Annotated in this window: 44 protein-coding genes (2 of these 44 cut by a window edge); 20 read left to right on the forward strand and 24 right to left on the reverse strand. The window is 47.4% G+C overall.

Translation table 11 applies throughout. The annotated features are described in order from the left end of the window. The 3 genes from ACYVD4_RS15645 to mnmC2 all read right to left on the reverse strand — a co-directional run. Window positions 1–867: the beginning of a M13 family metallopeptidase gene (locus tag ACYVD4_RS15645; protein ID WP_460947238.1), read on the reverse strand. It extends 1,158 nt beyond the left edge of the window; 867 of the gene's 2,025 nt are visible here — the first part of the coding sequence; it begins with the start codon at window positions 865–867; its stop codon lies off the left edge, out of view. Between the two features lie 151 nt (window positions 868–1,018). Continuing rightward, window positions 1,019–1,612, reverse strand: coding sequence for a thioredoxin family protein (locus ACYVD4_RS15650; protein WP_460947240.1), 594 nt, complete (start codon window positions 1,610–1,612; stop codon window positions 1,019–1,021). A gap of 111 nt (window positions 1,613–1,723) precedes the next feature. Continuing rightward, on the reverse strand, window positions 1,724–2,401 hold the full coding sequence (gene mnmC2, locus ACYVD4_RS15655; protein WP_460947242.1) for a tRNA (5-methylaminomethyl-2-thiouridine)(34)-methyltransferase MnmC2: 678 nt from the start codon (window positions 2,399–2,401) through the stop codon (window positions 1,724–1,726). A 94-nt stretch (window positions 2,402–2,495) separates the two neighbouring features. Between mnmC2 and ACYVD4_RS15660 the strand changes: the two genes are divergently transcribed. The 4 genes from ACYVD4_RS15660 (at window position 2,496) to ACYVD4_RS15675 (ending at window position 10,536) form a co-directional block, all read left to right on the forward strand. Continuing rightward, window positions 2,496–3,005, forward strand: coding sequence for a DUF4293 domain-containing protein (locus tag ACYVD4_RS15660; protein ID WP_460947244.1), 510 nt, complete (start codon window positions 2,496–2,498; stop codon window positions 3,003–3,005). A gap of 203 nt (window positions 3,006–3,208) precedes the next feature. Beyond that, window positions 3,209–6,502 (forward strand): S41 family peptidase, encoded by a 3,294-nt coding sequence (locus ACYVD4_RS15665; protein ID WP_460947246.1) that lies wholly within the window; start codon window positions 3,209–3,211, stop codon window positions 6,500–6,502. Between the two features lie 37 nt (window positions 6,503–6,539). After that, window positions 6,540–9,023 carry a zinc-dependent metalloprotease gene (locus tag ACYVD4_RS15670; protein ID WP_460947248.1) on the forward strand — a complete coding sequence of 828 codons (2,484 nt, stop codon included), beginning with the start codon at window positions 6,540–6,542 and terminating at the stop codon, window positions 9,021–9,023. A 100-nt stretch (window positions 9,024–9,123) separates the two neighbouring features. After that, entirely contained in the window at window positions 9,124–10,536 is a 1,413-nt protein-coding gene (locus tag ACYVD4_RS15675; protein ID WP_460947250.1) for a hypothetical protein, read from the forward strand. Between the two features lie 54 nt (window positions 10,537–10,590). On the opposite strand, the gene ACYVD4_RS15680 is transcribed toward ACYVD4_RS15675, so the two are convergent. Beyond that, window positions 10,591–11,250, reverse strand: coding sequence for a hypothetical protein (locus ACYVD4_RS15680; RefSeq protein ID WP_460947252.1), 660 nt, complete (start codon window positions 11,248–11,250; stop codon window positions 10,591–10,593). Window positions 11,251–11,444: 194 nt separating this feature from the next. Then, on the reverse strand, window positions 11,445–12,383 hold the full coding sequence (gene mdh / locus ACYVD4_RS15685; protein ID WP_460947254.1) for a malate dehydrogenase: 939 nt from the start codon (window positions 12,381–12,383) through the stop codon (window positions 11,445–11,447). 193 nt (window positions 12,384–12,576) lie between these two features. Between mdh and ACYVD4_RS15690 the strand changes: the two genes are divergently transcribed. The 5 genes from ACYVD4_RS15690 to ruvA all read left to right on the forward strand — a co-directional run bounded on the left by ACYVD4_RS15690 (window position 12,577) and on the right by ruvA (window position 17,352). Next, window positions 12,577–13,032, forward strand: coding sequence for a YkvA family protein (locus ACYVD4_RS15690; RefSeq protein ID WP_460947256.1), 456 nt, complete (start codon window positions 12,577–12,579; stop codon window positions 13,030–13,032). A 128-nt stretch (window positions 13,033–13,160) separates the two neighbouring features. Beyond that, on the forward strand, window positions 13,161–13,364 hold the full coding sequence (locus ACYVD4_RS15695; RefSeq protein WP_460947258.1) for a Sec-independent protein translocase subunit TatA/TatB: 204 nt from the start codon (window positions 13,161–13,163) through the stop codon (window positions 13,362–13,364). 118 nt (window positions 13,365–13,482) lie between these two features. Further along, complete coding sequence (gene gatA, locus ACYVD4_RS15700) at window positions 13,483–14,910, forward strand: Asp-tRNA(Asn)/Glu-tRNA(Gln) amidotransferase subunit GatA (protein ID WP_460947568.1); 1,428 nt, start codon at window positions 13,483–13,485, stop codon at window positions 14,908–14,910. A gap of 119 nt (window positions 14,911–15,029) precedes the next feature. Beyond that, window positions 15,030–16,649, forward strand: a complete 1,620-nt coding sequence (locus ACYVD4_RS15705; RefSeq protein ID WP_460947260.1) for a lytic transglycosylase domain-containing protein — start codon at window positions 15,030–15,032, stop codon at window positions 16,647–16,649. A gap of 109 nt (window positions 16,650–16,758) precedes the next feature. After that, on the forward strand, window positions 16,759–17,352 hold the full coding sequence (ruvA, locus tag ACYVD4_RS15710) for a Holliday junction branch migration protein RuvA (RefSeq protein ID WP_460947262.1): 594 nt from the start codon (window positions 16,759–16,761) through the stop codon (window positions 17,350–17,352). A gap of 269 nt (window positions 17,353–17,621) precedes the next feature. On the opposite strand, the gene ACYVD4_RS15715 is transcribed toward ruvA, so the two are convergent. The 3 genes from ACYVD4_RS15715 to ACYVD4_RS15725 form a co-directional block, all read right to left on the reverse strand. Beyond that, on the reverse strand, window positions 17,622–19,859 hold the full coding sequence (locus ACYVD4_RS15715) for a S9 family peptidase (protein WP_460947264.1): 2,238 nt from the start codon (window positions 19,857–19,859) through the stop codon (window positions 17,622–17,624). 76 nt (window positions 19,860–19,935) lie between these two features. Further along, a complete protein-coding gene (locus tag ACYVD4_RS15720; protein ID WP_460947266.1) occupies window positions 19,936–21,012 on the reverse strand; it encodes a Gfo/Idh/MocA family protein in 1,077 nt (358 codons plus the stop codon). Window positions 21,013–21,145: 133 nt separating this feature from the next. Beyond that, the gene (locus ACYVD4_RS15725) at window positions 21,146–22,231 is read right to left on the reverse strand and encodes an acyloxyacyl hydrolase (protein WP_460947268.1); all 1,086 of its coding nucleotides are present in this window, start codon (window positions 22,229–22,231) and stop codon (window positions 21,146–21,148) included. A gap of 674 nt (window positions 22,232–22,905) precedes the next feature. Here ACYVD4_RS15725 and ACYVD4_RS15730 point away from each other — a divergent pair. After that, window positions 22,906–24,063 carry a pyridoxal phosphate-dependent aminotransferase gene (locus tag ACYVD4_RS15730; RefSeq protein WP_460947270.1) on the forward strand — a complete coding sequence of 386 codons (1,158 nt, stop codon included), beginning with the start codon at window positions 22,906–22,908 and terminating at the stop codon, window positions 24,061–24,063. Window positions 24,064–24,862: 799 nt separating this feature from the next. Here ACYVD4_RS15730 and ACYVD4_RS15735 read toward each other — a convergent pair. Both ACYVD4_RS15735 and ACYVD4_RS15740 read right to left on the reverse strand, forming a co-directional pair. Beyond that, window positions 24,863–31,645, reverse strand: a complete 6,783-nt coding sequence (locus tag ACYVD4_RS15735; RefSeq protein WP_460947272.1) for a hybrid non-ribosomal peptide synthetase/type I polyketide synthase — start codon at window positions 31,643–31,645, stop codon at window positions 24,863–24,865. 65 nt (window positions 31,646–31,710) lie between these two features. Next, window positions 31,711–32,256 (reverse strand): GNAT family N-acetyltransferase, encoded by a 546-nt coding sequence (locus ACYVD4_RS15740; protein WP_460947274.1) that lies wholly within the window; start codon window positions 32,254–32,256, stop codon window positions 31,711–31,713. 342 nt (window positions 32,257–32,598) lie between these two features. On the opposite strand from ACYVD4_RS15740, the gene ACYVD4_RS15745 reads away from it, so the two are divergent. The 4 genes from ACYVD4_RS15745 (at window position 32,599) to ACYVD4_RS15760 (ending at window position 37,155) form a co-directional block, all read left to right on the forward strand. Next, on the forward strand, window positions 32,599–33,972 hold the full coding sequence (locus ACYVD4_RS15745; RefSeq protein ID WP_460947276.1) for a DUF418 domain-containing protein: 1,374 nt from the start codon (window positions 32,599–32,601) through the stop codon (window positions 33,970–33,972). A gap of 32 nt (window positions 33,973–34,004) precedes the next feature. Beyond that, window positions 34,005–35,363: a DUF418 domain-containing protein gene (locus ACYVD4_RS15750; RefSeq protein WP_460947278.1), complete on the forward strand. Its 1,359-nt coding sequence runs from the start codon at window positions 34,005–34,007 to the stop codon at window positions 35,361–35,363. A gap of 10 nt (window positions 35,364–35,373) precedes the next feature. Beyond that, window positions 35,374–36,228: a helix-turn-helix domain-containing protein gene (locus tag ACYVD4_RS15755; protein WP_460947280.1), complete on the forward strand. Its 855-nt coding sequence runs from the start codon at window positions 35,374–35,376 to the stop codon at window positions 36,226–36,228. A gap of 228 nt (window positions 36,229–36,456) precedes the next feature. After that, the gene (locus ACYVD4_RS15760; RefSeq protein WP_460947282.1) at window positions 36,457–37,155 is read left to right on the forward strand and encodes a hypothetical protein; all 699 of its coding nucleotides are present in this window, start codon (window positions 36,457–36,459) and stop codon (window positions 37,153–37,155) included. 32 nt (window positions 37,156–37,187) lie between these two features. Here ACYVD4_RS15760 and ACYVD4_RS15765 read toward each other — a convergent pair whose 3' ends face one another. After that, complete coding sequence (locus tag ACYVD4_RS15765) at window positions 37,188–38,459, reverse strand: Na+/H+ antiporter (RefSeq protein ID WP_460947284.1); 1,272 nt, start codon at window positions 38,457–38,459, stop codon at window positions 37,188–37,190. A gap of 277 nt (window positions 38,460–38,736) precedes the next feature. Between ACYVD4_RS15765 and ACYVD4_RS15770 the strand changes: the two genes are divergently transcribed. Further along, the gene (locus ACYVD4_RS15770; protein ID WP_460947286.1) at window positions 38,737–39,204 is read left to right on the forward strand and encodes a VOC family protein; all 468 of its coding nucleotides are present in this window, start codon (window positions 38,737–38,739) and stop codon (window positions 39,202–39,204) included. 2 nt (window positions 39,205–39,206) lie between these two features. Here ACYVD4_RS15770 and ACYVD4_RS15775 read toward each other — a convergent pair whose 3' ends face one another. The 5 genes from ACYVD4_RS15775 to ACYVD4_RS15795 all read right to left on the reverse strand — a co-directional run bounded on the left by ACYVD4_RS15775 (window position 39,207) and on the right by ACYVD4_RS15795 (window position 45,562). Next, window positions 39,207–39,563, reverse strand: coding sequence for a hypothetical protein (locus ACYVD4_RS15775; protein ID WP_460947288.1), 357 nt, complete (start codon window positions 39,561–39,563; stop codon window positions 39,207–39,209). 75 nt (window positions 39,564–39,638) lie between these two features. After that, complete coding sequence (locus ACYVD4_RS15780; protein WP_460947290.1) at window positions 39,639–40,349, reverse strand: DUF4198 domain-containing protein; 711 nt, start codon at window positions 40,347–40,349, stop codon at window positions 39,639–39,641. Window positions 40,350–40,405: 56 nt separating this feature from the next. Then, window positions 40,406–41,800: a PepSY-associated TM helix domain-containing protein gene (locus tag ACYVD4_RS15785; RefSeq protein WP_460947292.1), complete on the reverse strand. Its 1,395-nt coding sequence runs from the start codon at window positions 41,798–41,800 to the stop codon at window positions 40,406–40,408. A 92-nt stretch (window positions 41,801–41,892) separates the two neighbouring features. Beyond that, the gene (locus tag ACYVD4_RS15790; protein WP_460947295.1) at window positions 41,893–43,158 is read right to left on the reverse strand and encodes a DUF4374 domain-containing protein; all 1,266 of its coding nucleotides are present in this window, start codon (window positions 43,156–43,158) and stop codon (window positions 41,893–41,895) included. 22 nt (window positions 43,159–43,180) lie between these two features. After that, complete coding sequence (locus ACYVD4_RS15795; RefSeq protein WP_460947297.1) at window positions 43,181–45,562, reverse strand: TonB-dependent receptor; 2,382 nt, start codon at window positions 45,560–45,562, stop codon at window positions 43,181–43,183. A gap of 165 nt (window positions 45,563–45,727) precedes the next feature. Between ACYVD4_RS15795 and ACYVD4_RS15800 the strand changes: the two genes are divergently transcribed. Further along, window positions 45,728–46,720, forward strand: a complete 993-nt coding sequence (locus ACYVD4_RS15800) for a helix-turn-helix transcriptional regulator (protein ID WP_460947299.1) — start codon at window positions 45,728–45,730, stop codon at window positions 46,718–46,720. A 30-nt stretch (window positions 46,721–46,750) separates the two neighbouring features. Here ACYVD4_RS15800 and ACYVD4_RS15805 read toward each other — a convergent pair whose 3' ends face one another. From ACYVD4_RS15805 to ACYVD4_RS15820, 4 genes are all read right to left on the reverse strand, one after another. Continuing rightward, a complete protein-coding gene (locus ACYVD4_RS15805) occupies window positions 46,751–47,323 on the reverse strand; it encodes a hypothetical protein (RefSeq protein ID WP_460947301.1) in 573 nt (190 codons plus the stop codon). Window positions 47,324–47,384: 61 nt separating this feature from the next. After that, the gene (locus ACYVD4_RS15810) at window positions 47,385–48,458 is read right to left on the reverse strand and encodes a winged helix DNA-binding domain-containing protein (RefSeq protein WP_460947303.1); all 1,074 of its coding nucleotides are present in this window, start codon (window positions 48,456–48,458) and stop codon (window positions 47,385–47,387) included. A 100-nt stretch (window positions 48,459–48,558) separates the two neighbouring features. Then, window positions 48,559–49,380, reverse strand: a complete 822-nt coding sequence (locus ACYVD4_RS15815) for a retropepsin-like aspartic protease (protein ID WP_460947305.1) — start codon at window positions 49,378–49,380, stop codon at window positions 48,559–48,561. 77 nt (window positions 49,381–49,457) lie between these two features. After that, window positions 49,458–49,664, reverse strand: coding sequence for a DUF4287 domain-containing protein (locus ACYVD4_RS15820; protein WP_460947307.1), 207 nt, complete (start codon window positions 49,662–49,664; stop codon window positions 49,458–49,460). A 114-nt stretch (window positions 49,665–49,778) separates the two neighbouring features. Between ACYVD4_RS15820 and ACYVD4_RS15825 the strand changes: the two genes are divergently transcribed. The 3 genes from ACYVD4_RS15825 (at window position 49,779) to ACYVD4_RS15835 (ending at window position 52,215) form a co-directional block, all read left to right on the forward strand. Then, on the forward strand, window positions 49,779–50,324 hold the full coding sequence (locus ACYVD4_RS15825; RefSeq protein WP_460947310.1) for a cupin domain-containing protein: 546 nt from the start codon (window positions 49,779–49,781) through the stop codon (window positions 50,322–50,324). A 34-nt stretch (window positions 50,325–50,358) separates the two neighbouring features. Further along, entirely contained in the window at window positions 50,359–51,216 is an 858-nt protein-coding gene (locus ACYVD4_RS15830) for a helix-turn-helix domain-containing protein (RefSeq protein WP_460947312.1), read from the forward strand. 69 nt (window positions 51,217–51,285) lie between these two features. Next, the gene (locus ACYVD4_RS15835; protein WP_460947314.1) at window positions 51,286–52,215 is read left to right on the forward strand and encodes a helix-turn-helix domain-containing protein; all 930 of its coding nucleotides are present in this window, start codon (window positions 51,286–51,288) and stop codon (window positions 52,213–52,215) included. 62 nt (window positions 52,216–52,277) lie between these two features. Here ACYVD4_RS15835 and ACYVD4_RS15840 read toward each other — a convergent pair whose 3' ends face one another. After that, on the reverse strand, window positions 52,278–52,895 hold the full coding sequence (locus tag ACYVD4_RS15840; protein ID WP_460947316.1) for a Uma2 family endonuclease: 618 nt from the start codon (window positions 52,893–52,895) through the stop codon (window positions 52,278–52,280). Between the two features lie 206 nt (window positions 52,896–53,101). On the opposite strand from ACYVD4_RS15840, the gene ACYVD4_RS15845 reads away from it, so the two are divergent. Further along, entirely contained in the window at window positions 53,102–54,742 is a 1,641-nt protein-coding gene (locus tag ACYVD4_RS15845) for an amidohydrolase (protein WP_460947318.1), read from the forward strand. A gap of 183 nt (window positions 54,743–54,925) precedes the next feature. Here ACYVD4_RS15845 and ACYVD4_RS15850 read toward each other — a convergent pair whose 3' ends face one another. The 3 genes from ACYVD4_RS15850 to ACYVD4_RS15860 all read right to left on the reverse strand — a co-directional run. Further along, window positions 54,926–56,260, reverse strand: coding sequence for a bile acid:sodium symporter family protein (locus ACYVD4_RS15850; RefSeq protein WP_460947320.1), 1,335 nt, complete (start codon window positions 56,258–56,260; stop codon window positions 54,926–54,928). A 24-nt stretch (window positions 56,261–56,284) separates the two neighbouring features. After that, a complete protein-coding gene (locus ACYVD4_RS15855; RefSeq protein ID WP_460947322.1) occupies window positions 56,285–57,004 on the reverse strand; it encodes a D-lyxose/D-mannose family sugar isomerase in 720 nt (239 codons plus the stop codon). A 114-nt stretch (window positions 57,005–57,118) separates the two neighbouring features. Beyond that, a protein-coding gene (locus tag ACYVD4_RS15860; RefSeq protein WP_460947324.1) for a LamG-like jellyroll fold domain-containing protein crosses the window boundary here: on the reverse strand, window positions 57,119–57,671 show its end. 1,328 nt of this gene lie beyond the right edge of the window; 553 of the gene's 1,881 nt are visible here — the last part of the coding sequence; its start codon lies off the right edge, out of view — the gene reads right to left on this strand; its stop codon occupies window positions 57,119–57,121.

The following is a 57,671-nucleotide window of genomic DNA, read 5'->3' on the forward strand; positions in this document are numbered from 1 at the left end:
ACTATCTAGTGAGCGAAAAAAAGCCGGACTCTGTACCAATACTGTATCCTGTCCTTTAACTCCATATTTCGCCAACTGCTCAGTCCAGTTAATTCCTGGTGTTTGCTGATTAAATTGAGTGGCCGTTAACTTATTGTAGGTTTTATACGGATCACGCATCTCAACACGGGCCATCTGGGCTTTGGCCAGCGCTGTTTCTACCCGTAAAATCATATCCGCTTCCTGCGAAGTCTGGGTCGGTTCTTCGCCAATAAGCCCCAGTATTTTGGTCAGGTGTTCGCGATAAGCATCCCGGATTTTTGTGCTACGTGCATCGTTTTTTAGATAATAATCTCGGTCGGGCAACGTAGTACCACCCTGATTAAACTGAGGCAGGTATTTCGCTACGTTCTTACGATCCTGCACAATCCCGAACCCAAATAACATTCCGTTGCCCTGTGTCCGTTGATAGGCGAGTTCTTCTAGAAAAAGCGCTTTCGTATTTACTTTTTCGATTCGGGCCAAATCAGCTTTAATCGGTTCAAAACCGCGTTTTTCAATCGTCAGGCTATCCATACCACTGGCGTAATAATCGCCAACCATCTGATATAAACGTCCTTTGGTCGTTGTTTTCGATGATTCTTCGAGCAATGCTTTCATCGCATCCAGACTTTTTTCGCGCAGCTCATTAAAGCTACCCCAAGATGTTTTAGAAGCTGGAATTTCGTTTTTGCGTAGCCAGTTCCCATTGGCATATTGATAGAAATTATCTCCCGGCTTCACAGACAAATCCATGTTTTCGGGATCTATGAATTTTCGGGGTGCCAGAGCGGCAACGAACGCAAACGTCAGAAGAGTGAGTAAAATAAAAGTGGCTTGTTTATTCATGCCGTTACGACAATTTAAAGAGAGAAATAGAGCAAAAATACGTAAAAACAGTCGACCGCTACGTGAAAATCTGCGATTAGAAATAACTGACTGAGTTACTTCCGATCACAGATTTCCACGTAGCGGTCGCTACTACGTTCCTACGAACGAATTATTTGCTGGCTGTCAGATTAGCCTTAAATTCTTTATTATATGTACCTGCTTTATATTGATCAAAAGGCTCTTTCTGGTGATAATTCTCGGCAAAATACGTAATCACCTGATGGAAAGTCCGTGGCTCCAGATAACCGGCAATCGGCTGAATCAGGTTAAATTTTTCATCCAAGAATACTGTTGTTGGGTAGCTCATTTGATTGCGCAATAACGCTGCCGCCAGTTCATGCACCCCCCGACTTCCACCACTGATATATTTGAACGTCTGCTTGCCCAGCGTTATATCGCCGGTCTGCTCAGCATTGAAGCGAACAGGATAAAAATTTTCGTTAACGTAATCGACAATAGCTGGCTTCGAGAACGTTTCCCGGTCCATTACCTTACACCAGCCGCACCAATCGGTATACACATCAACTACAAACTTTTTGGGTTTCTTTTGAGTCAGCGCATACGCTTCCTGAATGGTCAGCCATTTAATATGTTTGCGTTCATCAGTAGGCTTAACCGAAGATTGTTCACCTGGCAACGTAGTACGAAAGGCACTCGCTGTGATCAGAACGAAAGCGACAAAAAAAAGAAGCAGACGGTTCATAGGGGAATGTTGTTTTTAAAAATAACGCCTGTTACGGTGATAAAATTGGCAAAACGGCGTAATAAAATAATCTCTATTAAACCCAAATCAACAGAAGCCAATTATGCTACGTTAATCGGCCATGCTACGTATCGCCCGAATAATGTCACGTTTGTGTGGAGGACCAGGATGTTTTTCAACCGTTAATCCAGCCGCGCGCATGTTGCGCTGAACGTAGCTCTTTGAACAATAGGTAGTCAATATACCATTTTTTAGCAAGAATTGCGCCATTTTCGAAAAAATAGCGGGTTCCCAAAGTTCAGGCTGAGCCGTGGGCGCAAAGGCATCAAAATAAATCAAATGGTATTGATTTTCAGGAGTAAACTCTTCCAGTCTGGCCTCAAATTTGGTAAGCGTAAAATATGGATTGATCTCGATGGGCTTTTGCCAGGGTGATTCATGCAGGCTACTGAGGTAATCGGTTCCTAACAACGTATCGAAATTAAGTTGACGAGCATCTGCTACGTTCATCGGATACGCTTCAACTGCCGTATAATATAGTTTACGTTTCCGTAAGACAGCTTCATTTGCAGTAAGCAACGCATTCAAACCTGTTCCAAAACCCATTTCGAAAATATATAGGTCATCAGACGGGAACGCATCAAAAGCCGCATGCAACCCTAATTCGATAAATACTCGCTGCGATTCCTGAAGTGCTCCGTGAATTGAGTGATACGTTTTATCCAGTGCCTGATTGACGGCCGTATGCGAACCATCGCCAGTTACTACAAGCTCAACATCTGCTGTCATATACTATTAATTTTTGGCCTACTTTTGTCTAAAATTAATGGCTAGGCAACGTGAACATTCTCCCCTATCCACTTTACATTATTCAGTTATATCGATGATTCAACGCGTTCAATCAATCTTTTTGTTCTTTATTGTTATTGCAATGGGTGTTGCGCTGTCGTTTCCAATCTGGGAAAAAGCCGGAACAACATTGCCGGGGATGGCCCATTTAACGGCTCTGCAATACAGCCAGCAACAACCTGTTGTCCAACAGCCCGGCCTACCTGCACAAACTGCCCCATCAACTCAGGTAGATTCCGTATGGTATCTGGCACTACTGATTGCCCTAGTTGGGCTGACGTCGCTTTATGCGCTTTTTCAGTATCGTAACCGCCTGACACAAACAGCTTTATGTGCTGTAAATGCGCTAATGCTTACCGCCATAATGGGAATTGTTCTGTACCGGACACTATATTCGGGCAAAGGGTATGGCAACCCAGAGGATCAGGGAACATTTCTGACCGGATTTTACGCCATTATTGTTGCTCTTGTCTGTAACGCGTTAGCCAACCGATTCATTCGTCGCGACGAAAAACTCGTACAGGATTCCAAACGCCTGCGGTAACCGTTTCCTTTTTTCGCTGTTGTCTGCACTAGAAAGTGACCTGACATAATTACCCAGCAAGAGTCTATTTTTAGTTTTTTGAAACACCTACCGACCAGAATCAACGATTTATCTGATTCTGATTGGTAGGTGTTTTCTTTGGTGAAAAATCTTTACTAATATTATCGGTCTAGACTCGCTATATACTACGTCATCAACCCTTTATGAAACCGTTTCAGCACGTAACATTCTTTGTTCACGTCATACTTCTTGGTATTGGCCTTTCGCAAATCACTCAGGCACAATCGAACATACCAACCCCAAAATTTGCATTCGCCGAGCCAGCGCTATCGCCCGATGGTTCTGAGATTGCTTTTGTTTCTGGCGGAGATATCTGGACCGTATCGGCTGTTGGTGGCGAAGCCCGCCTTTTGGTCGCTCATGCCGATAACGAAACACGTCCGCTCTACTCGCCCGATGGCAAATACCTTGCATTTGCATCAACCCGTTCGGGAAATGGCGACATCTATTTACTGACGTTAGAAACAGGAACGCTACGTCGTCTGACCTACGACGATGGAAACGAGAGCATTACAGCTTGGGCGAATGATAGTAAAATGGTATATTTTCAATCGACCAGCCGCGACATTGCTGGCATGAACGATATCTATCGGGTGGCCGTAGCGGGAGGAACGCCCATGGCCGTTACCGCCGACCGGTATGCTAGCGAATTTTTCGGCACACCGTCGCCCGATGGTACTACGTTGGCGTTTTCAGCAAGGGGTATTGCCGCAGCGCAATGGTGGCGAAAAGGCAGTAGCCACCTCGACCAATCCGAAATCTGGAGTTGCAAGATCGGTACAAAAAAGGGCGATAAGCCAGTTTATACACCGATTACTACGGGAGGAGCCAAAGAGCTATGGCCTTTATGGAGTCCCGACGGACAGACAATTTATTACATGTCGGATCGTAGTGGCAGTCAAAATCTGTGGGCAAAATCATTGAAAGGAGAACCCACGATGCTCACTACGTTTAAAGATGGGCGCGTTCTTTGGCCATCGATCAGTCACAACGGAAAGACAATCGTTTTTGAGCGGGATTTTCAAATCTGGAAATACGACGTAGCAGGTAAACAAACCGCACCTGTTTCTATTCGATTACGCGGAGCTGCCGCAGGTCCATCGGTCGATCACCTGAAATTATCATCACAGTTCCGGGATTTGGTCGTTTCGCCCGATGGCAAAAAAGTAGCCTTCACAGCACACGGAGAAGTCTTTGCGGCCTCAGCAAAAGATGGTGGCGATGCTACCCGGGTGAGCAACAGTCCTGCACTGGAATCGCAACTTGTCTGGACACCCAACAGCCGCACACTATTGTACATAAGTACACGTAGCGGCTCTGCCAATCTCTATCAGTACGACTTTTCGACGCAGACCGAAACCCAACTGACCGATGCGCAGCAGGACGATGGAGCACCCCTTGTTTCTCCCGATGGGAAAGAAGTGGCTTTTCTACGAAATGGGCAGGAATTACACGTACTGGAATTAAGCAGCAAGAAAGATCGAATACTGTATAAAGGGTATTTAGGACGAGGAGTATTTTCTGGTCAGGGAACGGTGGCATGGTCGCCAGATGGTAAATGGCTGGCTTTTGCGGCTTATGGAGCGAAAACGTTTCGAAATGTTTGGGTTGTTCCAGCGGCTGGTGGTGAAAGTAAACCCATTAGTTTTCTGGCCAATACGTTTGGCGGCAATGTCAACTGGAGTCCCGATGGAAAATACATTCTGTTTGGCACCAATCAACGTACTGAAATGGCGCAGATAGCGCGTGTTGATCTGGTTCCAAAGCTGCCGAAGTTTAAGGAAGACCAGTTTCGCGATCTATTCAACGAAGAAGTTCCGAGAACCATGCGTCCGGCTACCACACCCGTTGCTCCCGCTACGTCCGAAAAAACTGCCGCCCGCGATACAGCATCTGCGGCTAAGGTAAAGGCCGCGACAAAAGAAACACCTCAAATCGTTTTTGACGGAATTCGGCAACGGCTCAGCCTGTTGCCTATCGGCATGGAAGTAGATGCTCAGTCAATTAGTAAGGATGGGAAAACGCTCTTATTGGTAGCCAGCGTAGCGGGTCGGCAAAACCTGTACACTTACTCACTCGACGAATCGACCAGCGAACGTAGCATTGCCCGACAGCTCACCACTACGCCCGGTCAGAAAAGTAATGCCCAATTTACGGCCGATGGCAAAGACGTTTTTTACCTCGATCAGGGACGTATTCAATCCATCTCCTTGGAACGACGCGAGCCTAAGCCCTTGAACGTATCAGCCGAACTGGATGTCGACTTCTCAACTGAAAAAATTCAAGTCTTCCGGCAAGCGTGGGATTTTCAGAACAAAAGCTTCTACGACCCGGAGTTTCACGGTGTAGACTGGCAGGCCGTCCGCAAAAATTATGAACCGATGGCAGCCGGAGCCCGTACACCCGACGAACTACGTCGACTACTGAGCCTGATGGTGGGCGAATTAAACGCATCCCATTCTGGTGTTGCGGGTCCGCAGGGATCAGTCGATATTACAACGGGCCGCTTGGGCTTACGCTTCGACCGTATTACGTATGAAACTACCGGCAAATTGCAGGTAACAGAAGTCGTTACGCTCGGACCGACGGCGATTGCTGGCTCCGTTAATGTGGGTGATTATTTGCTTGCTATTGATGGAAAAACGATTGATGCCACAACCAATATAGACGAACTGTTGAGTAATAAGATCAACCACCGCGTTACGTTGGCAATAGCATCTGCTCCAACTGCTACGTCTCACGATGTAAACGTATTGCCAGTCAGTCTATCCACGGAAAAAGGCTTACTCTATAAGCAGTGGGTTCAGCAGCAACGCGACTACGTATCTAAAGCGAGCGGAGGACGATTGGGGTACGTTCACATGTTCGATATGTCGGCCGAATCGCTGAATCAATTGTACATCGATCTGGATGCCGACAACCATGCTCGGGAAGGCGTAGTTGTGGATGTTCGCAATAACAATGGCGGTTTTGTGAATGCGTATGCGATTGATGTGTTTGCCCGAAAAGGCTACATGACTATGACCTCTCGAGGATTACCCTCTGCTCCCGCCCGCACACAACTGGGCCAGCGAGCACTGGAAAAACCAACGATTCTGGTTACGAATCAGCAATCACTCTCCGATGCAGAAGATTTCACAGAAGGTTATCGGGCACTTAAACTCGGCAAAGTAGTCGGTGAGCCAACTGCTGGCTGGATCATTTTCACCTCAGCGGCACAACTGATCGACGGTTCTTCGATACGTCTCCCCTTCTCTAAAATCACCGACAATTCGGGCAAAAACATGGAACTGGCTCCTCGTCCGGTCGACGTACCGGTGACAAGACCAATCGGCGAAAGCTATACAGACCAGAATACGCAATTGGACGTAGCGGTAAAAGAGCTTACGAAACAGTTGGACGACACAAAAGCGAATAAACTTAGTAGTGGGAAATAAATACAGCCGTGATTTATAAAGAACAACCTGATAGACAATGAAAAAGCAATTCTTACTCCTCTTTCTCTCAATTACCTCACTTTGCCAGCTCAACGCGCAGGCACCCACCAGCGGTTCCGCAACCATTGCTACGTTCACCAATGGCATGGAACGTAATCAAGGGTTCATGACCTATTACTGGGACGCCAAAAAGGGGAAAATCTGGCTCGAAATCGACAAGTTTGATACCGAGTTTCTATTTTACCCAACCCTCGCACAGGGAGTTGGCTCCAACGATATTGGCCTTGATCGTGGTCGTTTGGGACAGGAGCATATCGTTAAATTCCAACGTAGCGGCCCGAAAGTACTTCTGATTGAGCCTAACTATTCATACCGGGCTATTAGTAACGACCCACTCGAACGTAGAGCCGTTGAGGAATCGTTCGCCAAGTCGGTTCATGCTGGTTTCGACATTGTTGCGGAAGAAAACGGCAAAGCGCTCGTCGATTTGACTGCTTTTCTGATGCAGGATATGGTTGGCGCGGCTCAGGCCATTTCCCGCACCAAACAGGGAGCGTTTAAATTCGATGCCTCGCGCAGTGCGATGTATTTGCCCCGAACCAAAGCGTTTCCGCAGAATACTGAGTTTGAAACCATCATTACGTTGACCGGCGATAATCCGGGCGCTTATCTGCGTGAGGTTGTCCCTACACCTTCTGCCGTGACTGTTCATCAGCATTATTCGTTCGTTCAGTTACCCGACAACAACTACAAACCGCGCGCCTTCGACCCACGTATCGGGTATGGCGGTATCGAATATTTCGATTACGCTACGCCGGTGAGCCAGCCTATTATGAAGCGGTATATTTCGCGGCATCGGCTGGAGAAAAAAGATCCTTTGGCGGCTGTCAGCGAAGCAGTTAAACCAATCGTTTATTACCTCGACCCCGGTACGCCAGAGCCAATTCGGTCGGCATTGATGGAAGGAACGGCGTGGTGGAATCAGGCTTTTGAAGCGGCTGGTTTTAAAGATGCCTTTCAAGTGAAGTTGCTACCACCCGACGCAGATCCAATGGATATTCGGTATAACCTTGTTCAATGGGTGCACCGTTCTACCCGTGGCTGGAGCTATGGAGCTAGCGTTATTGACCCGCGTACAGGCGAAATCATCAAAGGCAAAGTAACACTGGGTTCGCTACGTGTTCGTCAGGATTATCTGATTGCGCAGGGATTAGTCGGCGATTTTTCTGGTACTACGTCTCCTTCACCCGACCCGATGATGGAAATGTCGCTTGATCGGCTTCGGCAATTGGCGGCTCATGAAGTTGGTCATACGCTCGGTCTTCCCCACAATTACATAGCCAGCACGCAGGGCGGTGGTGAATTTGGTCGCGCTTCAGTTATGGATTATCCAACAATGGTTGCCAAAGTAAAAGGTGCCAGTATCGACATTTCTGATGCCTACACGAAAGCAATCGGTACGTATGATAAATGGAGCATCCGCTATGGCTACGAACAATTCCCGAACGGCACCGACGAAAAACAGTCACTCGACAAGATTGTGAACGATATGCACAAGTCGGGGCTTACGTTCCTGACCGACAAAGATGCCCGCCCCGAAGGTTCGGTTCACCCCGCAACTCACCTGTGGGACAATGGCATGAACGCTATCGACGAATTAAAACGAGTTTCGGAGGTACGGAAGATCGCGCTGGCCAATTTTACGGCCAAGAAAATTCCGGTCGGAACGCCAATGGCGACGCTTGAAGAAGTGCTGGTTCCGATGTATATGTTTCACCGGTATCAGGTTGAAGCGGCTGCGAAAGTGATAGGTGGACAAACCTATACAAATGCGCTACGTGGCGATGGTCAGCCTGTTACGTCGGTGGTACCGGTGCAGGAGCAAAAACGCGCTTTGGCTGCGTTAATCGCCACCATTGACCCTGCATTTTTAGCCGTTCCAAAATCCATACAGGCCCTGATTCCACCGCATCCGTTCCGCTACGATCCCAATCCGAGAGAAGTGTTCAAACGACGTACCGGCTTATCATTCGACCCGATGGCTGCTCCCGAAGCGGCTGCCGGTATGACACTGCAAATGCTATTGAATCCCGAACGTATCAGCCGTCTGGTAGGCCAATCAGCTCTTGATCCGACACAACTTAGCCTTGAAGCGATGCTCGATCAGTTACTGGCTGCTACGTGGTATAAAGCGGAACCAGCCGACAGTTATCAGGCTGAAGTAAAACGGCTAACGGATAAATTATTCCTGCAAAAATTAATCGATTTATCCGGCAATCAGGATGTTACGTCGCAGGGGCGCGCGATGGCTTTATTGAAAATCAACCAGCTAAAAACAAAACTAACTGCGTCGGCAAATAAACCGAACGTAGCAGCGCATAACCTGTTTGCGCTCGATCAAATTCGCCGGGCGGGAGATAATCTGGCCGAAGTTCGCCCGACGAATGCACAAGCCCCACCCGATGGCATGCCTATCGACACCGGTCAGGAATGGCTGGCTCCAGCTTGCGAATGGCCTTGAGAATTTTGAGGTTAGCCGGAAAAGTTTATTAACCAGTTTTTAATTTAGAGAACGTGCAACCTAACTTTGGCTGCACGTTTTTTTGTTATCGCAACATCTTATGAAACAATTCTTTGTTTCGATTGCCTGTCTAAGCACAAGTTTTGCATTGGCACAACAGCCCGTCTCCCCTTCTGACTCGACTCGCACACCAGTTACTGCTACGTCGGCGGTTTCTAAACCGACTGCGGAGAAAAATGAACTGAAATACAATCTCAACGAATCCGGTTCACACTTCTTCAAGGTTACGTTCCTGAATCAAACGTGGCTCCGCTTCAACGAGAGCAATCCGGGCACAACGGTTATCAGCGAACCCAAAGCCAGTACGTTCGATATTGGTCTTCGCCGAACACGCATGCAGTTATTTGGTCAGATCAGCGATCACGTTTTTTTATACATGCAGTTTGGCCTGAACAATTTCAATTACCTGAATGGCGGATTCAGCCCCAATGGATCATCAAATCGTAAAATTCAGGCATTCTTTCATGATGCCCTCGGCGAATACCATGTCTGGAAAAATAAAGATTACCTGAAAATTGGAGCGGGACTAACGATTGTGAACGGCTTGTCGCGGTTTTCAGCGCCCAGCGTCAGCTCGATTATGAGTCTGGATGTGCCGGTATTTGCCCAAGCCACCGTTGACCAGACTGACGAATTTTCGCGCAAACTCAGCCTGTACGCACGCGGTCAAATCGGGCGTCTCGACTATCGGGTAGCCCTCAGCGATCCCTTTCCGATTCAAACCAGCGGCTCGGCACTTCCGACCTATGGCCCGAATGCTATTTATGCGTTGAAAGGGCATCAGAAGCAATATCAGGGCTTTTTCATGTGGCAATTCTTCGATAAAGAAGCCAATCAGACACCGGGATATAACACGGGAACGTATCTGGGCACTAAGAAAATCGTCAATCTGGAAGCCGGTTTTATTACCCAGAAAAACGCAATGGTACGTGTGCCAACGGCTGGCGACACTACGTATCAGAACATGAATTTATGGTCGGTTGCTACGTTTCTCGACATGCCGCTTAACAAAACGAAAGGGACAGCCATAAACGCTTATCTCGGCTATTTCCATACCGACTACGGCTCAAATTATCTCCGTTTCAATGGTATCATGAATCCAGCTAGTGGGTTGGCATCGGGTTATCCTGCCGGAACGCAGGGCAACGCGTTTCCAATGTTTGGCACGGGCAGCGTAGTATACACGCAGTTTGGATACCTGATGAACCGTGATTTGTTTGGTCCGGGAAACGGTACGTTGATGCCATACGTACATGCCCAAATTGCCAGCTACCAACGTATCATCAAAACCCTTGGTGTTTATAACATCGGTATCAATTACCTGATCAAAGGCCACAACGGCAAACTCACCCTCGATTATCAGAATCGACCGTATTATCAGACATCAGGAACTCAACTGGCTCCGACAGGTCGGCGCGGGCAGTTCACCCTGCAATATCAAGTCTTTATTTAACGTAACGCGAACAGAATGTCCGCGTTACGTTAAATCGCGTTACGGTAAGCCACGTTAATCTTTAAAGCTTCTGTCATACGGAAACTGACGAGAAGCTTTCCGCATGATGGTTGTGATAATACTGCCCGTATCGCTGCCAAAACCGCGTGAGAGCGATTTATCATATTTCCAGAGCAAATCCCCCGTTTTGCCATCGTTAATGTTGATGGTGGTCTTGCCCGTATTGGTCGCGCCACCAAAGCCAACGAGTACCGTCATGGCAACAGCCGCGCCATTCGACATGGGCTGGGAACTTTCGAACGTACCAGAGACGATACCATCTACATTCAGGATTTTAGCCAATTCTTCCGGTGTAAAACCTGCCAGCGTTTCATACGTAACGGCGTTACGTTCGAGCAGGGCATTCGTGCGGGCCGGGTCCTGAAAATCGACCAGAATATCGTTACTTTCTTTACGTTTCAGGAAATACGAATGAACGGCACTCTGAACACCCTGCCCTTCCCGTTTTTCGAGGGCTGCCACACCAGCCGGGCCGCCGTTTTTCTGAACTTCATTAGGTCGAAGCTGGAGCGTTGTTTTAAATGGAAGGATAGCCAACAATTTATGTTCTTTGGCCAACGTATTAAAATTCGGATTGGTATAAATCTCGCGCGTTTGGGAGAAACTGGCCGTTAGTGACCCAAGCATGAGTAACGTAGTGAATAGAGATTTCATAGTTGTTTACTGGTAAAAAGATGCTGCATAGTTACAGGCCATCGCTACAGCAAACCATCAGATCATCCATGAATCGTCATAATTAACGTATGAACTGCAAAAACAAAAAAACCGACTTGTGCAGCCGGTTTTAATGCATGAATCCAAAGCTTAAGATTTCGTATCAACTGAATCTGAAACCTTAGCGACTATTTTTAAAGCACGTTCAACGTACTCAATACGCCGTTCATACCGCGTACAGCATCAGCCGATTTATTGAAAGCCGCCTGCTCTTCGTCGTTCAGTTTATAATCGATGATTTCTTCCCAACCGTTACGTCCTAATACAACCGGAACGCCCAGACAGATATCCGACTGACCATATTCTCCTTCGAGCAATACGCAGGATGGGATAACCCGCTTCTGATCGCGCAGGATGCTTTCAACCATATACGCGCCAGCAGCACCCGGTGCGTACCATGCCGACGTACCAATCAGGCCTGTCAACGTAGCACCGCCTACCATTGTATCAGCCGCTACTTTTTTCAGCGTTTCGTCGTCCAGGAAATTACCTACCGGAACACCAGCTTTCGTTGCCAGACGTGTCAGCGGAATCATCGTCGTATCGCCGTGACCACCAATAACTGAAGCCTGCAAATCGTTTGGCGAGCAGTTCATCGCCAGCGACAGGTATGTTTTAAAACGCGCTGAATCCAGTGCACCACCTAAACCGATAACCCGATTTTTTGGCAAACCCGACGACTTCAACGCGAGGTAGGTCATCGTGTCCATTGGGTTCGAAATGATAACAAAAATGGTATCGGGCGAGTATTTGAGTATATTTTCTGTTACGCCCTTTACAATGCCAGCATTAATACCAATCAGGTCTTCGCGCGTCATACCAGGCTTACGTGGCAACCCAGACGTAATGACAACTACGTCAGAACCAGCGGTTTTTTCGTAATCATTGGTAGAGCCAGTCAGTTTAACATCGCAATCGAGCAGTGTTGACGCCTGAAGCATATCGAGCGATTTTCCTTCGCTGATGCCGTCTTTAATATCAAGCAGAACAACTTCATGGGCAAGCTCACGGCGGGCAATGTTATCGGCACAAGTGGCCCCAACGGCCCCGGCCCCTACTACAGTAACTTTCATACGGTATTCGGAATTAAAGGGTTAACAAGCGACCGCAAAAGTACAGCCACAGTTTAAGACAAACCAACACCAATTGTATTAAAACTAAAAGTGATGTTCATCGTTTATAGACTATTTAGAAGAAAAAATTGTTAGACATTCACAGCAATCTGCTTTACAAGATACATGCAGACAAGCATGACAATTGAAATCAATGAAAAACAAGAGTCTCATATCCCGGATTTTATCCTCTATTTTTTTCAAGCGCGCTAACGCTGGTGCTGCTGGTTATGCTCGTAATTCCCGGCGGTTATTTGAGCTGATTCGTGAAGCTGTCGATAAAAGTGGTGGCTTGTCGGGGGCTAACATTTCGGCTTTCCGTGAGCAATTAGGTGTAGTAACCAGATTGCTAAAGGCTTATGCAACAGGACAATACCGCGCCCTTCCCTGGAAAACGCTCCTTCGGGTAATTGCGGTACTTATTTATTTTGTTTCACCGATTGATATTTTGCCCGATTTCCTGCCGATTGTGGGTTTAACGGATGATATTGCCCTGATGCTCTGGCTCTTTAGCGGAATCCGGGATGATATCGAAAATTTTCGCCAGTGGGAAGACAGCAACTTGTCTGAATCAGTCTCCAAGCCTACTCAGACAATAAAAATTAGCTAATCAATCCAGCCACCCCAGTAATTTCGTAAGTCTAGCTAGATAGCAGATTAAAAAATTGCTACATACAATTAATTTCGTAATTCAGGTAAGTTTTTGTTAATTTTGCATATAGTCAAATTCCAGAAATCATGGTTCTAGCAAGTATTTTTGCAATTATGGGTTTGGGCGGTCAGGAAATGATTTTTATCTTCCTGGCATTGCTCCTGTTGTTCGGTGCTAAAAAAATTCCCGAACTCGCACGGGGCCTTGGTAAAGGCATCAGAGAATTCAAAGACGCAACGAAAGACGTCCGCGAAAACATTGAAGATGGTTTGAAAGAATCAGAGAAATAAATCTTTTTTCCATAAATAGACAATCAGGCGGCTCCAACCTTAGAACCGTCTGATTGTCTATTTATTTTCGTTTGTGTTTCTTGCTACGTAGCAGACCACAAACAGTCTCTTTTTGCTTGTGACCCTTTATCGTAACTTTTCTGCTGTTCAGGCCGATCTCAAAACTGGCGCTATTACCTGCCGCCAACTGGTGGAGCAATACCTCGACCGCATTCAGGAACACCAGCACCTAAACGTATTCACCGAACTATACGCCGACGAAGCCCGCCAACAGGCCGACATCGTTGACCAAAAACTGACCTCCGGCACCGCTGGCCGACTAGCCGGTATGGTTATTGGTATCAAAGATGTATTGAATTATACTGGCCATGAGGTTCATGCCGGTAGCAAGATTCTCGAAAATTTCACGTCACAATTCACAGCAACCGCCATTCAGCGTCTGCTCGATGAAGATGTCATTATCATTGGTCGGCAGAACTGCGATGAATTCGCGATGGGGTCTTCCAACGAGAATTCTGCATTTGGCCCCGTTCGTAATGCTGCCGACCCAGACCGTGTACCGGGGGGCTCAAGTGGTGGCTCAGCGGTGGCTGTTCAGGCTGGGCTTTGTTTAGCCAGCATCGGTTCCGATACAGGCGGTTCAGTACGTCAACCAGCTGCTTTTTGTGGGGTCGTTGGGCTTAAACCCACATACGGACGTATCAGTCGCTGGGGCCTCATTGCCTACGCATCTTCGTTCGACTGCATCGGGCCTATTGCCAATACGCCCGATGATGCTGCATTACTGCTCGAAATAATGGCTGGCCCGGATGATTTCGATAGCACGGTTTCAACACAACCCGTTGCTACGTATACCACAGCTACCCTACCCGACCGTCCGCTACGTATTGCTTACCTACGCGATGGGGTGGAAAGTGAAGGGATTGACGAATCGATACGTAACGCAACCCAGCAAAAGCTCGATACGTTAAAAGCGGCCGGCCACGTAGTAGAACCGGTAGACATATCGCTCCTGAAATACCTGCTCCCTACTTATTACATTCTGACAACGGCCGAAGCATCCTCGAATTTGTCACGTTTCGATGGTGTGCGTTATGGCTACAGAAGTCGAGCGAACGGTACATCAACAATGGATCTTTTGACGTTGTACAAAAAAAGTCGGACGGAGGGTTTCGGTTCGGAAGTACGTCGGCGGATTTTGTTGGGTACGTTTGCGTTGAGTGCCAGCTATTACGACGCTTATTACACTAAAGCTCAACAGGTTCGCCAGTTGATTCGCCAGGAGACGGAGCAGCTTTTTAAGCAGTACGATTTTCTGGTATCGCCTACCACACCCACACCGGCTTTTCGCTTAGGCGAAAAAACCGACGATCCACTACAGATGTACCTGGCCGATATTTTCACGGTACAGGCCAACGTAATAGGCTATCCGGCTATTTCGATTCCGAACGGAACCGATCCAAACGGATTACCTATTGGGTTCCAGATTATGGCTCCGCCCTTTGCTGAAGGGAGTCTGGTAGCTTTGGCAAGAAATATGATGTAAACTACTGTGTACTAGTCACAAAAATTTTCTGCTTTACTTCTTCATTAGAAAGTGAAGCAGAAAATGGCAGCTTGATTAGTGTATCATCAATATCCTGAAACAAACGTAACGTAACACCTATGAACTATCTGAACCGTAGCCTATTAAAACTGGGTTTATTGAGTGTGGGAGTGGGATTATCGATAGCCGGTCACGCAAGTCCGAGCCAGGGAGATCCGATAGGAGGCAGTTCAGTTGGGGGTAGTTCATACCGTTCCAATACTACGATTCAAGCAGACAGTACTGTTCTTAAAAAAGATACCGTAGCAATAGTACCAACCGTTCCCGACAGTTTACTACGTGACCGGCTGACCAAGCTACAAAAAACGATTCCACTGAATTACCATAAGGCCGTTCAGGCTTATGTCGATTACTTTACGTTCCGACGGGCAAGTTATACCCGTACTATGCTGGAACGAATGCCGCTCTTTTTTCCGCTTTATGAGCGCATGCTGGCCGAATATGGCTTACCTGACGAGTTCAAATACCTTTCAATTGTTGAATCGGCGCTAAATCCTCGCGCTATTTCAAGAGCTGGTGCCGGTGGTTTGTGGCAGATTATGCCGGGTACGGGCCGCGATCTTCGTCTATCTCAGGATGAATACGTAGACGAACGGATGGACCCAGTAAAAGCGACTGAAGCTGCCTGCAAATACCTCCGCGATTTATACAAAATCTTTGGCGACTGGGAATTGGCAATGGCCGCTTACAACTGTGGCCCCGGTGCAGTCAAACGCGCCATGCGTCGGTCGGGTGGTGATTCGTTTTATACCATCTATGATGCGCTACCCAAAGAAACCAGAGGATACGTCCCTCAGTTTGTGGCTTTTACGTATCTGATGAATCACGCGGGCGATCATGGTATTGTTGCCGAAAATTCAGAATATCCCATCCCGCATGATACGATTCAGGTTAGCGGTTATTTTAACCTCGAAACCTTCGCCAAACACAGTAATATGGCGCTGGCCGATTTACAGAAAATGAATCCGGCTATCACCACGACAATTCTGCCCGACTTCACCAATCGTTATCCGCTACGTGTACCGCGTCAGCAATATGATTATTTCGCCAGCCATCGTCGCGCTATTTTAGATTCAGCAAGTCGTATTCCAGGCCGTATGGATCATATTCTGCTGGCATCGGCCGAAGATATTCGCTACGGTACAGATTCAGCTAAATCGTGGGGAACCTTGAATCGGAATCCATTGGCCAACATCAGTCTGGAAGATAAACCGGCTCAGAAAGAACAAGTTGCCGTTGTGGAGCCTAATGATGAACCAGAAGAAGACATTGAAACGATTGTGATGCGGAAACCCCGTAAGCAAACGTACGTAGTCAGAAAAGGAGATAATCTCGGCGAAATCGCAGATCGGTTTAACGTAGAGCTTTATGACCTAAAACGCTGGAATCACCTTCGTTCTACGCGAATTCAACGGGGGCAAAAGCTGGTTATTCTGAAGGAAGTGGCAGAAACTCGTTCTGAGCGACTGGCCGATCAAGGCACAGCGAAAGCGCATAAAAAAGCGGCTATTGCGGCAAAAACCAAACGTTACAAACCTCGTTATCATCGCGTACAGGACGGCGATACGCTTTGGAACATCGCCCAACGTTACGATGGTCTGACGATTGAACGACTCAAAAAAATGAACCATATTCGTAGCAACTCATTACGTCCCGGCCAGAAATTAATTGTTGGCTAACAGCTTCCTACGCTATATCGATACCCACGATTTCTCTACGAAAAGTCGTGGGTTTTTCGTATCTTTATACAGTATAACCATCTCAAAAACAAGCTTTTCCTGACAAGGCATGATCGCTTATTTAGACGGAATTCTTTCCTTTAAAGAGCCTACAAACGCTATCATCGACGTCCACGGCGTTGGGTATGCTGTTCATATATCTCTTCAAACGTATTCGGTTTTGCCCGGTGGTGGCGACCGGATTAAATTATTTATTCATCATCTGTTTCGCGAAGACAATCAGGCACTTTACGGCTTTGCCAATGCCGACGAAAAGGCGCTTTTTCTTGATCTGATTGGCGTATCGGGTGTTGGGCCGAACACAGCATTGGGTATGCTGTCGGCCATGCAACCCGGCGACCTTCGTCTGGCTATTCTGGGCGAAAATGTTCGGGCAGTTCAGGCTATAAAAGGAATCGGTGCGAAAACAGCGCAACGTATCATTCTTGAGTTGCGGGATAAGATGAAAAAGGCCGGTGTTGTTCCCGACGGGCCAACGTATCGGCAACAGGCGTCAAACCCTGTTCGCGAAGAATCACTGGCTGCGTTGGTTGCCTTAGGTTTCCCCAAAGCTACTGCCGAAAAAAGCGTGGACGATGCACTCAAAGCAGAACCAAATCTGACTGTAGAAGAAGTAATTCGGCGAGCGCTACGTACCACTTAGCAACCGATTCTTTTTCAGGAACTAAAAAAAATCACTCCATCAATCGACAGAGTGATTTTTGGGTTTTGTCCAAAAAGATACTAACAATAAAAAAAGCCAAGTTATTGGTGGGTTTTCATACTTAATACCTGAAGGCGAAATTCGGACTTATTTGGCCGATCGACTCTACCGAATCGGACAAAAATTCTACTCAAATGACTATTATAGCTTTTTTTATGCTAAACGGGCTAATTGATGAAAACAATTAGCCCGTTTTAATTTTATAAAAATCAGTTCGCTTCAGGAGTCGTTTTCAGATATGCTTCCAGATACGTAGTATACTGTTGTAACAGGAGTAAATGCGTGCCAGTACTATAGGCCACGCCGTGCGCTCCGGGCGGGTAAATTCGTAAGTCTGCGTCTTTGCCTGCATCTTCCAGCGCATTCATAAGCTGGAACGTATTCCGAACGTGTACGTTCTCATCCATCGTTGAATGAGCAATAAACATTTTACCTGCCAGATTTTTGGCATAGGTCGATACCGCGCTCGCTTTATACTTCTCATCATTTTCGGGCAGAAGACCCATATATCGCTCGGTATAAATGGAATCGTAAAGGCGCCAGTCTGTTACGGGAGCGCCAACGAGCGAAACTTTAAAAACACCCGGATGCGTCAACATGGTATAACTGCTCATGTAACCGCCATAGCTATGTCCGCGAATTGCCATCCGATTGGCATCCACCCAAGGTTGTTTGGCTAACCAGTTTGCGGCTTCAACAAAGTCCTGACTTTCATATTTTCCGAGTTTCTCGTACACGATTTTTTCAAAATCACGCCCATAGCCACCGCTGCCCCGATTGTTTACGCTCACCACTACGTATCCGGCCTGAGCAAGCCACTGATGCCAGCCATTTGGATTCCACTCATTATAAACCGATTGTGCGCCCGGACCACCATAAATATCCATTACAACAGGATGTTTTTTACTGGGGTCGAAATCAAGCGGACGAATAATCGATACGTCAATTGATTGGCCATCAGACGTAGTGAAACTCGTAAGCTCTTTATGCGCGTAACCGTGGTTTGCTACGTAGTCAGATACTTTCTGATTCGTTTCCAAGGCTTTGATAAGCTGGCCTTTTATGTCGCGCAACTCAACCTGCGCGGGTGTCGATACGTTCGAATGTTTGTCGATAAAATACTGGCCGTTTGGCGAGAAATCGACCGTATGCCGACCGGGTACCGTAGTGAGTCGACGTTTATTTTTACCATCGGTATCAACCACAAATAACTGCCGTTCCAATGGCGACGCTTCTGTCGATGTGAAGTAAACTTTCTTTGCTTTCGGGTCAATGTGATGCACAAACGTTACTTCCCACTTGCCACTGGTAACAGCATTCAGAAGTTTGCCCGAATAATCGTAACGATATAAATGGGAATAACCGTCCCGCTCCGATACCCAGAAAAACTCCTGCGTGCCCGTTGGGAAATAAAGCAGGTGATTGATGCCAGCAAAAAAGTCGAAAACGTCAATCCACGCATTTGATTTTTCTTCCATAATCTGTTTGGCATCGCCCGTGCGTACGTTAGCCATAAAAAGGCGCAGGTGATTCTGTTTTCGATTCAGATGGACCAGTGCAAGTTGACCTTCTAACGATGTCCAGTAGATACGAGGAATATAACCATCCCCAAGCTCTACATTCATCCAAGCTTTTTTCTGATTCGCGATTTCAATGACACCGATACGTACCGTTGGGTTTTTATCGCCAACGCGCGGGTAGGGCAACGAGTCGTATTTCTCATCGAAACCTTTGTAATCCGTCATTTTATAGATGGGCACCTGCCGCTCGTCGGACTGCCAGAACGCGATAAATTTGCTATCGGGCGACCAGTCCCAGGCCTGCGCTAAACCAAACTCTTCTTCATAAGCCCAACCGAATCGACCGTTGTAGAAAGCTGGTTTAGCGTCGTCGGTCAACTGCGTTTCTTTCTGCGTCGCAAAATCAAACACAAACATGTTGCCGCCCCGTTCGTAGCCAATTCGCTGTCCATCGGGCGATAGTTCGGCAGTTTGCGCGTCTTTTGCTACGAGTTTCAAGGCTTTATCAGCAACCGAATACACGTAGTAATCTGACACACCCGATCGACGATAAACAGGGCGAAAATTGGTTTGAAACAGAATATTCTTCGAATCTTTTGACCACTGAAACGAACCGTAAACAAAGGGTTTATCTGTGTTCGGGAATTTTAGTTGACTTCCATCGAACACTACGTCTTCTTTCTGGTCTTTGGGCGACAGGGTTTTGATAACATTCTGCCCGTCGATAAACGAGAATTTACTTCCTCCTTCGATCCAGTTTACAGAGCGTGGCCCTTGTGAACCGTTCAGTTGCCCGCCTGAAAAGACGGCTTGCTGTAAATTGGAATATCGTTGTTTAGACTGAGCATCGGCAGTTTGCGTTCCTAAAATCCAACTAAGTAAGACGAAAAGGGCTGATAACCGTCTGGTTGTAAAGCGAGTTAACATGTATGAAGTGCTTAGTTTAGAAGTCAAATTTACGGTTAAATTTGACTTCTAAACTAGTATACATTTCGCTACGTATCTAGAACTTCACAGGCACACCTGTTCGGGTCGATTCGTAAATAGCTTGGAACAACGCCACCACTTTACGTCCGTCCTCACCCGTTACTAACGGTGGCCGCCCTTCGCGAATAGCATCCCGGAAATCGGCAATCTGTACGCCAAAATAATAGACTGTAGCGTCGATGGTATTGAAAAAAGCGGTGTCTTCTGCTACGTATTCCGCCAGCTTGTTTTCTTCGCCCGGAACACTCCAAAGGTCATTAACGGGCGGGTCGGTAATGCTCGACATACCGGCAATAAATAAGGCACCGCCATCGGTCTGTACGCCAACCGATGCGCCGTTTTCGCCATGTACGTGTACTTTTCCGAAAATGCCCGGCTTCTGCGAATTACTAACAATAATGTTGCCCAGCCCGCCATTTTTGAATTTCACAATGGCCAGTGCCGTATCATCGACTTCAATATAGGGGTGGTTCAGATTCCGCCAGACACCGTAAACCTCCTCAACATCGCCCATGTACCAGAGCAGCAAATCCAACTGGTGGGGCGACTGATTTACCAATACACCGCCACCTTCTTCGGCCCACGTACCGCGCCAGGCATCGCTCTGGTAATATTTTTCATCGCGCCAGCCCAGCATCTGAATCGTACCGAGTACGGGTTTACCAATCTTGCCCGAATCGATAGCCTCCCGGATGCGCATGGAAGGTGCATAAAACCGACGCTGGCTAATGGTGCCCAGATACCGATTGTTCTGTTTTGCCGCTTCAATCATGGCGTCACAGTCTTCAAGCGTCGACGCCAGCGGCTTTTCGATCAGTACGTGCGCTCCTGCGTTAAGAGCCGCAATAGCTGGTTCGCGGTGAGCGGGGTGCGTTGTACAGACCAGACAAAGGTCTACGTTCTCCCGATCAATCATATCATACACATCACTGTAAGCGTGGATGTTATAGTGATTTGCAAAATCTTCGGCTTTCTGATACGTCCGGCCATAAACGGCTACTAATTCGGTATCGGGAGTTTGCAGAACGGCTTTGGCGTGCAGATGCGCCACTTTGCCGGGGCCAATAATGGCAACGCGAAGGGGTGTAGGCATGAGGTTTTAATGGACAATGAATAATGGATAATGAATAAAACAGACTGCATACTGATGAATAAAATAGCTTATTACGTATTATCCTACATTTTCCATTATTCATTCTGCATTATCCATTAACATCTAAAAGCATTCAGAACTCGGCTCCTACCCGCAAATCGAATCCTTCTGCTACGTTCAGTTTCGCTTTCAGTCCTACGCCCAGCCGAATATGAGGACGTAGCGCATACAACAATTGGTACCGTTGAAACAATCGTCCATCAGGTACGGAATCGGGCTGATAGATGTTCCAGCCAGCATGTGTAGTGAACCGGTACCGACCCAGCCATAATTCATAACCTCCTAACAAACCCAGTTGCCAGCCATCTGGCGATAGCCCGTTACGTTGTCGTTGTTGCCGAACATAGCCATCACTAACACCTTCAACCCCAGCCGACAACGCATGAAACCGATTCAGTCGATAACCCGCTGTAGCCGTTAGTCCAAAAAGCCAGGTAGCCTGTTCAGGAAAATTATCGGTTTGGGGTAAAGTCCGAATGGAAGTAAACGGCATCAGACGTAGCGTCCAGTGGCTAGTTAGTTTTGGTTTTGCCCAGTTGCGCGGGTTGGGCAACGGTATTGGTCGGGGTGTATAAATCAATCCGAACGATGCAGTCGGAAAATTCATACCCCGATTGGGTTGTCGGCTGCCGCCGTTGGAAATATGATTATAATGAGCGGCTACGTTCACCTGAACGTGATCACTTACGCGAATATACGTAGCGGCTGATACCGATAGCCAGCTATTCAGCGTAGCGCCAAAGAAGGTATTACGCGGATTCGTCTGCTCGTCGAAGATGCGGGACAGATAAGCCAGCCCGGCTGCGGTTCTGATCGAAAATGAAATTGGTTTACCGTAACGAATCAACGGCTCGAAGAATGCCCCTCCGCCAACCGTTCTTCCTAGTTCTGTCGGATTGTTGAATGCTACGTAGTTTGCATACACGCCAATCCGTGCAAAACAATTACAACGTTCGAAGGCACTACGTCGTAGATTGAGCCGGCTGTATTCAACGGTGATGCCCACAGGCGTAGACTGTGAAATGGCGCGTAAATCAGGTGCATGTGGAATAATAAAGCCAGTTTGCGCATGAACACCGAGCTGTTTTTGTGTAGAGTCGATTGGTGCATCATTAAGCGAGAAAACAAGTTTCCCCAGCATCCATATAGTACCCATCATTCGCTGTTCAATTTAGGACAAAAACGAGAAAAAGTTTATATAAAATCAAATTAAATTCCGAATTATCTCTATTAATTAAAATTTCTTAAAAGCGATTTAAAAATTAGACAAAATTCTCTTTGGCATTACTCTAAATAACTTATATTTGATACGCTTTAGTACGACAAAACATTCTTCGTAGCCTGATTGCTCACTGGCCGCACTTGTGGAGCAATTTAGCATCTCCGAATCTATGGCAATAGTCATGATGATCCGGGTTTGGTAGATTCGGTTAATTCCTTGTCTATCCTAATAAATAGACTATTGGGTTTGTTTCAAGCCTACTACGTCAGTCAACGTTCTTCTACGAGTTTAATTTTTGCTTATCCGCGTACTGTGCGACATAAGAGCAATTGTGTTATCCCTGGTTGGTTCGGATGATTTCGGATCGGGCGGCCAGTATTCGGCATCGTTCCGGGCGACCAGGAGTACACAATTGAATTAGACTATCTTTTCAGCATGATTAAACTAAGTCTATAACGTAAATGGCGTATGCAAAAAAGACTACTCATCCGGATATTATATGGCACTAATTAACCCAATGGATAATATAAGCTGAATAGAAAGCAACAATTTCATTTTATAGTATCCATTGTCTATTACCAATCAATTCTTCATATTCATCAAAAGAACTCATGAATCTTAATCGTCGTAACTGGCTCAAAAACAGCCTGATGATGAGCGCCGGAGCAGTAGCAGCTCCTTCACTGTTGTCAAACAACGCCTATTGCGAGCCCTGGCTCGATGCACCGGAAATGGTATCTGCTCTGCCACCTAAAGGTGGTGTTCTAAAGGCTCGTCTCTCAGCCAACGAAAACCCTTATGGTCCATCTCCCAAAGCATTGAAGGCTATTTCAGAAGCGGCTAGTGAGGGCTATCTGTATCCATTCGCTTATGGTACTCAGCTCAAGAAGATGATTGCGGAACAGGAAGGTGTATCGGAAGATCAAATTTTGCTGGCACCCGGTTCGGGATCACTGCTGATAGCCGCAGCGATGTACTACAGCTATAAAAAACCGGGCGGTTCAATTATTTCGGCTGATCCAACGTATGAACAGTTGATGCGTGCCGCCGTGCAACATGGTTCGAAGTGGGAAAAAGTACCCCTTACGGCTGGTAACTACGATCATAATCTGGCCGAAATGGAAAAACGGGTTGGCGACAATACGAGCCTGATGTATATAAATAACCCGAACAACCCAACCGGCGTAACCATCGACCCTGTCGCGTTACGTGCATTCGTTGACCGCGTATCGGCAAAAAAACCTGTGTTTGTCGATGAAGCCTACATCCATTATACCAGCGATCCGAAGAAATTCTCGGTTATCGAAAATGTAAAAAAAGGTCAGGACGTACTGGTAGCCCGTACCTTCTCGAAAATCTACGGTATGGCAGGTTTGCGTCTGGGTTATCTGGTCGGTCAGCCCGATACGTTGGCCGCTATCAGCAAATGGGGTGGTGGCCCTGGTGGTCTTACCATGACAACGCTACGTGCCGGTCTGGCTTGCTACACCGACGAGGATTTCATCAAATTCTCGCTTAGCAAAGGATTGGAGGCCAGAGAGTTTTTATACCAAACATTAAAAACGAACGGCTATACCTATCTTCCCTCAGGCACGAACTTCGTGCTATTCCCAATTCGGATGAAGGGCGAAGATTTCGTCAGCCGGATGATGGATCAGAGTGTAAGCATCCGTCAATGGAAATTCGACGGACAATACTGGTGCCGTGTAAGCTTAGGTACGATGCCACAAATGCAGGCATTTGCCGATGCCCTGAAAGTAGTATCGTAATAACGTAACGTGAACATTCTGTCCGTAAAGGCTAGTATTTGCGGACAGAATGTTCACGTTACAAAAGGACGTAGCGGAAGATAGACCTAATGTTTATTTTCGCTACGTCCTTTTTGCATTAGTATATGTCTGGCCTCAACAGGCTCCGTCTGTCGGACTCAATACTCTTTTTTTGCCACAAAGTTCGAACACCTACGTTCATGAGTTGCAGGAAGGAACATTGCCTCTGTACCGATTATATTTTATAAACTATAGTCTTATAGGCATATAATAGGAAATAGGATTTGTGTTTAATGGCATGAAGTTCACCAGAAGAACTAAACTTATTGCTGGCTTACTAACTGTTTCAGGAGCCATCCTGACAATAAGTATAGGCTATAGCACTTCAGCTGAGCATCCGCCCGACACGTTTTTGTTCATTATTGGGATAGTAAGTTTTTGGGTCGGTGCTGCCTGGTTGATCGTAATCGCTTCCTCCTGATCTAAACCTACTATAGAATACTGTTCGAATGAGGGTAGATAATCTAACGACAAACGCCTTCGCTGGCGAATTATACCAAACTCAAGTTGATATACTAATTCAGGCCTCAGGCTTTTGAAACAGTATTTACTCAGCAATATATTTGTTCACGTTACGGTAAATCATAACGTATTTTTATTGGGAAGTTAATGCCATTTATTATCCGCCGTTTCTGTTGGTTGGCTCACCTGTCGCCCACGCGGCCCAACCGCTACGTTGTTTTGCAGTTCTGGCGCACCTAACACTCCATAAGTACGTGCCTTTCTACTTCATCCGTTTTTAGTGCTTGCCATTCACCGACCCGTTCGTTACACCTCCATTTAAATAACCTTCCGACTCATTAATAATCAGTTGCAGGTATTTTCCGGGGCGGTTGGGATCTTTGGCAAACCATGCTACGTTGCCCTGAGCATCGCGACCCAGTTTTGCGCCCGGTACTGGCGGACGTTCCAGATTATTTCCCTGCCCCGTTTGTTTTACCGGAATCGATACGCCTACACGAGCGGGTAAAAACTGCGCGTTGATCAGCTCATTGACACTCTCCTGAAACGCCTGAATAATCTGATCGACGTCGGACTCGGTATGCGCTTCGGTCATAAAACAGGGAAATCCGTCCCAAATATGAATTCCACGTTCGCGCATGAGCGTAAACAGCAGTTCGGCAAACGGCATATCCTGACTGAATTTTGTCTTCCATAACGACCCGAACTGAGCAATCACAATCGGTAGTTCTTTCGTGGCAAGAAACGTATTTAACGTATCGGCCAGCCGCTTTGCTTTCGCAGTCAGGCGCTCCTGCAACATAGGGCCCTGCTCATGCATGTATAACAACGAAGCTTTTGCTGCCGCCAGTGCCAGCGGATGTCGGGCAAACGTACCAGCAAAAAACGTTATGTCAGCTTGAGGATATGACGCATCACCGTATTCCCAGTGGCCACCATCGAGCGCATCCATAAATTTCGCTTTCCCTGCCATCACACCAATCGGCAACCCTCCGCCAACTACTTTTCCGTAAGCAGCCAGATCGGCCTGAATACCAAACAGTCCCTGAATACCACCCGGATGCGTCCGAAAACCCGTTATTACTTCGTCGAAAATAAGCGCCGTGCCATTCTGAGCAGTAATGGCTCGAAGCTGACGCAAAAAATCAACTGGCACAAACTCCGGGCGCCGGCTTTGGATAGGCTCAACCAATACGGCCGCCAGCTCAGACGCTCTTGACCGAATAATTTCCAGACTTTCGTCGGTACCGTATTCCAGAACCAGAATATTCTGAACCGCTTCTGGTAAAATACCCAGTGCCGCCGGATACGTTTGTCGATCGTGACTTCCCCTACTGATCACCTCATCGAAAATGCCGTGATAGGAACCGGCAAACGTAACAACAAGTGTTCGGCCTGTTACGGTACGTGCCATACGTAGTGTACCCAATACGGCTTCCGAACCCGTATTGCACAAAGCTGCCCGATCTGCCTTAGTAAATTCACAGATTAGCCGCGTTACGTCGCCAGCCAGTTTGTGTTGCGGGCCGAGTTCATACCCCTGCTCAATCTGCTCGTGCAATACGTTCTTGAGCAGCTCAGGCTGATGTCCGAACAGAGTAGCCCCAAACCCATTCAACGCATCGATGTATTCGTTGCCGTCAATGTCCCATAACCGGCTCCCTTTCGATTTATCGACAACCAGCGGGTAAACCAGTTCTTTGGTAGCCGGTCTGAAACCTGTAACCACACGCGGATCGGCCATCCATTTCCGATTTTCCTGCGTAAAATTCTTGCTAGCGGCTGTCTTTTGATTGTATCGTTGGGTAAGTTCCTGCAAAAAAGTCTGCTGCGCTTTTGTCAGCATCGACGATTGCCGTTCAATACGTGCCCCCGCTCCAAACGCTTGAACAGGTGCTTTTGGCATCGCACCGTTCGTCGACTGGCTGTTTACCTTAATGACCGCACTAGCTGATTCTACCGCAGGGGTTGCCGGGGATGTTACGGGTAACTGACTTATATCTTGTCCACGTAGCACCGCCATTTGTTGCGCCATAATCTGCAATTGCTGTTCAAACAGATTCATGATGGCATCAGTAGAGCGCTCAGCGGGTTTGGCCACAGGCTGTACTGATGGCAGCGATGGTGCTACGTTAACTGCCGAAACAACAGGTGCTGGCGGAGTAACTGGTATTGACATCGGTACAGGAGCGGGGACTGCTGGCTGGTAGACATCGGCAGGCAGGCCTTTGTCCAGGTAATCGACCAACGCATCTAACGTACTAAACTCGCTGTTAAGTTGGCGGAACGAGATGGGCAAATCGAATTTTTTCCGAAGAGTATACGAAAATTGCGTAAGTGCTAATGAATCAAGTCCTAATTCAATAAAGCTTGTTTCCAGCGAAATGTTGCCAGTATCTAAGCCTGATGTTTCGTTCAGCAACTTTTTCACCACTGTTACCAAATTCGATTTTCTCATAGCAGGTATCTCTATAACATTTATGGGTGAAGGCAAATCTGTTAATACAGGCGCCTGAGAGGGCAATAATTGAGGTTGTATGCGTAATGGCTCAACCCAGCAGCGTTTCCGGTCGAACGCGTAGGTGGGCAAGTCAATACGGCGTGTCGTTTGTGAGGCTCCAAATGATTGCCAGTTGGGGTTTACGCCCTTAACCCAAAGCTGCCCCAACGCCTTTAGCACCGACACATACTCAGTCTGATTGTTTTTAGCGCCATCCAGCGTAGCAACTGTTTGTACAGGTCGCGGAATGGCCTGTTGACGAGCCAGCGTAGTTGTTACATTGCCGGGCCCGGTTTCCAGCAGAATAGGATTCGTTAGCGTGAACAGCGTTTCCAGCGCATCAGCAAAACGCACCGTTGCCCGCATATGTCTAGCCCAATACGTCGGGCTGGTCGCTTCATGATCGGTAAGCCACGTACCCGTCACGGTCGATACAATCGGTTTTTGTGGCTGACGTAGCGCAATCTTCTCAACTATGTTTTCAAACTCACCCAGAATCGGATCAAGCATCGCCGAATGAAACGCGTGACTAGTTTCGAGCAACCGATTTGCTACGTGCTGTACGTCTAACGTCTGGGAGAAATCGGCAATAGCTTCGTTAGGACCAGCTACTACACATAATTGCCGACTGTTTACGGCCGCCAGCGACAGTGATTCGGGTAACAGAGAAAGCACTTCTTCTGCCGGGAGACGCACCGATAACATCCCGCCCGACGGCAAGTCACTAATAAGTCGCCCACGCGTTGCGATTAATGCCAGCGCATCTTCGAGCGAAAAAACACCCGCCAGATGAGCTGCCACAAATTCGCCGATACTATGCCCACAAAACACCGTTGGTTCTACTCCCCAGCTCTGCCACAATTGGGCGAGGGCATAGTTGGTGGTAAATAGAGCAGGCTGTGTGTAACGGGTATTTTTTAAACGTTCTGACGCCAACGTATCGGAAACATCCGGAAACAATACGTCTCGAATATCGACATCCAGATGCTGAACTAACGTATCGGCACAGGCATCAACCGCCTGCCGATATATGGGCTCGTTCTCATACAGTTGCCGTCCCATATTCACGTATTGCGCACCCTGCCCCGGAAACAAAAAAACGATCTCGCCCGCTTCAGACGAAGCAGCTTGATCCCTTGAAACTGATTGAGATTCGGCCAATGATTCGATTAATTCGGCCTGTGTTTGAGCGAGAACAAACCGCCGATGTGGAAACGTCAACTGGCGTTGCTGAAGCGTAGATGCTACGTCTGCTACGTTCAGATTATCCTGTTGATATAAATAGTTAGTTAGACTCAGTCGGTAATCAGTCAGACTTTGCGAAGATTTGGCAGCCCAGGGAAAAATCTGCGCAGGTCGTTGCTTTTGATCAGACTCTTCCGACGCACTACGTTCCGGTTGCGGATACTCTTCCAGTACTACGTGTACGTTGGTTCCGCCCACACCAAACGAACTAACCCCCGCCCGACGCAACCCGGTAGATGTCCATTTCCGATACGTATCGTTTACATAAAAGGGAGTGTTGGCAAATGGAATAACCGGATTTGGCGCGTCGAAGCCGATGGAAGCCGGTAACTCATTGTGATAAAGTGCCAGTGTGGTTTTAATCAATCCGGCTACACCAGCAGCTGCGGTCAGGTGGCCCAGATTGCTTTTGATAGATCCCAGCGCACAGAACTGATTACGGGGCACATCACCAAACGCCATCGTTAACCCTTCAATTTCGATAGGATCGCCCAATGGCGTAGCTGTGCCATGCGCTTCTACGTAGCTAATTGTCGATGGGTCGATGTGGGCATCTTCCAGAGCGGCTCGAATGGCAACGGCTTGCCCTTCGGCATTTGGTGCGGTAAAACTGCCTTTGCCTCCCCCATCATTGTTTACGCCAACACCTTTGATTACAGCATAAATCGTATCACCATCGCGCTCAGCGGCTTCGCGTGCTTTTAGTAATACCACACCAGCGCCATCACTAAACACGGTACCGCTTGCCTGCGCATCGAACGGCCGACAATGGCCGTCCCGGCTGAGCATGGCTCCTTCTTCGTATAAATGGCCGCTGTGAATGGGAGCCGTAATGCTGGCTCCACCCGCCAGTGCCAGTTCACAACGACCAAGCCGAATGCTATCGACAGCCTGCGTTATGGCGAGTAATGAAGTGGAGCAAGCGGAATATACGCTAACCGCTGGCCCGCCCAGATTGAGTTGATAAGCCGTTCGAGAGGCAATAAAATCCTTTTCGTTGACCGTCATGGCCTGAAAACTGCCGATCTGATTCAGCACGTCTTTGTTGACCAGTACGTTATTGAGGTAATACGTATTGTTGCCACAGCCAGCCCAGACACCGATACGGTCGCCATACTGATGCGGCAGATAGCCCGTTTGTTCCAAAACCTCCCAGGCGATTTCCATGAAAACCCGGTGCTGTGGGTCCATCACTTCGGCCAGTTTCGCACTCAACCCGAAAAAACCGGCATCGAACTCGGTAGCTCGTTCCAGAATTCCCCGCGCTTTTACGTAGGCTTTATCGCTGGTAATATCGGTTGGTAAACTTGCATCTAGTTCGACATCGGAAAAGAAATGAATCGTTTCCTTTCCCGCTTTCAGCACGTCCCACAACGCATCGATTGTGTCGGCTCCCGGAAAACGACCCGCCATGCCAATAATCGCTACGTCGTCCGACTCCATTTTCGCCGTTTTCTGTTCTGCCTGTCGGGACTTTGTTCGACTACGTCCGTCCAGAAAATCTGCTAATAACCGAATCGTCGGAAACTGGTAAAGTTTGGTCACCGCTACGTCGTGGCTATGCGTCTGTTTCAGCAACGTAATTGCCCGAACAGCCAATAACGAGTTGCCACCCAGTTCAAAAAAATTATCATCGACGCCAATCCGACCGACAGCTAGTACGTCTTTCCAGACACTGATCAGTTTTTCTTCGGTCGGATTTCCGGGTGCTACGTATGAATTCGTCAATCCCGACGTAGCATCGGGCGTTGGTAAAGCTTTCCGGTCAACTTTGCCATTACTGGTAAGCGGAATTGTTTCGATGGGCGCTAACAGGCTGGGAACCATGTAGTCGGGCAATCGGGTCGCCAGAAAATCAACGATGGGCTTCTTCTCGAAAGGCTGATCTGTTACTACGTAGCCAACCAGCCGCGTATCATCATCGGCAAAGGATTTAACGATAACAACGGCCTGTTTTATACCCGGATACTGCAACAATACTTGTTCGATTTCGCCCAGCTCAATCCGAAAACCCCGAATCTTAACCTGCTCATCCATTCGGCCCCTGTATTCCAGACCGCCATCGGGCAAGAGCCTCGCCAGATCACCACTTCGGTAAATCCGGTCGTCGGATTGTTCAGAAAATGGATTGGTAATGAAGCGTTGCGCCGATAATTCAGGCTGATTCAGATAACCCCGCGCCAGACCCGCTCCGCCAACGTATAACTCGCCGGTTTCGCCCATAGCGACCGGTTTTTGGTCTTTGTCGAGAACATAAGTAGATAAGGTCGGAATTGGCCAGCCGATCAGACTTTTGCTTTGTTCAAGATGTTGTTCGGTGAGCGCCAGATACGTCACATGTACGGTTGTTTCGGTAATGCCGTACATATTAATCAACTGACAGTCAGGATATGACTGTTTCCAGGGGCGTAGCTTGTCTGGATTCAGAGCTTCGCCACCAAAAATAACGTAGCGTACCGAAAGGGCTTTCTGCCGACTAACAGCCTGATCCTGCACTATGTAGAAAGCCGATGGCGTCTGATTCAGTACCGTAACCTGCTGAACTTCCAGCAATTCGGCGAACAACGTAGCATCTTTGACGACTTCTTTTGGAACGATAACAAGGCGCCCCCCAAACAGGAGCGCGCCATACATTTCCCAGACCGAAAAATCGAAGCAGAATGAGTGAAACATAGTCCAGACATCCTGCTCGCCAAAATCGAAAAGGGGAGCATCATTCACGAAAAGCCGGACTACGTTTTCGTGCTCAATCATCACGCCTTTCGGTCGGCCTGTAGAACCCGACGTATAGATTACATACGCTAAATTCTTCGGCGTCAACAACGTAGCAACAGACGTAACAGGCTCATTTTTAATAGCATTTCGATCTGTGTCGAGGCAAATCAGTTGAGCATTCTCAGCCAGTTGCGTCAGCATGGGCCGGGACGTAGCATCTGTTACCACGAGTTCCGCGTTCAGATCGGCCAGCATGTACGTAATACGGTCGGCCGGATAGTCGGGGTCGATGGGGACGTAGGCTCCCCCCGCTTTCAGGATACCAATAATCCCGACAATCATATTGACAGAACGAGTCAGGCAAATCGGCACCAGCGACTCTTCGCGCACGCCTTTTTTCCGCAGATAATGCGCGAACTGGTTCGACTCTTCATCGAGTTGCCGATACGTAAGCTGCTCTTTTCCAAACACCAGCGCTACGTTTTCGGGAGTTCGGCGAACCTGTTCGACCAGCAAATCGACCAGTGTTTTATGTTTCGGATAGAGAACAGACTCTACTGAATCAAAGGCCGTAGACGGCGAATTAATAATACTATCCATTGCCAATTGAGTAAATCTTCGTCCAAATTCAGCCAGTAGACTAGGGGCTTGTTAATGCAATTTTGTCAGATGAGTTCGTTGGCGTCTGCCAGCCAATCGCTCGACAGATACGAATACATAAACGTATCGATCATCGCACCGTCTTTAACGACACTCCAGCGGAGCAAACCCTCCCGACGAAAGCCCGCTTTTTCGAGCACTTTGATCGAGCCTGCGTTGTGCGTCATGGGTTTGGCGTATAAACGAGTCAGTGTAAATTCCGAGAATGCGTAATTGGCAATGGCTTTAAGGGCAGTCGACATGATACGTCGGCCCCAATACGCTTCTCCGAGCCAGTACCAGACTTCGGCCGAGTAGCGTTCGATGTCTTCGCCAATCCGTAGCCCAATATTCCCAACCGCTTCGCCGTCAACGTCGATAGCGAAATTGGTTTCCTGTTCGGGATCTACTACGTATTGAATCCATCGTTGCGCATCAACGGCTGTGTATGGATGGGGGAAATTATCGCGAAGGTTCAGCCAGATAGCTTTACTATTGGCATGTTGGTGCAGATTGTCTTCATCCCCATACTGCCACGAACGAATCGTGCAGGGGCCACAATCAATTCTCATGTTCACAATTTCATTTATGGGCTACAGTGTAGTATAAGCGTCACCGCTAAAGACTACTTCTCATCACTTTAGACTCCATAAAATATACTTGTCACCTTACTACATGTCCAAACTGCAAGTTTTGCTTCTAACCTACCAGTCAGTAAATTTTTTACTATAAAATCGTGCTATTTATAGTCTTTTTACGCCCATAAAAACGATTATGACGAACTGACATAGCCTACCGACACGCCGAATCATCTGAATTGAAAACAGCAGATTACCTTTCAATAAAAACAAAAGTACATATTCAGCAAACGCACTTATATTCAGAAGCTTATCGACACCATTCATACATATCTTATGGAAGCTTCTACCTTATCCTCTGCACATTTATCGCCAGCCTCTCCGCAACAAAATCACCCGGATTATTTGCCTGAACGTTCATCAATCCTGAACGTAGTATGGGGCGTGGCTATATTAGGTTTATTGCTTGTTACGATCCGAACGTTTGGCCTGACGCAGGCACAGGCCGGTGAGTTGATTCGGGGGCCTCATGGTGGTAATTACTGGCTGCTTAAACTTACACACATCATTGCCGATAACACGCTGCCGGGCCTGTTTGCGCTGGCAGCCGGGGCAACGATCTTACTTTTTTTGTCGAACCCGAACGTAGCGGGATTCCCATCAACGCAGGAAATTTTCATCCGTCGGCAACTGTGGCTGGGCGTGTTTGGGGTCCTAAACGCCATGCTGTTTCTCTGCTCCAACGACCTGCTGTTTCCCTTCAGCGTTGCCAGCATACTGCTGTTTTCATTACAACGGCTATCGGCACGGGCTTTCCTGATTGGCGCTATCCTGACCGGACTGATTTTTTCAGGTAAATCGTATTGGAATTATACCGAGCAACAGGAAAAATTCGCGAAATACAAAACGGTTGTCGCGCTCGAAAAGAACAAAAAAGTCAAACTTACCGACGAGCAGAAAGCCGATAAATCGACTTGGGAAGGTACGGTAAAAAGTGTAGCCTACGATAAAAAGAAAGATCGGGAAAGCACTATCAAGATGCGTTCTGATTATGCTACCGTTTGGGAGTATGTATTACCGGGTCTACAGCGAAAACACTCCCGACAACTTTATCAATCAGGCATTTGGGAAATTCTATCGATGATGTTACTGGGTATGACGTTGTTTCGATGGGGATTTTTTTCGGAGCGATTCAGCCAACGTAACGTAGTGATTCTAACCATTGCCGGTTTAGTAACCGGGCCGTTACTGGCGTGGTTTTTATGGCCTTCATACGAACAGAAAATCGTCGACTTCACCAAAGTCTATAGCACTGGCTCACTTCCTTTATCGGACTGGCTACAACCGCTCGAACGAGCCTGTTCGGCAGTTGGATTGGCCAGTCTGATCCTTCTCTTTTTTCGGGCCGGCATCGGCAATCTGTTACGGGATTCGCTCGACGCAGTTGGGCAACTGGCGCTAACCAACTACGTAGCACAAACCATTTTTTGTACGCTTTTCTTTTACGGCTATGGCATGGGCTATTTTGGCGACCTGCACATATATCAGCTATACATCCTTGTTTTCGACATCTGGCTGATTCAACTGGTTTTCAGCGCTGTCTGGCTACGTTATTATAAACTTGGACCACTCGAATGGCTCTGGCAGTCGCTAAGTAGTGGCGTCAAATTACCCTTTCGCCGTCAGGATCAACAGTCCGTTTTAGCCTAATAAATTGCTTCATCCACCACCAATTCACCATCATGGAAACTACGTTTGTTACCACCACTCTCCCCATCGATACGTTTACGGAGCCTCAAACCACCCGACCAGTTGCTACGTCCGAGCGTATTCTGACGCTTGATCTCATCCGGGGTATGGCCCTGTTAGGTATCCTGATGATGAATATTCCCGGATTCGGCTTTCTGGATTCAGGCATGTTTGCAGTAACAAAAGATACCGCTAGTCGTGATTATTTGGCCTTTGCAGCCGTGGGTACACTTTTCGAGGGCACTATGCGGGCGTTATTCTCCATGCTCTTCGGGGCTGGTATGATTCTGTTCATAACCAATAAACGCGATACGTTAAACGGCCCAACCGTTATCGAGTTTTACTACCGTCGGTTGCTATGGCTGGTACTATTCGGCGTCTTCGATGCCTACGTACTGCAATGGCGGGGCGATGTTTTGTTTATGTATGGACTGTTCGGCATGTTATTATTTCCCTTTCGAAACGTTCGCGCGATCTGGCTGATTGGTATTGCCCTGATTTGCATGGGTTTTTCCGCATATAAAAATGAAGCCTGGCAATCGTATATGCGTGCCGACCGAGCGGGTTATCTGGAAGCGGTCAAGCTGGAAAAAGCGAAAAAGAAACCGTCAGAAAAACAACTCGAATCAAAAGCAAACTGGGAACAATTCGTATCCCGATTTAAAGTAGATCCGAAAGAAGATACCAAAACGCTAAAAGCCATGCGTGGTACATATGCTTCGGTGTTTACGCAGTTGTTTCCCGGTACAGCGAATGGGGTAATTTTTTACGTGTATCAGTTAGGTTGGGATATGATTGGTATGATGTTTCTGGGCATGGCCTTACTAGGACTGGGGTTTCTGACCAACCGATTATCGACCCGAGCATATCTTGTTACGTTGCTGATCGGCTATGGTATTGGCTTACCCATTAGCTGGTTTTTCGTTCGATTTACCGCCGATTACTACCAGCATCCTGCCCTCACAGTCGATACGTATCGAATAACGCCTTGGGTTCTTTACGACATTCGCCGGGTATTGCTGGCCCTCGGTCATGCCAGTTTATTACTGCTTATTTATCGCGCCAACGTAGTGCCCTGGCTCATGAAGGCGTTGGCGGCCGTGGGCCAGATGGCATTCACTAATTATTTGATGCAGAGCATTATCTGTACGTTGTTTTTCTTCGGCTATGGTTTCGGCTATTACGGGAAGCTGGCTTATCACCAACTCTACTACGTAGTGGCAGTTGTTTGGCTGGTGCAATTAATTTATTCACCGATCTGGCTTACTTATTTCCGTTTTGGTCCCTTCGAATGGGTCTGGCGAAGTTTAACCTACTGGAAACTTCAGCCGATGCGTAAACCAACAACGTAACGTAAACGATATGGTTTTCTTCCGTGAATACGTACCGCATCCGGCTTTGCAAAACTTTGTTCGACATTACTGGATTATTCATATTCAGTTCGGCTCAAACACATCACCTAACCATTTACCCGCCAAACCCTATCCGCCCAGCACGGAGCAATGCCTGTATTTTTATCCGTTCGATTTGCCCCACAGTGTTCCGGTTGGTAGCGAAGCGGCTCTTCCGGCGGCTGTAAGCAATATTGTTGGTCAGCAACTTAGCCGCTATAACATAACCATCAACCCCAATTATCTGATGCTGAAAGTCAGCTTTCAGCCAGGGGCCTTGTTCCGTTTACTAAATGTGCCCATGTATCTGCTGGCCGATGGCGTGGCTGATCTGGAAACGATTACGGGCAAAGCGATTCGCGACGTAAACGAGAGACTACCAGCCGCGAACAGCTACACAGCCATGATTCAGACAATCGAAGCATTTTTATTGCAAAAAGCGGCTCAGTGTCGGCACGACCGCCATTCTATCGACCTGATTGCTCAAAAAATGCTTCAACCAAACGCTTATCATCAACTCGATAAACTGGCGGCTGATGCCTGTTTGAGCACTCGCCAGTTTGAGCGTAAATTCCGGGAACGAGTGGGGGTCAGCCCCAAACTGTTCACTCGTATCGGCCGATTTTCGCGAGCGTATCAGCTTCGAGAAGCAAATCCACTACGTTCCTGGATCGATATTGCTTATGCGTGCGGGTATTATGACCCAAACCACTTAGTTAAAGACTTCCAGCAATTTGCAGGTACTAACCCAAGCCAGTTATTTGCGGAGGAAGCCGCCTGCCAGCAATTTTTCGAGACTTGCGAACGAGATCTTCCCGGTCATTAACGTTGTCGTTTTTTTACTATGTACCGGGCCTGTAAAGCAATTACCTTGGTCTAAATTTTACGTATTCGAGAGACTGCCATGTGCTACGTTAGGCTAGTATTGCTACGTTAAAAGCTACTATCTGGACAAACAGGAAATGCTACGTTCTGCGCTGGCAGGTTGCTTTCCGTTCGAGTTTATGTTTTCGCACTTATTCTTACAGCCGTCTACTATCTATCCTACACACCAATGGAAAAAGCATTACAAAATCGGATTGGGTATTTATTTGCAGGAATATTAATCATTACATTATTAGGCTTTTACCCAACATACTACATCCATTTCCCCGCTTTTAAAGGTTTTACGACCGCGCATCATTTTCATGGCGTAGTAGCCTTACTCTGGATAGGCATGTTAGTTTCTCAAGCGTTTCTGATACGTGCAAAAAAATATAAATGGCACCGATTCGTAGGTAAATCTTCTTACATTTCAATGCCGCTTCTTCTGATTTCATTCTTTTTTATAGGGAGGGCTGGGTATTATCGATCTATCCAAACCAAGAATGAAGCCGATGCTCTGGCTGGCCTTACGAACGGCATTCCAGATATCCTGTATATGGGTATCCTGTATAGTTTGGGTATTATTTACAAACGAAATACGCCTTATCATTTACGTTTTTTTTCCAGCACCGGACTCATGATTATGGGTCCAGGTCTTGGCCGATTCGCTTTTACTACGTTCCCCCCTCAGGTCGCTATTCCAATCATGATTGTATCAACACTGGGAATTCCGGTAGTCTGGCTGATTTTGGATATTCGTCAGAAAAAATCGCCTTTCCCCATGTTGACTTTTATTATCATCGCCCTTACATCAACTGTTGTCAAAGAAAATGGCCATGCTGACTGGTGGCAAAGTTTTGCCAAGTGGGTGGTAACAAATTTATTCTAAGTCAACCGCTCATAGTTCCCAATCAACTATTATCAGGCATCGTTTTTTGGTCGGCGCATCGTTGCTACGTCCAACCATTTTACCAGCATCGGCAGGCTTAGCCCCTGCCCCACTAACGTAATAAGAACCACAACGACCGATATAAAAATAATAGCATCTCGTTGTGGAAACGCACTGCCATCGGCTAACGTAACAGGCAAAGCCAAGGCTGTGGCCAGCGACACAATGCCTCTCATACCCGACCAGCTAATAATCAGACTGTTTTTCCAGCCGAGCTGGGCCGCTTCGAGCCGACTATCGCCCGTTTTTCGGAACGCCCGGTCGAGGTTGATTTTTTGCAGAAAAACCCGACCCATCCGAATAGCCAGTGCCACAATACAAATCAGAAAACTGTAGCCAATCAGTGGTAGAATATCCTGTCTTTCAATATTTTCCAGTACATAAGGAAACTCGATCCCGATCAGTACAAAGACCAGTCCGTTCAGGATAAATACGATTATTTCCCAGATATTTCTCGATTGCGCTTTGGTGCTGTCGGGAAAAAGTTTCGGCTCGAACCAGGAGATTCTAAGCCCCAAAACAACAACCGCAATAACACCCGATACGTGAATTTCTTCGGCAACCAGATACGTAATAAATGGCATGAGCAACGTGAGACTGATGACCACCATATTGTTCTTTGGAATTGGTGGAAGTATAATTTCCAGCACTTTACTACATATAAATCCGACCAGCCAGCCACCAACAATCAGTTGTAAAAACTGCAAACCAGCTTTCCAGAACACAAACGACGTACCGCCTACAGCCGCCACTGCCAACCGATAGGCAATCAGACCCGACGCATCGTTAATCAGGCTTTCGCCCTCAAGAATCGTCAACGTTTTCCGTGATAAACCCAATCCTTTAGTGATACTCATAGCAGCAACAGCATCGGTTGCTGACAAAATACCACCCAGCACAAATGCCAGCGGCCAGGTCATGTTCGGAATGATAAAATACGCCAGCACGGCAAGCCCGCCCGCTGTCATAAACACTAGCGCAAAGGCCAGTGAATAGATCGTATTTGCGTTGTTTCTGAACTCGTTGAACGAGATATTAAAAGCCGCATCGTAGAGCATAGGCGGCAGAAATAGCAGAAAAATAATTTCGGGGTCAAGCTCGATTTTAGGCATTCCCGGAATAAAACCAACTGCGATTCCGGCTGTTACGAGTAAAATTGGATAAGGCAATCGAATTTTATCGGCCAGCGCCGAAAGGCCAATCATAACGGCCAGTACAAATAAAATAATGCTGTAGTTTTCCATAAACGCTACATTGCTACGTCTGAAATCCGCTTAATAACAACGTGGTGACGAATTCGCTACGTTGTTGTTGAGGGCTGTTACGTTGAAAACGGCTAGTTTTCGTTTCAAACAAACGCACTGAGGTTCAGAAAGCCAAATTTTTGACGTACTACGCCAGATGCTCATCAGCGATCCATTACATCTTTGATATTCATAAAAAGGCCTTTGTCTTTGTTATAAAGTCACAACGGGCGAGCCTCCATCTTTGCTTCATCAATTTACTAATCAAGAAAGCAACATGGAAACGCAAAACACCACAATTCAAGTCCCTGCCCGCAACACCGAAAGTCCTTTTAGCCAGATGCGGGGTGCGCACGTCGCCGTTCGTGTGCCCGACTACGAAGCCAGCAAAGAATGGTACATGGAAAAACTCGATTTCCGACTCATTCACGAATGGCCTTTTGGCGACCTTCAATTGGCGTATCTGGCACCAGCCAACGACGACAATTTCTGGGTAGAGCTACTCGCAGGTGGTCAACCCGACAAACCGGCCGATTACACCGATTTGAATGAAAGCCTTCACCCAGCCGGTTATCACCATTTTTGTATCGACGTACCGAGTGTAGACGATACGTTACGTGAACTCAGCAAACGGGGTGTTACGTTAGTCGGCGAACCATTTAATCTGCCTGCCATTGGCAAACGACTGGCCTTCATTTCGGACCCTTGGGGTAACTTGATCGAATTCGCCGAACGATTGAGGTAAGGTTAATTTTGATTGTTGTAAATTCTGGAAAGGGCCATTACCAGCAAAGCGGCCCTTCCGAGTAGGGTTCTTAATTCGAGCAAATCGCTACGTGTCATAGCACCAAACAACGTAACGTTCAGCACTTGCTGCACATTGGTTATGGTCGACGTAGCACCGGTTTTGGTGGGCAATAGCTTCCAATCGAATGCCATAACCGAATCGTGAAGCCGGTGAAATTCGTCGGCAGTCAGGTACCGAAACAACGCACCAAACCGGAAACTGTACCAAAGTTCGCAGTTGGCATATAACACGATTTCGCCCTGCGATGTATGTGCCAACCGAAACGGGCCTTCTGTCCATTTGCTCCTTTCTGTCATGATTCAGCACAGTTAAGGAACGTAGCAGTCTACCACCCCGCAGTTGCTACGTTCCGTTACGTATTTGCAGTCTATTTACTGAACATCAATCACATACGTAGCACAACGCCAGACGGCCTGATACGGCTTGCTATTTTGTTCGCCAGTTGTTTTTTCCGTTTTCGAGGCTTCAATCTTGTAACGACCGGGCCAAACAGGCGTAAATTCTGCTACACCCTCAGCATTGGTCACAATTGAACGATTCCAGCCGCTTGGCGATGACACGGTAATGTGCAGTTTTTCGGACGGTTTTTCCTTGAAAAAACCAGCCAGCGAAATGGGTTTTCCAACCTTGTAAGCTTTACCAAACTGGGTTTCTGCTACGTTCAGCTCGTTTGGATGATTCGTTGGCGCCGTTGCCGATTTTCCGACCGTTACGGCTGCCGTGGCGTTGAACTGGTATTTGGTAGTACCACCCAAATCTTTGGCTCCGTGACCAACGGCCAGTGTATAAACGCCGTCTTTTTCGGGTGTAAAATCAGCCGTAAAACGATCCTGACCGGGCGTAACCGTCAGTTTATTTTTCTGACCATCGGGACCAATTAACCAGAGTTCAAACTCCTTTACGTCGGAATACCAGTCGGCCACTTTTTCGGGGTTCTCGTCTGGTTCGGCATAGAGAATCGTGACGGTTTGTTTCTGGCCTTTTTGCCCTACGGGATTGGTTTCAATCCATAACGCATGAGCATATACGTTACCTAAAAACAGTGTGGATAGAAGTATGGTAAGAATTGATAGTCGTTTCATGGGAGGTTGTCTTAAAATGAAAAAATCAGGTTAATCTGCTACGTTAGCCAGTCGGTCTACCTGTTACGTGTCGACGTTCCAGCAGTTGGATTGATGGGCCGAAAAGGCGGATTGATGGCTACCGCCGATTCATTAGTAATTGGTGAAAACTGTACAACAGGTTCCTGTGGTTTCGGCGTCTTTACGGGTCTATTGCCACCGGGTTTGAAGGCTGGTTTGGGGTTATCGGTATCACCCCCAGCAATTGGCTGCACTTTCGCTTTTGAATCCTTTTTCTTACCTTTTTTCGGACGTTTCCCCCACCATATAATGAAGCCGGTTATAGGCAAACTCGCCCCGATCAGACTAGCGAAAAACGCCAGAAACTTACCCGGTAAACCCAGAATCGAACCAACGTGAATATCGTAGTTCATGCGCCGGAGTTTATCGCCAAAATCAGCTTTCGAATACGGCTGATCGAATACGGCCCGACCGGGTAACTGCTTCAGCGTGAACTGATCGAAGCTATACGAGCGGATATCATAAAATTTGTCGGCTGATGGGTAAACCGTTACGTAGATCAACGATTTGCGCTCGGTCGGGTCAGGAAAGGTCAGGTAAAATCCTTTCGAATCGGGGTTGTCATGAGCCACTTTCTGCCACGCCAGATCGGCAGCCTGAGCTGGAGAATACGGCCGTTTGTTCTGTATTGTATCCGAAAAAGCCGGTTTGAAATCTGGCAACACTTTTCCGCCTGAAGTAGTCCAGTAAAGTCCTTTGCTAAACCATTCGATTCCGTAAACCATACCCGTCATGCCGATAGCGGCCAGAAAAAGCAGCGAGTAAAAGCCTAGTACGTTGTGCAAATCGTAGTTTACCCGTTTGGTCGATCCGTTCCATTTAATGGCAAAGCTACGCTGACGGGTGCTTTTGTTCCATTTCCGGGGCCACCACAGCACCATGCCCGTGATGAGCGTAATGACAAAAATCAACGTACTGTAGTTGACAATTGGCCGACCAATTTTAAACGGTAGCCACAAAAAGCGGTGGCCGTTCAGAATCCAGCGAAAGAAGTTAACCTGCCCTTTTTTACGTTGCTCTTTGCTGATGATTTGGCCTGTATACGGATTAACTTTCAACGTACCGCCTTCTTTGCCACGGCCACCGATGGTCAGCTCAACGGCTTTTCCCTGATGGTATAAGGCATAGGCAGCACGCTTTCCGGGATATTCCTTCTCGGCAATAGCCATGAGCTGCGAAGGCCGTAAAATCTCTTTGTTCTGCCGTGCTACGTGCGATTCTGGCTCTAGAAAAATGTCGGTGATTTCTTCCTGAAACACCCAGATGCACCCGGTCAGGCAAACAATAATCATTACAATACCGGTGACGAGTCCCAGCCAGAGGTGCAGCCAGGCCGAGATCCGGTAAAAGAGTGACCGGGATGATTCTTTCTTTTTGGCGATTGAGCCCATAGGTATAAGTTTTTTCTGTTCTGCATAAAACCCCACCCTAAATCCCTCCCCCGTAGGGTGGGGTTTAGGGTGGTTAATCCTGTCGAAAAAAACTATTGTACAGTTTTGTACGTCAAGCGATTAATACCCTGAATGCTACCACCTTCCACTTTCAGCCCACGCGTTGCTTTAGCCGTCGATGCGTCGACCTGATAGATATAGCTGGTGCCATCGGTGAGAGTCAGGCCGATATAGCCCGTTTTTCCATCGAGTGGCGAGTAGTTACTACGTGCCGACACAGCGTTGATTTCGGCAACTGTTGGCATACCATCTACCCATTTGAATGTCTGATTGTACACATTGACAATGGCCAGTCGTTTGCCCACGGCATACGCACCTTTCTCCGATGCATTGGTCATGGTCAGAATCACATTTCCCTGTCCAACATAAAGTTGCGTGGTCAAATTGTAACCACCCGACGCTTTTTCTACGTCGAAATAGTAGCTCTTGTCAAACTCGGTTGTACCAGCTTTGATACGGGTAATAGCCGATGGTTTGGTGGAGCTTGCTTTACCGCTGTTGGTAGCCACAGCCGACGAGAACGCATACACGTCTTTCTGCTCGTCAACCGCAAGGCCGTCTATGAAGTAGCGGCCGATAAAGCTTGTCCGGTTGTCTTTGATGACTTTCTCCACCTGCAAACCGGGATACGACAGAACGGCAACCCACGCGCTGTCAGGATAGCTGGTTCCGAATACGTCGGGCGATACGCCTTTGATGCTCATGTACGGCGCATATACTTTGTCGCCAACCTGCGTTGCCCACGTAAAGTGCGCCCGTTCACCATTTTTAGCCAGTTGCACAATGTTTACCTGCGCTTCGCCTACTACTTTCGACTGCTCGGCATTGATCCGGTAGAACGACGCGCTTTCGTTACCGCTACGTGGTATTTTCACCGTCACGATATCGTCTTGAACAGGCGCAAACACCTGAACCGTTTCAGCCTGAAAGTCAGACACTTTCTCTAATTTTCCAGCAGCGTTCAGGTTATACGTAGTAACAGCACCCGGATTGCCCTGACCGTATAGAAGGCTGAAGAAACGGTTTTTGTGGGTGATGTAATAGCGATACGTACCGTCTTGCTCAATACCTGTTCCCTTAGTCGAAACAGTTCCTTTTGACAACGTATCGGCGGTGAGCAGATAATCGGCAACGCCAGTCGAACCAATTGGTAAAGCTGCGATGACGAAACGTTCTTTCGATCCATCGCCGGTTTGTCCGCCAGTTCCGGGCGTAACGGGTGTTTCATCTTTTTTACAGGCAGTCAGCGAAAGGCCAAGTGCCAACGCCGTTATTAGGTATTTATGGTTATAAAACATGGTTGTATGAAATTGAAAATGATTAGTTACCTACGAAGTATCTGAGTTTCACATAGAAGCCACGGCTGGGCTTTTGCAGACTGAAGTTGTCGTACAACTTACTGTCGAGCAGGTTTTTACACTCCAGACCGATGTTGTATTTGCCATTGGCCAGCGCGTACACAAGGTTGACATCGTGGGATAGCTGTTCGGGAATATCGAGCTTGCTTTGCCCCAGACTTGGCCAGTAGAGGTAGTACGCGTGAACGTAGAGCAGGTTGTAACCGAAGGTTAGCGAATTGCCAGCACCGCCCACGTTACGCAAGAATATGGAAGCATCGGCATTGCCAAACATGAACGGCATATTCGGAATACGGTCGCGGAAAAGCGGACTTTCGCCGGTAATACCATCCTCAAAACGCGTGTTGTTACGTAGATTCTGATACGTCAGGTTCATACCCGCCGTGATGAGTCGCTTGTACGAATAGCGGATTTCACCATCGAAACCCAGATTCGTTACGTCGGCCAGATTATCCATGACCTGCTTGGTCTGGTTGTTGTTGAGCCGGGGACGGATAAAGCCACGTGCATCACGATAAAGCGCATTGGCGGCAAAATTGAAGCGGTGATTTTTGGTCAGATTTGTCAGGTAGCTGAAACCAACGTTATAGTTGTAGCTGGTTTCGGGTTTCAGATTGATGTTGCCCTCCAGATTTAGCAGATCGCCGTAGAGTTCGTCGGTTTCGGGAAGCCGATAACTCTTTTCATACGAGGCTTTTAGCTGTAAATTCTTCTGAAGAAAATACGACGTAGCAATCCCGTAGCCCAGTTGATTGAAACTGTTTTTCTGGCTCATATACGCTACGTCGCCAAAGTTGCCCGACGGATTATACGTAATGCCGTACTTATTGTTCTGCGAGAAATGCTTCACAAACAGCGATGTATTCCAGCGGTCGTTATAGTCGTATTTGTAGCCAACGCCCAGTACGTTTTTGGTATTAACACGCGGCTGTTCGTAGTTACGGTTGCTCGGGTTCAACTCATCAAAACCCTGCCGATTGAACGTATTGAATACGTTGTTGATGCTAATCGACTGTTTTTCAGAAATCTGAAAGCTGGCGTTGGCTGTTACTAACCCGTTGTTGTTGCGGAATTTATACAGTGATCGTTCGCGCTCGCTGCCTTTTCCTTCGTATTGTTTAAACTGCTGAAACCAGTTGTAGCGACGGTACACCGTATCGACATTCTGCTCCTGCCCAAGGTTGAAATTACCCGTCAGTCGAACATTCAGCCCTTTCACAAACAGGTTGTCTTTCTGATACCGGAAGCTCGGCATCACGATATTTCCCTGCCGATACCAGTTTCCGAACACGCTCACCATCCGCGCACCTGTCTGAATCTCAGCCCGGTTCTGGCCCAACGTAATACCAAAGAGCAGCTTATCGGCATATCGCTTGCCCACTAGTCCGATGTTGGCGACTACAGTTTCGTTCCGATACGTATCGTGGAACCGACGAACGCGCTGATTTCGGAAATATTCGCCCGTGTTGATATCCGCTACGTCGACCGTTACCCAATAGTTGTTGTTCGAATAATTCTGGAAGGCATTGATCTGAAACGTAAAACCCGATTTGGTGGTAATACCTGCGTTTACGGCACTACGGTGTGTATTGAACGAACCATAAGAATAGGATGCATCGACGTAGTTACGCTGCCGACTTCCGGTTACAATATTGACCGCACCACCCAGCGCATCGGAACCTAACCAAATGGGAACCACCCCTTTATAAACATCGACACGCTCGGCCAGATTGATCGGAATGTTGTTCAACTGGAACGACGAACCGAAGTTATCCATTGGAATTCCGTCGATAAAAAATTTCACCTGACGACCCGAAAATCCGTTTAGCGAGAAATTAAAGTTTGAGCCAACGCCACCCGATTCCCGAACTCGTACACCCGATACCCGGTCGAGTGCGTGCGATAAATCAAGCGTTGAGTTATGTAGTTTTCCGGCGTCGATGGCCGTTACGTTGAACGCCTGCCGAGCCACTTCTTTGGCGTCGCTACGTCCGATAACCGACACTTCGGTGAGCTGAACATCGTCCTGTTCAAGGGCTAAACTGTGGCGTGTGTTCTGGTAAATTTTCAGCGTTTTCACCTGCTCTCTAAACCCCACCGACCGAACACGCACCTGATATTCGCCATGAGAAATTCCCGTTAACGTAAAATGACCTTTATCGTCGGTAATGGTCGATTTTTTCAGGCTTTCGACCACAACACTCGCTCCCGGAATCGTCTCTCCCGACGATGCACGCACGGTTCCCGAAAGCGAAAAACTACCACCGTTCTGCGCCCACAAAGGAGTCGATACCCAAATCAGAATCCCTAAAAAGGAAAGTATACGTTTTTGCACAATAGGCATTTTACTATATATTTGACATTTATTTAGACTAATTATAAACAATTGCAAAAGTATATGACGAAACGTATTCAAGATGCAGAAACAGGTATGCCATCTGCATTTTGTCCTGTTTTCAGTAAATCTGATACTAAGGTTTAGCGGTTAAATCCTTATTCTGAAGGAATTATGAAAAAGAATATAGCGGCTTCTAACAAGCCAGAAAAGAACACAATCAACTCATTATCAAAACATAAGAAATCTAATAACGTTAACACGAACGGTGGAAGCACCTTAAACACTAACAAGAAAGTCCCTCTACGAAAAATTCAATATTATGAATTAGATAACGTAACGCTTCACTTCCAGCAACTGACCGCTGCAACTTGCAATCCGGTCGATATCTGGCTTGATCAACCGTCTATTCAGATGATTTTTGTGCTTGAGGGCAAACGTAGTTACCAGCCACAGCCAGGCTACGGTCCAGTCTGTCAGCTCACGGCGGGGGAGCATTGTCTGGGATATTATACGGCAATGAAAGGGCAACTTCTTTACGACCCTGAAATGCCCTATTTTTCGGTTGATATTGTGCTCCCGGAAGATTACCTGCGCAGTATTTTTCAGGACGACCTGACCCAATTGACGAACTTCGGAAAGTCGATTGAGAAGAAGCAGTCGGTTTTGCTGGGGAATCGGTCTTTCCCGTTGACACCCGCTCAAAAAGAGGTATTACTGGCTATGCGTGACTGCCAACTGACGGGGCAGTTGCAGAAACTTTTTCTTGAAGGAAAATTACGGGAGCTACTAACGCTGCAAATCGCACAATTTCAGGAAAACCAGTTGGGACAGCATGATACGCTGAATCTGGAAGGCGTCGATACGTTTTATACCGTTCGCGATCAGCTCAACCAAAACCTGATCAATCCACCGTCGCTGAAAGACCTGACGCTACTGGCGGGTATGAATCGAACCAAGCTGATGAGTGGTTTTAAAGAACTATTCGGGAAAACGATTTACGGCTACGTGTCGGACTTACGAATGGAACGCGCCAAAGAATTGATGATCAGCGACAAACACATAAAAGTTGCCGACATTGCCCGACGGGTTGGCTTTAAAAATGCAAACAATTTTTCGGCCGCTTTTAAAAAGAAGTTCGGCTACTCACCTAACATGTTTCGGTAAAGGCGAGTCTGATCGCTACCCTTAAACCCTTTATTCGGGTGCAATAGCTCCTTCGAAACCAAGGGTCATGGGTGCTTTGAAATCGCCCGTATTGTACACTCCGTTGGGTTGAAGCGATACGTTACGGCACTTCACATACAGAAATCCGTTTACCTGCGATACCTGCACCATGCCACTTTCGCTACTCCATTCTTTTATTTTCTGCCCCGATACGTCACTAAACGATACGTGCACTTTTTTCTGTCCCGGATTGCCTTCAGCAGCAACCTGATACGTACCAACAGCCGGTTTTTCTGTCCCGAAATCAAACGCCAGGACGTATAGTTTACTACTCGTGGTTGCTGTTAGCATGCCTTGAATAACGTCAAATCCACCTTTATACCCATAGGTTGTTTTAGGGGTGTTGGCCACTGTAGCCCGAAGTTCGCCGTAATTGTACCAGCCATTCGGCCCTGCATAGAGCTTGCTTTTCGGATTTGTGAAACGGTCGTCAGAGGCCGGTGGTACATTCGACCACGTATCAACTACATTCGTTGTTTTCTGACCATAGGTAGTAACCGAAATGGCAATCAGAATAAAGCTATATAAAATGGTGTGTGTCATAAGTTTTCGAATTGTTACGTTGTGAGCGTCTATCGTACCTAAACAAATCCGAAACGGTCTTCTATTTACTTGCGTATGGATAAATTTCGAACGTAACAGGCTTACCAATAAATCGTTGCAGATGTTGAATAGACGTATCGAATGCGCTACGTTGCGCATCGTTCAGAGGCTGAAAAAAGTGCGCTTTTACATCCATTGCTTTAGCGCCTACACTACGTTTCCACATACCAATAATTTGCCCATCGGCCATGATTAAATTATCGAACGCGGGCAATCCTTTCGACTCGTTTTTGAACAGCATCGACGGGCTTCGGTCTTTGTAACCCATGATAAATTCGTCATAAATCGGCAGCAGATACAGTTGCTCGGTTGTAGAGATAGCCAACGGCGCTACGTCAGAAAAATAGTAATCGCCGGCCTTAGTCAGATTGGTTTTCGCCAATTCCACCCCTTTGCGACAATCGGTTACAGTGAGTCCCGACCACGTAGCAAAATCATGGATGGTAGCTGGCCCTCGGCTGTTAAAATATCGTTGCGCAAGTTCAGCCAGCGCTTCTTCTTTACGCAACGCAGCAACCGGTTTAACCCGCTCATCGAGCAGCGCATACGTAAACTGATTTCCGGCACGCGGGCCGCTACAAATCAGGCCATCCAGTTCGGCCTGCATCATAATACAGCTAAGCCGGGCATCTGAAGCGTCAATACCAGCCAGCTTAAACGCCTGATTCAACACATTACGGGTCAGGAACTTACCGCCTTCAAGCTGCCGAATTATGATCTCGTTGCACTGATTGAACAACGACGAATCGAGTTCACATTTTCGGTACATGTAGGCATTAACAGCGTGCACACGCGGAGCCGTTAGCTGTAGTAACCAGCGAATATCGTTTGCCGAGACCAGATGCCAGGTTGGCCGTAATACATGAGTACGTAGCAAGGCTCCAGCCATTAAATCCGCTTCAATATCGGCATCCGTTATCTGAGGCAGACGTAACCCAAGTCCCCATTTACTTTGGGCATATTCCTGTCCTTGCACGGCACCCAACCAGCTTACCAGTTCAACGGGTGTTTTCAGATTAGTGCCAGTAAATTGTTGATTAATCAGGCGAAGTCGGGCAATGTCTGCTACGTTCATATGCTTGGTTCTGCTTGCTACTACGTGAATTGAATAGACGGATACTAACCACTACGTATATGACAGTCGGGATCTATGGGATTAGGCCACTAAACGAAAGTTAGTCAATCCGAATGAGTTTCTTTCGCTGATCAAAGCGCACAACATGATCTTTTAAGAAGGCGGTTCCGATACTGATCTGATGAATTTTGTCAGAATAATAGATTTTCTGGTTGGTTAGCCGTAATCCGCCTAGCACAATCTCGTCCTGCAAAATGGCTTCCTGCAAAACAAAACTGGTATTACCTATCGTAATAACCTGCTGATTGGCAGTATCGGTATACTGAAGACCCCTCAGCGACGATTTCGGGAAAAGTAGGGGTTGATTCGAGCCTATATCCAGATTAAACGCCATTACGTTAGAGCCAATCGTGCCCGACACAACGAATGCTTTTGAGTACGGAAGAACACCTTTTGTCTGGCGAGATAAGGTATCTTTCGTAACAGTCCACTGGTGGTTAGGGCCATCGATGGTGACTAGGTAACCATCAAAGAAATTTTGTCCAATCAGGCCATCCGTTAACTGCGTCTTAACAACAGGATTGTACTCATCAACAGCCAGTTGAAGTGCAGAACGACTGATATTGCCCATACTAAGCTGATTAACACCTACCAGAAATTCCCGCTTTATTTGATTACCGGACGTAATCTGCTGAAACCCTAAAATATTCAAACCCAGCTCTTTAGCCACACGTCTATCTATACGAGCCATTCCCGTAACCCCAGAATTTAATAAGAAATTATAAGGTCCCCGTCCATTGATCTTGACAGGAATATACATCAGATTATCCCGAACGGTAAGCAGCGTAGGTTGTCGATTGGATTGTCCGCTGGCCGTATAACCGACCAATAGAACGAACACAAAACGAAGCAGAATAAACACAGGCACAGGGTTGAACTGATTCAGCTAAGCAACAAAAGTAGCGTTGAGTGCCTTCATAACGCTTCAAGAACAAAAGTTTATATCAAACCCGAATCTTTAAATAGTTTGTAAATCGCCATCGAATGACCATGCCCCAACTCAAAATCTTCTTTCAGCCAGGCTACGATGGCTCCGGCTTTTGTACCGGGTTTGAGCAGTCCTTTTTCTTTGGCGATTTGGATGAAATCGTCGGGGCCTTTGCCGGTTTTCGCCCGAATATTGTCGATATAGGCTTGAAAAGACATACGTAGCAGCGGGTAATTGTTCAGTTATATGCTTTGTAAAAATGGCTAATTTTTACCACTAAACGGGGCAGCTAATCACAAAACTTTGCATATCACATTTATACACAGATCGTTATGCAACGCAGAAAATTTCTAACATCAGCACTGGCCATTCCAGCCTTATCGGTACAGGCCGAGACCGATTCAACCAGCGACACTAAACCATTCGTCGTGAAAGCGGGGGATGCTCGCTTTGGCGTTCATACGCCATATCGGGGTAATAACGGGAACGACATTAAAATATCTGGCAAAGACACAAATGGACAACTCGCTGTTTTTGAGTATATTGGCCGAGAGAAAATAGGACCAACGCTGCATATTCATCACGATCAGGATGAGCTGTTTTCTATAATCGAGGGCGAATATCTGTTTCAGATTGGTGATAAGCAATTTACGGCCAAGGCAGGTGATACAGTCTTTGCTCCACGGGGTATCCCACACACCTGGATTCAGTTGTCAGACTATGGGAAGCAGGTTTATATGGTGCAACCAGCGGGTAAGATGGAAGAGTTTTTCCTGAAAATGAACGAATTGAAAGGGCCACCTTCCGAGGAATTTGCCCAGAAGATGCACAAAGAACACGGCATGACCATTGTTGGGCCACCGTTAACGTTGAAATAAGAATCGGTTTATCGGGCTAAACACGTATCTTTTTATGGATGGAATTTTCGACTATCGACCGCCCCACCCAGCTCTGCGCGAGTATGTGCGATTATTCCAGATTGTAGGCTGCGAGTTTCCAGCTTCCATGCCCGTTTTGCCCGTTAAATCGTACTGGCCCCGCGCTGAAAACTGCCTCACTTTTTTTCCAAGAGATCCCGAAAAAGTAGAATACGGTTTTGATGGCAAACCAATCGAAAGTCCCCGTTCGCGGGTGTGTGGTCAGCACTCGATTGCCACAAACCGACACGTTGGGCGCGATTTCATGATTTTCCAGATCCAGTTTCAGCCGGGCGCGCTTTATCAACTTACAGGTATTCCGGTGCATGAACTTACCAATACCATTGTAGATGCCGAAGCCGTTTTCCCGACCGAAATCAGTCGGATCAACGAGCGATTAAGCTATACCAAACACTACACCGAAATGATTCCGATTGTAGAGGATTTTCTCTACTTTTTAATCAATCGGGCCAAATACAAACACCTCCGCCCCATCGACAAAGTCAGCCGTTATATTCTTCAGAATCCGTCGGACATTTCCATGAACTGGCCCGGCCTCGACTGGCTTGCCGATCAGGCTTGTTTATCGCAACGTCAATTTTATCGGCAGTTCATGGAGCGGGAAGGGGTAAGTCCGAAATTGTATAGCCGCATTGCTCGTTTTGAAAATGCGATGAAATTAAAAAACGCGCGGCCAAGTCTCGACTGGCTCAGCGTGGCTGTCGAGTTGGGTTATTACGATTATCAGCACATGGTTCGCGACTTTAAAGAATTCACCCAACTTACGCCCAACGCTTTCTACGAAGCCGAAACTAAAGCGCCAGAACGTGTATTTGGCGTTGCCGAAACCTGAGTTCTTAATGGCCGACTAGCTCGTATTGGCGTCATCGCTACCACTAATTGCGATCAAACGTATCAATAAATGCTGTGCCATAAGCGCCCTTACGACGTAACAGCCACCAACGATGCTGCCGGAAATTGCTTATCTTTAGGCAAACCTCTGTCTGCTTTATCCGTGGTTTTCTTTCCGCACATACAACCCCATCCGGCGCTACGTCCTTATGTGCGGCATTATTTACTGCTACACGTACTGTTAGACGACGTAACTACCGCTCAACGTATCAAGCCAGTTCCGCCCGACGCCGATCAGTCGCTTTTCTTCTATCCACGTAGTGTCGCCAAAACCGTTGTTAATCGCAATGGGGAAACCCGAGCCAACCCGTCAAGTATTTTTGTGGGGCAACAAACGTCGCGGATTAATATACTTCATGGCGAAGATCATCTGATTATTCAGGTTTGCTTTCGGCCGGGATTTCTGTATCAACTGCTTGGCGGAATGCCAGCTACTGAGTTTCAGGGGAAGGAAATCGATGCGGAATGCCTGATGGATGCTGGAATGAAGGAATTAAATAATCGGTTGCGGGAAGAAACCGATCATCGTCGCATGATTGATCTTATCGAAGCATACCTGCTTAAACGGATTGATTCATTAGCCCGTAGTTTGCAACTGGAACCGATTGACAAAGCGATTCTGGCAATAAAAGAAACGAATCAGTTGCTTTCACTCGACTGGATCGCCGATCAGGCTTGTCTGAGTAGTCGCCAGTTGGAACGCAAATTTCAGGAGCGAATGGGAATGAGTCCCAAGTTTTACGCCCGTATTGCCCGTTTTGATCGGGCTTTCAAACTAAAAGCCAGCAACCCACAACTTGACTGGCTCGACGTAGCATACGCTTGTGGCTACTTCGATTTTTCACATCTGATGCGCGATTTCCGGCAATTTGCCGAGGTTTCGCCCACCATGCTGATGGCTCAGAATACGGCTTCCCCCGGCGAGCGCAACCGTTTTTAGGGATAGAGAACAGCTCAAAAAGACAGTAGATTTGTGCGTAGTCTATTGGCAGGCAATCGTTTTTAGGCAAACGAAGAGCCTTTTTTAGTTAGATATTGACCGATATTGAACTGAATCCCCTCCAGTACGTCAATATCTTTGTGCCAGTCTTTCACCTGCCAGTCGCCCTGCGGAGTAGCCACGGTAACTTTCTTAGCCACAGTCGTAATCCAGATTATTTTCTCCACGCCAAAATTCAGTAGTTTCTGGGTTTTCTGGAAAATGTAACCATCCGTATCCACGTCAGCCGAATCGGCCGAAATATCGACTTCAATCACAATTTTGGGCGGCACTTGCGCATAAAATTCGTTAATAGCGTCGATAGGTAACGTAGCATTATCGAAAATGAGAATATCGCCCGCCAGATTAGTACGCTTATCCAGATGAATCCCTGTTTCGCTGGACAGGATTGTATACTGGTCTTCACTTAATTCTCTGAAAAGGAGTCGTTGAAGGTAAGCGACAATAAATGACTGTAATGTACTCGACCCTATAATTTCCGAAAACTTTTTTGTGCCTGCCAATACCTCCCGGTAGCCTTTGTAGTGAATTGGCTTACCATCCATGATTTCGTAAATGAGGTATTCGGGCACTTTGGTTTTGGGTCTTTTTGCCCGTACTCCAGATTTCGCAGCAATCATTTTCGTTCGTTTTCGATACGTTCAATATAGCTAAAATCCACCGAAACTCCTTTTTATAAGTCCAGCACGTAGTATTGTGATAATCGTTGACACAGGAGACAGCTTCGCCCGGCTGGGCCAAATCCGCTTGAGGAATGTCGTTTTTTTACATCTATCACGCCGACGCTACAGACTAGTTTTGGTGAGTAAACCAACACCCGTTTCTCATGCGATACGTATTGACGGCCTTCTTCATCCAGTTGTTTAGCCTTGCGGCCATTGCGCAACAACCCGACCTGATTCTGACGAATGGGCAGATTTTCACGTCGGATACCAGCCAGTTATACGTCGAGGCACTGGCCATAAAGGGCGGAATCATTACGGCAATTGGCCGCACGACCGATATTGAAAAACTGGCAACCCGGCAAACCAAACGGCTCGATCTGGGTGGTATGCTGGTCGTACCCGGATTCAACGATGCGCATAATCATTTACCCGGTGGCCTAAAAGCAACCAAACTCGCCTTGACGGACATGAACCCGTCATGGATGGCCATTCAGGATTCGCTGAAAAAGGCTGTGGAGCGAACGCCCGAAGGACAATGGATTGAGGGAACGCTTGGTATAACGGTCGCTAATTCGCCGGAGGCCACCCGGTTCGTGCTGGACAAAATCGCGCCAAAACATCCGGTTCGATTGCTTTCGTGGTGGGGGCATGTCGGATTATATAACACGCTGGGATTACGAGAAATGGGTATTGCCGACGATCAGCCCGACCCTAAAGGAGGCTTTTACGAACGAATGCCCGATGGCAAAACCCTCACGGGCAAAGGCTATGAAAAGAACGCTTACTGGCCACATACCAGCTACGCAAAAATGGCTTCGTTACGCGACGAAAATGCCATGATCGGTGAATTTAAGGGTATGACGCAGGCATTACTTAAAGCCGGTATTACCAGCTATCAGAACATGTGTACGGGCGCTACAGCTACCGACTACGCTCGTCTCTGGAAAAAAGCGGGATTGCCGTTTCGGCTTCGCCTGATCCGCTGGGGTGATATGAACCCCGATGGCAGCCTGAGTATTCCGGCTAAAGATCAGCCTAAAACAACGCCTGATCTGCCGTTGCTAACCATTAGCGGCACGAAATGGCTGCTCGAAGGTACTCCCCTGGAGGGCGGTGCCGAACAGGTTGAACCCTACCCCAATCGGCCCGGCTGGTATGGCCGAATGAATTACACCATACCCGAAATTGAGCGAATGTGTCAGGAAGCTGTTAATCGTAAAGACCAGTTGCATTTCCACATTGGCGGTACGAAGTCAATCGGGAAATTACTCGATCTGATGGCAGCTATGCCTGTCGATTGGAAAGCACTACGTCCTCGTTTTGAGCATGGCGACGAAATCGACTACCTACCGGAATACATCAAAAAAGCACAGGACATGGGCATCATCATTGTACAAAACCCAACGCATTTTGCTCCGCTAGACGGCTTCCCGATGGGGCCGCCAGCCACGCATGGCATGGCGATGAAGACCTTACTGAACGATCATATTCCGTTGGCTATCGGGTCGGACGGGCCGTTTAATCCTTATCTGAATATTATGTTTGCTACAACCCATCCACGTCGGCCCAGCGAAGCCCTCAGCCGGGAGCAGGCAGTTATTGCTTACACCCGTACAGCCGCCTACGCCGAGTTTGCGGAAGATACCAAAGGAACATTAACAGTAGGCAAAGTGGCCGATCTGGCCGTTTTGTCTCAGAACATTTTCAAAGTGCCAGTTCCAAAAATGCTCCAGACCGAGAGTATACTAACTATGGTAAATGGGGTGGTTGTGTACGATGCCGGATTACTAAAAATCAACTAACTAAAAGTTTAAACTTGCTTTTACGTATTACCCCCAACCCCTGAAAGGAGCTAAAGCTTGATTATTCTCAACTAAAGCCCCCTTCAGGGGGTTGGGGGTAATACGTAATCCCTACATGAATTAGTATAATTTCAGCCCATCCAGTACAATTACAGCCTATGCCTACCTTGTTTTATCAGGAAATTATGTTTGCGTAGGCTTCACTTCACTATCCAGCACGAACTCGTCATCCACTACGTTCGTTTCAGCCAATTGTTGCGCTGGCCTTTTTCGAAACCAATTGGCTAATGCAGAGCCCGTTACGTTCTGAAGGGGACCAAAAATAGCCGAAGCTAAACCCACCGTAGCCACTTTTCCCATTTGTAGAGCCAAGCCGGTTGCTACGCCACCGTTTTGCATCCCAACTTCAAAGGCAATGGTTCGGCGGTCGCGTTCAGGCAAACCAAATAAATAGGCGGTAAAATAGCCTACGCTCAAGCCAATCAGGTTATGCAATAAACACGTAACAATCAGCAAACCACCCACTGCCAACAGATTATCGCGTCCCGATGCCGTTATGATAACCGTATTGATGACGATACCCAGCATAGCCATAAACGAAAGCAAACTATCCAACGCAGAGCGACTGACGTTTCTGTTTTTCAGGATGATAGCACTCACCATTGGCAAGAAGTAAAACCAGAAAAATGAACTTAGCGTGGCCGTTAGAAAATCCAACGTATCCAATTTCATCACGAACATCATCACTATGTTCGTCAAAAGAATTACGCCCGCGAATCCCACAAGCTGAATAGTCCGCTCGCGAGCTGTTACGTTCCCGAAATAGAAGAGATTGAAGATAAAACCCGCCACAATCGGAATGATAATCATGTTCGTAATATCGACCATCATGTGCGCAATATCGACCGCTACGTATTGCCCGGCCAGCCACTTCATCAAAAAGGGCGTAACAAACGGCGACAGAATAGTTGAGCAGGCTCCGATAGTAACGGCCAAAGCCAGATTCGCTCCTGATAAATAAGACATTACGTTGGAGGCCATTGCACTCGATACGCAGCCAATCAGAATGACGCCACCGGCAATTTCGGGCGAGAAATTAAACAGATGCGACAAGCTGAATCCGACTAGCGGCATGACGATAAAGTGACAGCCAATACCGATAAAAACTCCTTTCGGCATTCGGACTACCCCTTTAAAGTCGTCGAAACTCATGTGGGCGCCCATACCAAACATTGTCAATTGCACGAAGGGTACAATCAGCCGTTTGAGCTGAAAATCGCCAACCGAAAAGAAGTATTGCGGATAGATCATCGCTACGCTTACAGCCGCTAGAATCCAGATCGTATACGAGAATCCTTTCAGTGACGCAAATCCACGAAAAGCAAGAGCAAGTCCTACCAGCCCGGCCAGCAACAACGGCCCGGCAACTGACTGATAGTCAACCAGCCATAACGTACCAGCAGCCAGCACAATCAGCAATGATAAAGTCAGCAACAAAAGCGCGAAACGATGAGTCATGAGCTTCTTCGGTGTCGTAGATGATTAATGCTCAATCAGTGCCGCCGGATATTCATGGCACAGAAAACAGATACGTGGCTCATCTTCCTCTATTTCTGGGAAACGAACGCCATAATCGACCAGAAAAACGTTGTCATTGTGGTCGTCGCATACGCTCGAAATCTCGGAACTGAGCGTGTAACCCACCCCATCGACTTGCCAACCAGTACCTTCTTCGCCCCAAAACTGGTGAATGGTACGTGGATGAATCGTCAGGCTTTCACCCGGTCGCAGACGCACGATTTCCCCCGGCCCCAGCCGTCGCGTACAGCCGTCGACCTGCGTAGTGAAAGTTTCCTGCGATGGGTTTCCATCCGCATCGGCTTTGGTCAACTGAACCAGTACGTTCCCTCCCGCCCGACAGATGATATCCTCTCGCTTCGACAAATGAAAATGCGCCGGTGCACGCTGATTTTCAGGATCAATGAGCCATTTCTCGGCGTATTGTTTGGGATAACCCGCTACGTTCATCCGCCCATTTCGGACGGTAAACAGGGTTCGGCCAATGTTATAAAAGTCCTTACTACCGAAATCCGTTACGTCCCATCCGAGCATACAATCTCTGATTTCGTTGTATTCAGGACCAGCCTCCAGCCATTGATCAACAGTCCAGTTAGCGAACGGTGGCAAATGAACCCCAAAATGAGCGATGACCTTTCTGGCCGTATCGACGCTGGCATTTATCATGGAGCGTTTTAAGTTCATGGAATTATGTGTTTCGTGATTTGTGACAATATTTTTTGGGCAGCAGCAAGCAGCCTGAACGTCCACGTCCGGGATTGAATCTTCTGTTTGTCTGCCCGAGCGAGGACGATCAGGCTACTTGTTAGCGGCTTTGTAATTCCCGACAGCTTCGGAAACGGTAATGGCCCGGTTGTAGACTGAAAGTTGTGTCAGTTGGCCAGTTACATCTTTACCAATCGTTAGTTGCGCGGCACCCGCCACCGATTTTAGATAAGGGCTGAAACGCCCCCAGCCAAACTGCCGTGACGAACCACCGTCGTTAAGTACTCCATCGATTACAAACGCTACGATTTTAGGCCCTCCATCCACGATGACACTGACATGATGCCGTTTATTTTCGGTTACCATGCCTTCATCGCAAGTCCATGACGATTCGGTTCGACCATCGTTCATGATTAGTTCAATCGTTTTCTGGCTGGTTGTCCGAACGCACCAACCTTTACCCGTACTGTCGCGTCCATCGACCAGAAGTTGATTAGGTGTTAGCTTTTTCAGCGTGAAGTCTAGCTCAACCGTAAACCCGTTTGGTACGTTCATACCCGGCTGTTCCAGTTTTTTGGTATCTCGTTTGTAAAATTCGGGCAATACCGGAGCCCCTACCGTTTGCGGAAAATTTCCTTTCTGATAC

The sequence above is a fragment of the Spirosoma daeguense genome, from assembly GCF_054776875.1.

Coding starts and splice junctions, on each gene's coding strand:
- ACYVD4_RS15650 (WP_460947240.1), bottom strand. CDS start 1,612: ATGAACCGTCTGCTTCTTTTTTTTGTCGCTTTCGTTCTGATCACAGCG.
- mnmC2 (WP_460947242.1), bottom strand. CDS start 2,401: ATGACAGCAGATGTTGAGCTTGTAGTAACTGGCGATGGTTCGCATACG.
- ACYVD4_RS15660 (WP_460947244.1), top strand. CDS start 2,496: ATGATTCAACGCGTTCAATCAATCTTTTTGTTCTTTATTGTTATTGCA.
- ACYVD4_RS15665 (WP_460947246.1), top strand. CDS start 3,209: ATGAAACCGTTTCAGCACGTAACATTCTTTGTTCACGTCATACTTCTT.
- ACYVD4_RS15670 (WP_460947248.1), top strand. CDS start 6,540: ATGAAAAAGCAATTCTTACTCCTCTTTCTCTCAATTACCTCACTTTGC.
- ACYVD4_RS15675 (WP_460947250.1), top strand. CDS start 9,124: ATGAAACAATTCTTTGTTTCGATTGCCTGTCTAAGCACAAGTTTTGCA.
- ACYVD4_RS15680 (WP_460947252.1), bottom strand. CDS start 11,250: ATGAAATCTCTATTCACTACGTTACTCATGCTTGGGTCACTAACGGCC.
- mdh (WP_460947254.1), bottom strand. CDS start 12,383: ATGAAAGTTACTGTAGTAGGGGCCGGGGCCGTTGGGGCCACTTGTGCC.
- ACYVD4_RS15690 (WP_460947256.1), top strand. CDS start 12,577: ATGAAAAACAAGAGTCTCATATCCCGGATTTTATCCTCTATTTTTTTC.
- ACYVD4_RS15695 (WP_460947258.1), top strand. CDS start 13,161: ATGGTTCTAGCAAGTATTTTTGCAATTATGGGTTTGGGCGGTCAGGAA.
- ACYVD4_RS15705 (WP_460947260.1), top strand. CDS start 15,030: ATGAACTATCTGAACCGTAGCCTATTAAAACTGGGTTTATTGAGTGTG.
- ruvA (WP_460947262.1), top strand. CDS start 16,759: ATGATCGCTTATTTAGACGGAATTCTTTCCTTTAAAGAGCCTACAAAC.
- ACYVD4_RS15715 (WP_460947264.1), bottom strand. CDS start 19,859: ATGTTAACTCGCTTTACAACCAGACGGTTATCAGCCCTTTTCGTCTTA.
- ACYVD4_RS15720 (WP_460947266.1), bottom strand. CDS start 21,012: ATGCCTACACCCCTTCGCGTTGCCATTATTGGCCCCGGCAAAGTGGCG.
- ACYVD4_RS15725 (WP_460947268.1), bottom strand. CDS start 22,231: ATGATGGGTACTATATGGATGCTGGGGAAACTTGTTTTCTCGCTTAAT.
- ACYVD4_RS15730 (WP_460947270.1), top strand. CDS start 22,906: ATGAATCTTAATCGTCGTAACTGGCTCAAAAACAGCCTGATGATGAGC.
- ACYVD4_RS15735 (WP_460947272.1), bottom strand. CDS start 31,645: ATGGATAGTATTATTAATTCGCCGTCTACGGCCTTTGATTCAGTAGAG.
- ACYVD4_RS15740 (WP_460947274.1), bottom strand. CDS start 32,256: ATGAGAATTGATTGTGGCCCCTGCACGATTCGTTCGTGGCAGTATGGG.
- ACYVD4_RS15745 (WP_460947276.1), top strand. CDS start 32,599: ATGGAAGCTTCTACCTTATCCTCTGCACATTTATCGCCAGCCTCTCCG.
- ACYVD4_RS15750 (WP_460947278.1), top strand. CDS start 34,005: ATGGAAACTACGTTTGTTACCACCACTCTCCCCATCGATACGTTTACG.
- ACYVD4_RS15755 (WP_460947280.1), top strand. CDS start 35,374: ATGGTTTTCTTCCGTGAATACGTACCGCATCCGGCTTTGCAAAACTTT.
- ACYVD4_RS15760 (WP_460947282.1), top strand. CDS start 36,457: ATGGAAAAAGCATTACAAAATCGGATTGGGTATTTATTTGCAGGAATA.
- ACYVD4_RS15765 (WP_460947284.1), bottom strand. CDS start 38,459: ATGGAAAACTACAGCATTATTTTATTTGTACTGGCCGTTATGATTGGC.
- ACYVD4_RS15770 (WP_460947286.1), top strand. CDS start 38,737: ATGGAAACGCAAAACACCACAATTCAAGTCCCTGCCCGCAACACCGAA.
- ACYVD4_RS15775 (WP_460947288.1), bottom strand. CDS start 39,563: ATGACAGAAAGGAGCAAATGGACAGAAGGCCCGTTTCGGTTGGCACAT.
- ACYVD4_RS15780 (WP_460947290.1), bottom strand. CDS start 40,349: ATGAAACGACTATCAATTCTTACCATACTTCTATCCACACTGTTTTTA.
- ACYVD4_RS15785 (WP_460947292.1), bottom strand. CDS start 41,800: ATGGGCTCAATCGCCAAAAAGAAAGAATCATCCCGGTCACTCTTTTAC.
- ACYVD4_RS15790 (WP_460947295.1), bottom strand. CDS start 43,158: ATGTTTTATAACCATAAATACCTAATAACGGCGTTGGCACTTGGCCTT.
- ACYVD4_RS15795 (WP_460947297.1), bottom strand. CDS start 45,562: ATGCCTATTGTGCAAAAACGTATACTTTCCTTTTTAGGGATTCTGATT.
- ACYVD4_RS15800 (WP_460947299.1), top strand. CDS start 45,728: ATGAAAAAGAATATAGCGGCTTCTAACAAGCCAGAAAAGAACACAATC.
- ACYVD4_RS15805 (WP_460947301.1), bottom strand. CDS start 47,323: ATGACACACACCATTTTATATAGCTTTATTCTGATTGCCATTTCGGTT.
- ACYVD4_RS15810 (WP_460947303.1), bottom strand. CDS start 48,458: ATGAACGTAGCAGACATTGCCCGACTTCGCCTGATTAATCAACAATTT.
- ACYVD4_RS15820 (WP_460947307.1), bottom strand. CDS start 49,664: ATGTCTTTTCAAGCCTATATCGACAATATTCGGGCGAAAACCGGCAAA.
- ACYVD4_RS15825 (WP_460947310.1), top strand. CDS start 49,779: ATGCAACGCAGAAAATTTCTAACATCAGCACTGGCCATTCCAGCCTTA.
- ACYVD4_RS15830 (WP_460947312.1), top strand. CDS start 50,359: ATGGATGGAATTTTCGACTATCGACCGCCCCACCCAGCTCTGCGCGAG.
- ACYVD4_RS15835 (WP_460947314.1), top strand. CDS start 51,286: ATGCTGTGCCATAAGCGCCCTTACGACGTAACAGCCACCAACGATGCT.
- ACYVD4_RS15840 (WP_460947316.1), bottom strand. CDS start 52,895: ATGATTGCTGCGAAATCTGGAGTACGGGCAAAAAGACCCAAAACCAAA.
- ACYVD4_RS15845 (WP_460947318.1), top strand. CDS start 53,102: ATGCGATACGTATTGACGGCCTTCTTCATCCAGTTGTTTAGCCTTGCG.
- ACYVD4_RS15850 (WP_460947320.1), bottom strand. CDS start 56,260: ATGACTCATCGTTTCGCGCTTTTGTTGCTGACTTTATCATTGCTGATT.
- ACYVD4_RS15855 (WP_460947322.1), bottom strand. CDS start 57,004: ATGAACTTAAAACGCTCCATGATAAATGCCAGCGTCGATACGGCCAGA.